Origin of the sequence: Desulforhopalus singaporensis, from assembly GCF_900104445.1 — a bacterium.
In the GTDB taxonomy this organism is placed as follows: Bacteria; Desulfobacterota; Desulfobulbia; order Desulfobulbales; family Desulfocapsaceae; genus Desulforhopalus_A; species Desulforhopalus_A singaporensis.
In genome coordinates this window covers 1-57,671 of the sequence record NZ_FNJI01000010.1, presented here as the reverse complement: position 1 = coordinate 57,671, position 57,671 = coordinate 1, and the positions used below count along the sequence as shown (strand labels likewise).

At 49.8% G+C, this 57,671-nt stretch carries 51 protein-coding genes and 4 pseudogenes (1 of these 55 running past the window's edge); 40 read left to right on the top strand and 15 right to left on the bottom strand.

The window, feature by feature from the left end; all coding sequences use genetic code 11:
• The 3 genes from BLQ17_RS08705 to BLQ17_RS08695 form a co-directional block, all read left to right on the top strand.
• Positions 1 to 733 carry the 3' portion of a hypothetical protein gene (locus tag BLQ17_RS08705; protein ID WP_092221902.1) on the top strand. Its footprint begins 314 nt before the window's first position, so the window shows 733 of its 1,047 coding nt (coding positions 315–1,047); its start codon lies off the left edge, out of view; it ends in the stop codon at positions 731 to 733.
• A 7-nt stretch (positions 734 to 740) separates the two neighbouring features.
• Positions 741 to 1,424 (top strand): alpha/beta hydrolase, encoded by a 684-nt coding sequence (locus BLQ17_RS08700; protein ID WP_092221900.1) that lies wholly within the window; start codon positions 741 to 743, stop codon positions 1,422 to 1,424.
• Between the two features lie 146 nt (positions 1,425 to 1,570).
• Positions 1,571 to 2,665 (top strand): S1C family serine protease, encoded by a 1,095-nt coding sequence (locus BLQ17_RS08695; protein WP_092221898.1) that lies wholly within the window; start codon positions 1,571 to 1,573, stop codon positions 2,663 to 2,665.
• A 30-nt stretch (positions 2,666 to 2,695) separates the two neighbouring features.
• Here BLQ17_RS08695 and BLQ17_RS08690 read toward each other — a convergent pair whose 3' ends face one another.
• Positions 2,696 to 3,769: a hemolysin family protein gene (locus tag BLQ17_RS08690; protein ID WP_092221896.1), complete on the bottom strand. Its 1,074-nt coding sequence runs from the start codon at positions 3,767 to 3,769 to the stop codon at positions 2,696 to 2,698.
• A 157-nt stretch (positions 3,770 to 3,926) separates the two neighbouring features.
• Between BLQ17_RS08690 and BLQ17_RS08685 the strand changes: the two genes are divergently transcribed.
• Positions 3,927 to 5,453: a leucyl aminopeptidase gene (locus tag BLQ17_RS08685; protein WP_245695070.1), complete on the top strand. Its 1,527-nt coding sequence runs from the start codon at positions 3,927 to 3,929 to the stop codon at positions 5,451 to 5,453.
• Between the two features lie 214 nt (positions 5,454 to 5,667).
• On the opposite strand, the gene BLQ17_RS08680 is transcribed toward BLQ17_RS08685, so the two are convergent.
• Positions 5,668 to 5,883, bottom strand: a complete 216-nt coding sequence (locus BLQ17_RS08680; RefSeq protein ID WP_092221892.1) for an RNA-binding S4 domain-containing protein — start codon at positions 5,881 to 5,883, stop codon at positions 5,668 to 5,670.
• 235 nt (positions 5,884 to 6,118) lie between these two features.
• On the opposite strand from BLQ17_RS08680, the gene BLQ17_RS08675 reads away from it, so the two are divergent.
• Positions 6,119 to 6,625 (top strand): hypothetical protein, encoded by a 507-nt coding sequence (locus tag BLQ17_RS08675; protein ID WP_092221890.1) that lies wholly within the window; start codon positions 6,119 to 6,121, stop codon positions 6,623 to 6,625.
• An 82-nt stretch (positions 6,626 to 6,707) separates the two neighbouring features.
• Here the strand turns inward: BLQ17_RS08675 and BLQ17_RS22560 are convergent, their stop codons facing one another.
• The 3 genes from BLQ17_RS22560 to lpdA all read right to left on the bottom strand — a co-directional run bounded on the left by BLQ17_RS22560 (position 6,708) and on the right by lpdA (position 10,151).
• A complete protein-coding gene (locus BLQ17_RS22560; RefSeq protein ID WP_176761149.1) occupies positions 6,708 to 6,872 on the bottom strand; it encodes a hypothetical protein in 165 nt (54 codons plus the stop codon).
• A gap of 337 nt (positions 6,873 to 7,209) precedes the next feature.
• Entirely contained in the window at positions 7,210 to 8,544 is a 1,335-nt protein-coding gene (locus BLQ17_RS08670; protein WP_092221888.1) for an alanine/glycine:cation symporter family protein, read from the bottom strand.
• Positions 8,545 to 8,720: 176 nt separating this feature from the next.
• A complete protein-coding gene (gene lpdA / locus BLQ17_RS08665) occupies positions 8,721 to 10,151 on the bottom strand; it encodes a dihydrolipoyl dehydrogenase (protein WP_245695068.1) in 1,431 nt (476 codons plus the stop codon).
• 165 nt (positions 10,152 to 10,316) lie between these two features.
• Here lpdA and BLQ17_RS08660 point away from each other — a divergent pair, with 165 nt between their 5' ends.
• The 13 genes from BLQ17_RS08660 to BLQ17_RS08600 all read left to right on the top strand — a co-directional run bounded on the left by BLQ17_RS08660 (position 10,317) and on the right by BLQ17_RS08600 (position 23,686).
• Positions 10,317 to 10,760, top strand: coding sequence for an Lrp/AsnC family transcriptional regulator (locus tag BLQ17_RS08660; protein ID WP_092221884.1), 444 nt, complete (start codon positions 10,317 to 10,319; stop codon positions 10,758 to 10,760).
• Positions 10,761 to 10,812: 52 nt separating this feature from the next.
• Positions 10,813 to 12,078, top strand: coding sequence for an aminomethyl transferase family protein (locus BLQ17_RS08655; protein WP_176761148.1), 1,266 nt, complete (start codon positions 10,813 to 10,815; stop codon positions 12,076 to 12,078).
• A 19-nt stretch (positions 12,079 to 12,097) separates the two neighbouring features.
• Positions 12,098 to 12,496 (top strand): glycine cleavage system protein GcvH, encoded by a 399-nt coding sequence (gene gcvH, locus BLQ17_RS08650; protein ID WP_092221882.1) that lies wholly within the window; start codon positions 12,098 to 12,100, stop codon positions 12,494 to 12,496.
• Positions 12,497 to 12,542: 46 nt separating this feature from the next.
• Positions 12,543 to 13,877 carry an aminomethyl-transferring glycine dehydrogenase subunit GcvPA gene (gene gcvPA / locus BLQ17_RS08645; RefSeq protein ID WP_092221880.1) on the top strand — a complete coding sequence of 445 codons (1,335 nt, stop codon included), beginning with the start codon at positions 12,543 to 12,545 and terminating at the stop codon, positions 13,875 to 13,877.
• Positions 13,874 to 15,331 carry an aminomethyl-transferring glycine dehydrogenase subunit GcvPB gene (gene gcvPB, locus BLQ17_RS08640; RefSeq protein ID WP_092221878.1) on the top strand — a complete coding sequence of 486 codons (1,458 nt, stop codon included), beginning with the start codon at positions 13,874 to 13,876 and terminating at the stop codon, positions 15,329 to 15,331. The genes gcvPA and gcvPB overlap by 4 nt, the downstream gene beginning before the upstream one ends.
• A gap of 8 nt (positions 15,332 to 15,339) precedes the next feature.
• Positions 15,340 to 16,029: a lipoyl(octanoyl) transferase LipB gene (gene lipB / locus BLQ17_RS08635; RefSeq protein WP_092221876.1), complete on the top strand. Its 690-nt coding sequence runs from the start codon at positions 15,340 to 15,342 to the stop codon at positions 16,027 to 16,029.
• Positions 16,026 to 16,928, top strand: a complete 903-nt coding sequence (gene lipA / locus BLQ17_RS08630) for a lipoyl synthase (protein ID WP_092221874.1) — start codon at positions 16,026 to 16,028, stop codon at positions 16,926 to 16,928. Before lipB ends, lipA begins: the two co-directional genes overlap by 4 nt.
• 14 nt (positions 16,929 to 16,942) lie before the next feature.
• Complete coding sequence (locus BLQ17_RS08625; RefSeq protein WP_092221872.1) at positions 16,943 to 17,482, top strand: glycine cleavage system transcriptional repressor; 540 nt, start codon at positions 16,943 to 16,945, stop codon at positions 17,480 to 17,482.
• Between the two features lie 446 nt (positions 17,483 to 17,928).
• Positions 17,929 to 19,296 carry a PAS domain-containing protein gene (locus BLQ17_RS08620; protein ID WP_092221870.1) on the top strand — a complete coding sequence of 456 codons (1,368 nt, stop codon included), beginning with the start codon at positions 17,929 to 17,931 and terminating at the stop codon, positions 19,294 to 19,296.
• Positions 19,297 to 19,396: 100 nt separating this feature from the next.
• On the top strand, positions 19,397 to 21,268 hold the full coding sequence (locus tag BLQ17_RS08615; protein ID WP_092221868.1) for an aldehyde ferredoxin oxidoreductase family protein: 1,872 nt from the start codon (positions 19,397 to 19,399) through the stop codon (positions 21,266 to 21,268).
• Positions 21,269 to 21,382: 114 nt separating this feature from the next.
• The gene (locus BLQ17_RS08610) at positions 21,383 to 21,883 is read left to right on the top strand and encodes an ester cyclase (RefSeq protein WP_092221866.1); all 501 of its coding nucleotides are present in this window, start codon (positions 21,383 to 21,385) and stop codon (positions 21,881 to 21,883) included.
• A 99-nt stretch (positions 21,884 to 21,982) separates the two neighbouring features.
• Positions 21,983 to 22,198: a hypothetical protein gene (locus tag BLQ17_RS08605; RefSeq protein ID WP_143005470.1), complete on the top strand. Its 216-nt coding sequence runs from the start codon at positions 21,983 to 21,985 to the stop codon at positions 22,196 to 22,198.
• Between the two features lie 60 nt (positions 22,199 to 22,258).
• Entirely contained in the window at positions 22,259 to 23,686 is a 1,428-nt protein-coding gene (locus BLQ17_RS08600; RefSeq protein WP_092221862.1) for a cytosine permease, read from the top strand.
• A gap of 126 nt (positions 23,687 to 23,812) precedes the next feature.
• Here the strand turns inward: BLQ17_RS08600 and BLQ17_RS08595 are convergent, their stop codons facing one another.
• Positions 23,813 to 26,032, bottom strand: coding sequence for a molybdopterin-containing oxidoreductase family protein (locus BLQ17_RS08595; RefSeq protein WP_092221860.1), 2,220 nt, complete (start codon positions 26,030 to 26,032; stop codon positions 23,813 to 23,815).
• 316 nt (positions 26,033 to 26,348) lie between these two features.
• Between BLQ17_RS08595 and BLQ17_RS08590 the strand changes: the two genes are divergently transcribed.
• The 3 genes from BLQ17_RS08590 (at position 26,349) to BLQ17_RS08580 (ending at position 29,562) form a co-directional block, all read left to right on the top strand.
• Positions 26,349 to 26,990 (top strand): TetR/AcrR family transcriptional regulator, encoded by a 642-nt coding sequence (locus BLQ17_RS08590; RefSeq protein ID WP_092221858.1) that lies wholly within the window; start codon positions 26,349 to 26,351, stop codon positions 26,988 to 26,990.
• Positions 26,991 to 27,222: 232 nt separating this feature from the next.
• Positions 27,223 to 28,413, top strand: a complete 1,191-nt coding sequence (locus BLQ17_RS08585; RefSeq protein ID WP_092221856.1) for an iron-containing alcohol dehydrogenase — start codon at positions 27,223 to 27,225, stop codon at positions 28,411 to 28,413.
• A gap of 120 nt (positions 28,414 to 28,533) precedes the next feature.
• Positions 28,534 to 29,562, top strand: coding sequence for a CocE/NonD family hydrolase (locus BLQ17_RS08580; RefSeq protein WP_092222035.1), 1,029 nt, complete (start codon positions 28,534 to 28,536; stop codon positions 29,560 to 29,562).
• Positions 29,563 to 29,724: 162 nt separating this feature from the next.
• Here the strand turns inward: BLQ17_RS08580 and BLQ17_RS08575 are convergent, their stop codons facing one another.
• Positions 29,725 to 30,663 (bottom strand): AraC family transcriptional regulator, encoded by a 939-nt coding sequence (locus BLQ17_RS08575; protein ID WP_092221854.1) that lies wholly within the window; start codon positions 30,661 to 30,663, stop codon positions 29,725 to 29,727.
• A 254-nt stretch (positions 30,664 to 30,917) separates the two neighbouring features.
• Here BLQ17_RS08575 and BLQ17_RS08570 point away from each other — a divergent pair, with 254 nt between their 5' ends.
• The 4 genes from BLQ17_RS08570 (at position 30,918) to BLQ17_RS08555 (ending at position 33,724) form a co-directional block, all read left to right on the top strand.
• A complete protein-coding gene (locus BLQ17_RS08570; RefSeq protein WP_092221852.1) occupies positions 30,918 to 31,322 on the top strand; it encodes a (R)-mandelonitrile lyase in 405 nt (134 codons plus the stop codon).
• On the top strand, positions 31,297 to 31,494 hold the full coding sequence (locus BLQ17_RS08565) for a hypothetical protein (RefSeq protein ID WP_143005469.1): 198 nt from the start codon (positions 31,297 to 31,299) through the stop codon (positions 31,492 to 31,494). Before BLQ17_RS08570 ends, BLQ17_RS08565 begins: the two co-directional genes overlap by 26 nt.
• A 188-nt stretch (positions 31,495 to 31,682) precedes the next feature.
• Entirely contained in the window at positions 31,683 to 32,810 is a 1,128-nt protein-coding gene (locus tag BLQ17_RS08560) for an MBL fold metallo-hydrolase (RefSeq protein ID WP_092221847.1), read from the top strand.
• A 47-nt stretch (positions 32,811 to 32,857) separates the two neighbouring features.
• Positions 32,858 to 33,724: a cyclophilin-like fold protein gene (locus BLQ17_RS08555; protein WP_218121743.1), complete on the top strand. Its 867-nt coding sequence runs from the start codon at positions 32,858 to 32,860 to the stop codon at positions 33,722 to 33,724.
• A 302-nt stretch (positions 33,725 to 34,026) separates the two neighbouring features.
• On the opposite strand, the gene BLQ17_RS08550 is transcribed toward BLQ17_RS08555, so the two are convergent.
• Entirely contained in the window at positions 34,027 to 34,650 is a 624-nt protein-coding gene (locus BLQ17_RS08550) for a BCCT family transporter (protein WP_281180516.1), read from the bottom strand.
• 187 nt (positions 34,651 to 34,837) lie between these two features.
• Between BLQ17_RS08550 and BLQ17_RS08545 the strand changes: the two genes are divergently transcribed.
• Both BLQ17_RS08545 and BLQ17_RS23505 read left to right on the top strand, forming a co-directional pair.
• Entirely contained in the window at positions 34,838 to 35,398 is a 561-nt protein-coding gene (locus BLQ17_RS08545) for a DUF2889 domain-containing protein (protein WP_092221845.1), read from the top strand.
• 252 nt (positions 35,399 to 35,650) lie between these two features.
• The gene (locus BLQ17_RS23505) at positions 35,651 to 35,908 is read left to right on the top strand and encodes a hotdog fold thioesterase (protein ID WP_218121744.1); all 258 of its coding nucleotides are present in this window, start codon (positions 35,651 to 35,653) and stop codon (positions 35,906 to 35,908) included.
• A 263-nt stretch (positions 35,909 to 36,171) separates the two neighbouring features.
• Here the strand turns inward: BLQ17_RS23505 and BLQ17_RS08535 are convergent.
• Positions 36,172 to 36,339 (bottom strand): annotated as a pseudogene (locus BLQ17_RS08535) (helix-turn-helix domain-containing protein); the annotation flags it as partial.
• A 127-nt stretch (positions 36,340 to 36,466) separates the two neighbouring features.
• Between BLQ17_RS08535 and BLQ17_RS23665 the strand changes: the two are divergent.
• Positions 36,467 to 36,631 (top strand): integrase core domain-containing protein, encoded by a 165-nt coding sequence (locus BLQ17_RS23665; protein ID WP_092221841.1) that lies wholly within the window; start codon positions 36,467 to 36,469, stop codon positions 36,629 to 36,631.
• Between the two features lie 188 nt (positions 36,632 to 36,819).
• Here BLQ17_RS23665 and BLQ17_RS08525 read toward each other — a convergent pair whose 3' ends face one another.
• Together BLQ17_RS08525 and BLQ17_RS23175 are read right to left on the bottom strand one after the other, a co-directional pair.
• A complete protein-coding gene (locus BLQ17_RS08525; RefSeq protein WP_092221840.1) occupies positions 36,820 to 38,187 on the bottom strand; it encodes an 8-oxoguanine deaminase in 1,368 nt (455 codons plus the stop codon).
• Between the two features lie 166 nt (positions 38,188 to 38,353).
• Positions 38,354 to 38,660, bottom strand: a pseudogene (locus BLQ17_RS23175) (IS3 family transposase); the annotation flags it as partial.
• Positions 38,661 to 38,919: 259 nt separating this feature from the next.
• Here BLQ17_RS23175 and BLQ17_RS08520 point away from each other — a divergent pair.
• A complete protein-coding gene (locus BLQ17_RS08520; RefSeq protein ID WP_092221839.1) occupies positions 38,920 to 39,267 on the top strand; it encodes a DUF3024 domain-containing protein in 348 nt (115 codons plus the stop codon).
• Positions 39,268 to 39,316: 49 nt separating this feature from the next.
• On the opposite strand, the pseudogene BLQ17_RS23170 reads toward BLQ17_RS08520, so the two are convergent.
• A pseudogene (locus tag BLQ17_RS23170) lies at positions 39,317 to 39,520 on the bottom strand (hypothetical protein); the annotation flags it as partial.
• A 269-nt stretch (positions 39,521 to 39,789) separates the two neighbouring features.
• Between BLQ17_RS23170 and BLQ17_RS08510 the strand changes: the two are divergent.
• The 10 genes and pseudogenes from BLQ17_RS08510 to BLQ17_RS23660 form a co-directional block, all read left to right on the top strand.
• Complete coding sequence (locus tag BLQ17_RS08510) at positions 39,790 to 42,477, top strand: hybrid sensor histidine kinase/response regulator (RefSeq protein ID WP_092221837.1); 2,688 nt, start codon at positions 39,790 to 39,792, stop codon at positions 42,475 to 42,477.
• Positions 42,470 to 43,912 (top strand): sigma-54-dependent transcriptional regulator, encoded by a 1,443-nt coding sequence (locus tag BLQ17_RS08505; protein WP_092221836.1) that lies wholly within the window; start codon positions 42,470 to 42,472, stop codon positions 43,910 to 43,912. The genes BLQ17_RS08510 and BLQ17_RS08505 overlap by 8 nt, the downstream gene beginning before the upstream one ends.
• Before the next feature lie 394 nt (positions 43,913 to 44,306).
• Positions 44,307 to 45,458 carry a TRAP transporter substrate-binding protein gene (locus tag BLQ17_RS08500; protein ID WP_092221834.1) on the top strand — a complete coding sequence of 384 codons (1,152 nt, stop codon included), beginning with the start codon at positions 44,307 to 44,309 and terminating at the stop codon, positions 45,456 to 45,458.
• A gap of 71 nt (positions 45,459 to 45,529) precedes the next feature.
• Positions 45,530 to 46,030: a TRAP transporter small permease subunit gene (locus BLQ17_RS08495; protein ID WP_092221831.1), complete on the top strand. Its 501-nt coding sequence runs from the start codon at positions 45,530 to 45,532 to the stop codon at positions 46,028 to 46,030.
• A 44-nt stretch (positions 46,031 to 46,074) separates the two neighbouring features.
• Positions 46,075 to 47,427 carry a TRAP transporter large permease gene (locus BLQ17_RS08490; protein WP_245695062.1) on the top strand — a complete coding sequence of 451 codons (1,353 nt, stop codon included), beginning with the start codon at positions 46,075 to 46,077 and terminating at the stop codon, positions 47,425 to 47,427.
• A gap of 173 nt (positions 47,428 to 47,600) precedes the next feature.
• A complete protein-coding gene (locus tag BLQ17_RS08485) occupies positions 47,601 to 48,935 on the top strand; it encodes an FAD-binding oxidoreductase (protein WP_407919118.1) in 1,335 nt (444 codons plus the stop codon).
• The gene (locus BLQ17_RS08480; RefSeq protein ID WP_092221828.1) at positions 48,928 to 50,211 is read left to right on the top strand and encodes a (Fe-S)-binding protein; all 1,284 of its coding nucleotides are present in this window, start codon (positions 48,928 to 48,930) and stop codon (positions 50,209 to 50,211) included. The genes BLQ17_RS08485 and BLQ17_RS08480 overlap by 8 nt, the downstream gene beginning before the upstream one ends.
• Positions 50,212 to 50,243: 32 nt before the next feature.
• Positions 50,244 to 50,822, top strand: coding sequence for a LutC/YkgG family protein (locus tag BLQ17_RS08475; protein WP_092221826.1), 579 nt, complete (start codon positions 50,244 to 50,246; stop codon positions 50,820 to 50,822).
• The gene (ldhH, locus tag BLQ17_RS08470; RefSeq protein ID WP_092221824.1) at positions 50,822 to 53,014 is read left to right on the top strand and encodes an L-lactate dehydrogenase (quinone) large subunit LdhH; all 2,193 of its coding nucleotides are present in this window, start codon (positions 50,822 to 50,824) and stop codon (positions 53,012 to 53,014) included. The genes BLQ17_RS08475 and ldhH overlap by 1 nt, the downstream gene beginning before the upstream one ends.
• 125 nt (positions 53,015 to 53,139) lie before the next feature.
• Positions 53,140 to 53,301 (top strand): annotated as a pseudogene (locus BLQ17_RS23660) (hypothetical protein); the annotation flags it as partial.
• A gap of 346 nt (positions 53,302 to 53,647) precedes the next feature.
• On the opposite strand, the gene BLQ17_RS08465 reads toward BLQ17_RS23660, so the two are convergent.
• Positions 53,648 to 55,837 carry a metallophosphoesterase gene (locus BLQ17_RS08465; RefSeq protein ID WP_092221823.1) on the bottom strand — a complete coding sequence of 730 codons (2,190 nt, stop codon included), beginning with the start codon at positions 55,835 to 55,837 and terminating at the stop codon, positions 53,648 to 53,650.
• 16 nt (positions 55,838 to 55,853) lie between these two features.
• Positions 55,854 to 56,378, bottom strand: a complete 525-nt coding sequence (locus BLQ17_RS08460) for a tetratricopeptide repeat protein (RefSeq protein WP_092221821.1) — start codon at positions 56,376 to 56,378, stop codon at positions 55,854 to 55,856.
• Between the two features lie 771 nt (positions 56,379 to 57,149).
• On the opposite strand from BLQ17_RS08460, the gene BLQ17_RS22170 reads away from it, so the two are divergent.
• Entirely contained in the window at positions 57,150 to 57,323 is a 174-nt protein-coding gene (locus tag BLQ17_RS22170; RefSeq protein ID WP_143005467.1) for a helix-turn-helix domain-containing protein, read from the top strand.
• A gap of 28 nt (positions 57,324 to 57,351) precedes the next feature.
• Here the strand turns inward: BLQ17_RS22170 and BLQ17_RS08455 are convergent.
• Positions 57,352 to 57,671 (bottom strand): IS3 family transposase (locus BLQ17_RS08455; protein WP_143005466.1); only part of this gene is annotated, 320 nt, incomplete at its 5' end.

The window sequence follows — 57,671 nt, the reverse complement described above, 5'->3', positions numbered from 1 at the left end:
GGAAGCAGTGGAGAAGTGCGATTTTCCCCACCGGGGCACATGGCTTTTTGTAGGACCGGGAGGACCACATATCATAGATCGTTCGGCAAGGGCAATGGCAAGGTCCGTCGGAAGTCTCGAACCGTTTTTCGTTGACTGCGACGTGCGGTGGATCAAAAAGCAGAAGAAGAATTCACTCGGTTTTACCCTTTATATCGATCACGTGATCCATCAAGCCGAAAACGTCATCGGTTGTCAAAATGTCGATACTCTTTTTACCACCCCTCCGCTTCTGCTGTTTTTGGGGCAGCGAATGTCTCGGCAGCAGCGGCTGAGAATCAAGGGGATTCATACCGGTGGAATGGCTCTTACCTCGGAGACAAGACCCGCACTGACAGAGATGTTTCCCAACGCGGTCATCCTGCCCGGATACGGCAATAGCCTCTTCGGGGTAACGTTTCCCGTAAGTTGTGATGATCCGGATACTTTTCGCAGCGGAGACCAAAACAGGTTGATGCTCAGGGTCGCCCCCTTCCCGGAAGGTCCTGGAGAGGAGCAGGATATCAGAAACAGTGTCGAGTCCGGGCAGCGAGGACGGATAGTATGTAACTGTTTTGACGAGACTTTCCTTATCGTTAACCTCGTTGAGAGGGATACGGCGGTTGCGGTTGATATCGGCAACGGTTGCAGGGGGATTTCCGCAATCGAAACACTTGATTCTGTTGTCGCCGTCAGTCAGCAGGGGGTGTATTGATCACTGTATGAAGATTTGCGACACAGAAATCGATATTCCGTGCGGCTCCGGTTCCCTGGAAGGACGTCTTTTATACGGAAAAGAGCAGAGTTCAAGGCAAGGCGTTATCATTTGTCCGCCCCATCCGCTTCTTGCCGGTAACCTTGAAAACAATGTCGTCCAGGCGATTGCCGCAACAATGGCACCCCATATGCCGGTATTGCTCTTCAACTACCGGGGGGTCGGTAAGAGCTGGTCGCCCCGGCCGGAACTACCTCTTTATGAATATTGGCAGGGGCTTGACAATGACAATGGGTACACGGAAATCATAAATGATCTCAACTTGGTAATACAATGGTCCACAAGGTGTTTTACGTCTTGTCATTTAATAGGGTATTCCTTCGGCTCATATATAGCTCTTAACGCTTTTGCCAAAACTATCCTCTCCCTTACTGCCGTAACCCCACCCGTGACCAATCATGATTTTTCAAAACTTGAAACAGTTGCGTATCCTGCTTTGGTGATTCTTGCGGAAAACGACAATCTGCTCAACTCGGTAGAAGGGGAGCTGCAGAGTCTGGGCAGTAACCAACGGACAGTCAGGGATTCGGACCATTTTTTTCGCCGCAAAGAGTTGGATGTGTCTGCTCTGGTCCGTGAATTTATTCTTGGTGAAAAAACGATGGACAGTTGTGATCAATGTGAAAAATAGCTGCAATCACAAAAAAAATCATGAGCAAAGCTCTGCTGCTGCGCTGAAAAATGTTAATTTTGCCAGGACCACTGGTTCTGGTTATATTCAATAGAACAGGAAATTGATCGTTACTGCTGACGAATTAAATTTGACCGGATCTTGTCATGAAAAAAACCTCACCTCTTGCAGTACTGGTAATTGTGGCCCTGACAGCAATACTCCTTTACAATCCCGTGAGCGATTATTTTGCACGGCGAGGTGCTGAGCCAAGAGCAGTTACCGCCCGGGGGAATCTGGCCGAAGACGAGAACAACACTATAGAGATATTTCGTGAGAACTCGTCCTCGGTTGTGTACGTTACAAGCATTGCCCTCAAAAGGGATCTCTTCTCGCTCAACGCTGTTGAAATCCCGAGGGGAACCGGCTCTGGTTTTGTCTGGGATACCAAGGGGCGGATCGTAACCAACTACCATGTGATAAGCGACGCCAACAGGCTTCAGGTTACGATGGCCGACGGTTCCAGCTGGAAGGCCTTTGTCATCGGGGTGGCTCCGGACAAAGATCTGGCGGTGCTGCAGATTGACGCTTCCACCCACAGGCTCAAGCCGATCGCCATCGGCAGTTCGGCGGATCTGCTGGTCGGGCAGAAGGTGTTCGCTATAGGCAACCCCTTCGGCCTGGACCAGACTATTACTTCTGGGATCATCTCGGCGCTTAATAGAGAAATTACTGCGGTCACCGGTCGCATCATAAAAAACGTTATCCAGACCGATGCGGCTATTAATCCCGGCAATTCCGGCGGTCCGCTGCTGGACAGCGCCGGCAGGCTCATCGGCGTGAACACCGCCATATACAGCCCCTCGGGAGCCTATGCCGGAATAGGCTTTGCTGTACCGGTTGATACAGTCAACTCGATTGTGCCGCAACTGATTAAAAAAGGGAGGGTTCTTCAGCCGGGAATAGGGGTAACCCTGGCGGATGAGCGGCTCACCAGGCGACTGGGGATAGAGGGTGTTCTGGTAATAAACGTCAGCAGTAAAAGCCCGGCGGAAGAAGCTGGGCTTCGGTCGACCAAGCAATATGGTCAGGATATAGTACTTGGCGACATCATAGTCGCCGTCAACGGAGTGGCTGTCAGTTCCCACGAGGATCTCAGGGAGGAGTTTGAAAAGCTGGGGATAGGCAGTGAAGTCCTGCTTACGATTATGCGCGATGACAGGCAGCAGGAGGTGAAGATCAGGCTGACTGCGGTAAATTGACATCCAGGATGACCAGGTCGCGGCCAGTGTTTACCGCTTTGCTTCACCGGAACTTTTGCCATATTTTTGTTGCATGCTCAGCCGGGTGTTCCTGGTTTTCGATCGGGCCAGTTCGCGCATGTCCTTCTGCTCGTCCGATTCATCGATTATTTCCCGGCCGACAATTTCTTCAATCACATCTTCCATGGAAATTATTCCGGTCATCGTTCCATATTCATCGACGACGATGAAAAGATGTTGCCGCCGTTCAAAAAAATCGATCAATATCTGGTTGAGTGGTGCGGTTTCCGGCACGAAATGAGCGGGACGTTTAAACCGTGAGAGAGTGTGTTTGTGCTTGTCCTCGGCCGCTGCCTGGAGAATGTCCTTGCGCAGGATTATACCTGTTACGCTGTTTGGTTCCCGGTTGTAGATGGGAATCCGGCTGTGACTGCTGAGCTGGGTAAGCATCTCCATTGCTTTTTCGACGGTATAATGTTCATTCATTGAAAATGTGACGGTTCTCGGAGTCATTACCTGCCGGACGATTTTCGATTTGAGCTCAATGATATTGCTTATCACCTGTTCTTCTTCTACCGCCAGATCGCCGGATTGCCGGGACATGGTAGCCAGTGTCCGGACTTCTTCTGCGGAGATCGTCTCCTCCTGCCGCTGGGGTAGAATCCGGGTAATTACGCGGCACAGCCAGACGATGGGTTTGAGGACGATGATCATGGTCCTGAGGGGGTAACTGATTGCCGGGGCCAGTTTGAAAGCAAACGTTACGCCCACGGTTTTAGGCAGGATTTCAGAGAAAATGAGTATTGCAAGGGTGAAGCAGAGGGAGAAAAAGAGCAGGTTCTCGTCCCCGAAGATAGTTGCTGCGGCAGCTCCGGCAACAGCTGCTCCGATGGTATTGGCGATGGTGTTCAGGGTGAGTATGGCGGTGATCGGTTCTTCAATGTCGGCCCGCATTGCCTGGAGCAGTTCCCCACTTCGGCCTCCCTCTTTCTTTAACATTTCCACCTGAGAGGCGGTGATCGAGTAGAGTACGGCTTCACAAACTGAACAAAGCGCTGAGACAGTTATTGCCAGGGTTACGGAAATGAATAAAGTTTGCAGCACGATTGGGCAACTCCATGCAGATGTTATCTGAAAAATAAAGGCAAAAACATGTTTTTTGCCTGTTGTTCAATGCGGCCATTTTAACTACATAGCTAAATTCGGCATAAGATGATAATAAACCGGTTAATGAATCACATCAATATCTATGAGGACTCAAATGACATCTTTAAGTATTGTTGTTTCCAAAAAAAAGTCTGAACAGTTCGATGGCGATCTGCTGGTCCTGTTCGGTGGACAGGATGCGGAAGGAAATCTGGTGTGCGATGATGACAGCAGAATTCTTATTCCCGGGGCGGTGATGAAAAATGAATTTGTCGGAAAGGAAGAACAAAAGCTTTTACTCTATTCACCTTTTCCTGGTTCAGGCAGAATAAAGGCCGCCAGAATCGCGGTCATAGGCCTGGGAAAGTTGCACAAAGAGACCAGCGAAGCGGAAAAAAATGAAATTCTGAGGGTCGCCGGCGGAGTTGTTGCCGAAATGTGCAATTCCCTCAAGGTTAAGGAACTCGGGATAGCACTGCCGAAATATTGTGAAATTGATGAAGCCGCCTTTGCGTGCTCTCTGGTTGAAGGCGTCCACCTCGGACTTTACCGGTTTCTTGTTTACAAGAAGGTTGACGAAGACAGATACCAGGGGCTGAAAAAAATAACGGTTTTCAATGCGGAAAACGACAGCGCCACGAGAAAGGCGATCGCCAGGGCCGGGGTTGCCGGTGAAGCATGCTGCACCGCCAGGGATATGGCTAACGAACCGGGAAATGGCTGGACTCCGGCGAAATTTGCGAAATTTGGCGAGGAACTTGCGCAAAAATGCAACATAAAGTGCACTGTTCTGGAGAAGGAGGATATGCAGGAGCTTGGAATGGGCGGTATCCTGGCGGTGAACCAGGGGTCCCACGAGCCGCCTAAACTTGTATGTCTGGATTATCATCCCACAAAAGCCGAAAAGACCATAATGCTGGTGGGCAAAGGGCTCACCTTCGATTCCGGCGGAATAAGCCTGAAACCGGCTCAGGGTATGATGGACATGAAATACGATATGTGCGGAGGAGCGGCGGTAATCGCGACGATGCAGGCTGTTGCCGAGGAACTCCCCGATGTACGGGTGGTCTGTCTTGTGCCGTCAACCGATAATATGAACGGCGGCGGCGCGGTCAAGCCCGGTGATATCATAACCCACTACGGTGGTACCACATCGGAAATTGAGAACACCGATGCCGAGGGGCGTCTCATCCTGGCAGATGCGCTGGCTTACGGCATAGAGCAATATAAACCTACGTGTGTTATTGATCTGGCTACTCTGACCGGCGCGGTGATCATAGCTCTCGGACACCATTATACCGGGTTGATGAGCAACAATAAAAAGCTGGCAGAACTCCTGAAAGAGGCGGGTGATGTCGCCGGCGAACCGTTATGGCAGCTGCCCCTGGGCGAACAGTATGTCAAGCAGCTTAAATCAACGGTCGCGGACATCAAAAATACTGGAGGGCGTCCGGGGGGATCCATTACCGCAGCAGAATATCTTCACAATTTCGTCGGAAAAACACCATGGGCTCATCTCGATATTGCCGGTACCGCGTGGGATTTTACCGAAAAAAGCTATATCCCGAAAGGGCCTTCCGGTACCGGATGTCGGACCCTGATCGAGTTTATCCGGAGGTGGAACAACGAACAGTTGCTGTGAATCTGCTTCGTTGCAGTCGGCAACGCTGTTGTGACAGCGTTTTTTGCCGAAGGTGGAGGTCATGGGAAGAGCATGGCAAAAGTTTTCTTGCATGGCCTCCATAACCGGGTGTGACCTGAGACCCGGCATTGACTGTTACCACGATATCTGGACGTGCTGGTGAGAATATCGGCCAGCAGATCGTAGGGAAAGAAAAAAGAGCAACGAAAATGTGTTATGGCTCTTCGCAGATCAAGAACTCCTGGCCACCGTAAGCGACGATATCGCCGGCCTCAAGCTGCCTGCCTCTTCTGGTTTCTGTTTCACCGTTTACAGTTACCTCCCCTTCCTGGATCCTGATTTTTGCCTCGAATCCATCCTGAACCAGATCAGCCATTTTTAAAAACTGTCCGAGCTTGATGGGGGTTTTTTTTATTGTTATCTGGTGCATTGCGGTCATCTTTGCGCGTAAAATGTGCAGCTGTTGATGTTTATGAATTATTTAGCTGGTCCTGGCAAATTCCTGGTACGACAACAGGTGTTGGCCATACTATAACAAATTGTAATTCTTTATACTTGCTTTGTTGGCTTTTTTCTTCAATAATAGGCACAAGTGATAAAGCCTTGAGAATCAACGGATCTGGATATCCCGTTGAAAATAAAAAAACAGAAAAGGAAAAGCAATCATGAGTATGTTATCCGGTATGAAAAAAATTTGTTGTTACAGTGCTGTTCTTTTGCTGGTTGGTGTGACCGGCGGTTGTATGGGGTTGCAGCAGTCCAATACAATGAGCACGGTTCCCGTCAGTAATGACCTTGGCCCTGTAAGCAATATAGTCATGAGTTATGGAGATATTGAGCTACCGATCGAAATGCAGCTTGTGGCGAAAGAGAGCATGGCTTTGCGTACCGACTCTTTCGAAGAGGGGATTCATGTCTACAGGGGAAGAGTGGAGATAACTTCACTCAAAGACTACGTGATCTCTTCGATGAGACAGAACAAGTGGAAGCTTGTGGGAGAAGCTTCATACAACAATGTGATGCTCGCTTTCACCAAACCGAACAAGACCTGTATGGTTATTCTCTCCGAAAGCGTTGCCGCCCTCGGCAAGACGCAGGCAAATTTTTATGTCACCGTGGATGTCGCAGCGGCAAACCGGCTGAATCCCTTCGGCGAGCCTGTTGTTCAGTAACCTGTATCCGGCGAGTTGATTTTTTCGCCAGTCACGGTAAATGGTGCCTGGCGAAAAAAGACACACGGGTTCAGTTCGTTTGTTATCTGTTGAACAGTTTTTTTATTTTCTCCTGCTGTTTTCTCCTGTTTAATTCCTGCCGTTTCTGTTCAAGCATCATCTTTTTATTGTCATCAAAACGCAGCTTGATCGACCAGAATAGTGCCGCTGAAAGCAGCAGGAGCAGTAAAAGCGTATCTTTATCCATTTCTTACATCCATGATTCAATCCACCGAAATCTCAGGTGGCATTTCAATTCGATTTCTCTACACAAACAACACTTCCTCTTCTTTTAAATACAGCAAGGAGATACCACAATTGTCGTGGGATGTTAACCTAAATCTCTTGTAAATAAAGTACTGCAAGAAAAATTGACGACAGAAAGTCATTCAAGTTTTCAGGTTTTTGCCAGGAACCAGAAGACTAAAGAGACAAGCGGGTGAGTGACACCATGCTGTTTTTTTAATAACTGAAACAGTGGCCTGGGTGAAGGGTAACGGCTGGCGCGCAGAAAAAAGGGAATCTGCGCGCCGTCGATATTGTGGTTAGTTCTCGTCGAAGTATTTTTTTGTTTCAGAAACGATGACCGGGGTCAGCAGGATCAGACCTATAAGGTTTGGAATTGCCATAAGGCCGTTGAGCGTATCGGAAATGTTCCAGACCAGACTGAGTTTTGCCACCGCCCCGACTCCGATCAAAAGGACAAAGACAAGACGATAGGGGACGATGGCTTTTATGCCGAACAGGTATTCGATGGATTTTTCCCCGTAGTAACACCAGCCGAGCATCGTCGAATAGGCAAAGAGGATTATTCCTATGGTGACGATGAGTGCTCCCCCGGGTATTCCGGCCTGGAAAGCTATAGTTGTCAGTTCGGCTCCGGTCTTGCCGCTTGACCAGACGCCGGTGAGGATGAGAACCAGACCGGTCATGGTACATACCACCAGGGTATCGATGAAGGTCTGAGTCATGGAGACCAGTGCCTGGCTTACCGGGGTTTTGGTTTGGGCGGCAGCGGCAGCGATAGGCGCGCTACCAAGGCCTGATTCATTTGAGAAGACCCCTCGGGCAACCCCCATGCGGATGGCCAGCATTATTGTCGATCCTGCAAACCCGCCCACCGCTGCGGTGGGACTGAAAGCCTGCTTGACAATAAGCGCGATGGCGGAGGGAACCTCAGCAATGTCTATAATAATAATGATCATGGCCGCAGCCATATAGAACACGATCATTATCGGTACCAGTATACTGGTAACCCGGCCGATGCTCTTGATTCCGCCCAGAACAACGGCTGCGGTACAAGCCATCAGTACGACTCCGGTAACCCAGTGCGGAATCTTGAAAGTGGCTTCCACTGCGTCTGCCACGGAGTTGGACTGAACCATGTTGCCTATACCGAACGCGGCAATCGCGGCAAAGATGGCGAAAATGGCTCCAAGCCACGGCAAGTTCAGACCTTTGGAGATGTAATACATCGGACCACCGCTCATCTCCCCGTTTTCATCTACTTCACGATACTTAACAGCGAGAACAGCCTCGGCGTATTTGGTGGCCATGCCCACCAGACCGGTAATCCACATCCAGAAAAGTGCGCCGGGGCCTCCAATGGCAATTGCGGTTGCGACCCCGGCGATATTACCGGTACCGACCGTTGCTGACAGTGCGGTCATCAGCGCTTGGAAATGCGTAATGTCACCGGGTTGGTCGGTTTCCTCCTTACGTTTGATAAGAGCCAGATAGAGAGCGTGGCCAAGTTTGGTGAACTGCAGGCCCCGCAGATTAAACGTAAGCCAGAAGCCGGTTCCGACAAGCAAAATGAGCATGGGCGGCCCCCAGGCAAAAGCACCGATTTTACCAATTAACGCATCAAGAGCTTCCATATAACCTCCTGTTGTTATGGTGATTATCGCAACTGATCATAACCGATTCATGACCAATGAAATAACCGTAGAAAAATAAAATACAATCATCTTTCTGTTTTCTCATTGTCGAGTCAATTATCTGTTGGGGTATCGATTTTTGTTAAATGTAACACCTTAGTTTTAAATTGAAATTATTAACTATGCAAGGGAAGATTGATCGCTTTCAGGGATGTCTCCATGAGAATCTCGGCAAGGGTGGGGTGCGCGTGGATGGTGTGCGCCAGGTCTTCAACTTTTGCGCCCAGCTGCATCGCAAGAGACGCTTCTCCTAAGAGATCGGTTGCGTGCGGTCCGGCGATATGGACACCTAAAATCTTCCCGCTATCGCCGTCTGATACTATTTTTGCCATACCCGCAAGCTCTCCGAGAACCTGTGCTTTGCCGGAGGTTCGGAAAAGCACGCTGTCGGCGCGCACGTTCCGGTGTTTTTTCTGCGCTTCCTCTTCCGACAGCCCGACGGTGCCTATTTCCGGCGAAGTGAAGATAGCCCCCGGAACAAGGTCATATACCATTTCCCGATGGTCGTTGAAACAGTTGGATACGGCAACCTCGGCCTCGGTTGAGGCAACGTGGGCGAGCATAACTTTTGCCGGGCCGAGCAGGTCACCTATCGCGTAGACGTTCTCTGCACTGGTCTGCATCTTTTCGTCGACCACAACCCAGCCTCGTGCGTCTGTTGTCACACCGATGTTGTCAAGGCCAAGAGTATCGCTGTTGGGTTTTCTGCCGATGCATATTGCAAGTTTTTGCGACTCGATAATCACTTCCTCGGCGTCTTTTTTGCTTGGCTTGGTGCAAAATGGCGAGAGTTTGGTGTTGATCTGCAGCAAACCGCTGTCGCTTCTGGTGCAGGAGTCCACCGTCTTGTTTACCAGCAGGTTGATTTTTCTCTTCTTCATCTCCCTGGCAATAATCTTTGAACACTCCCTGTCTACCGCCGGAAGGGGAAGCGCCCTGTCGAGGGCTTCTATTACCGTCACGTCCGCCCCGAGGCTGTTCCAGATAAAGGCGAACTCGCACCCGATTACGCCTGCGCCGACAATGGTAATCGATTGGGGAATCGTTGTCAGGTCGAGAAGGTTGTCACTGGAGAGAACAGCTGTCTTGTCAAATGGAAAAGATGGAATGGATGAGGGACTGCTCCCGGTTGCGAGAATGAGCTTATCCCAGTCGTAAAGGCTCAGGGAACCGTCATCGGAGCGCACTTCGAGCCTGTTCTTTTTAGGAAAATACGCCGTGCCGCAGACGTACGTCACTTTCGCTTTCTGCAGCAGGGCATGAATTCCTTTGGCCTGGGTATCGATAACCTGTTCCTTTCGCTTCATGAGCTGGGCCATGTTGCATTTGGCGCCTGCGCCATGGTCGATGCCGAATTCGCTGCAGTGGCTGAAAGAATCGAGCATTTCTGCGGTTTTCTTAAGTATTTTTGAGGGAATGCAACCGTAATTAAGACATGTGCCTCCCACCTTGTATTTATCGACAAGAACTACCTCGGCTCCTTTCTGCGCCGCCCTTATTGCCGCCACATATCCTCCTGGACCTGCGCCGATAATTGCAATTTTCATTTCAATACCTCATGCTAAATTTGATATGGTAATAATAAGTGACCGAAATGTTGCCGGTAAAAAAAAGCTGATAAATACGATATCATTAAAATTTACCATTCTATGTTGACAGTGTGAGTAATATATCGTAAAATAATTACGAAATCAACATCAAAGGAGAGGGTTGTGCGCATAGACGAGACCAACATTTCGATAATACATCACTTAAAAGATGGAAGGACCTCTTTTAAAAAGATCGCCGATGACCTGCAGCTGTCCGAAGGGACAATTCGCGGCAGAGTTAAAAAGCTCAGGGAGGAGGGGGTGCTTGAGATATCCGGACTGGTCGATCCCGATGCCATACCGGATAAATCGATAGTTATTGCCGGCATCAAACTCAAGAGTACGGATCTTGTGAGCAAGGGTGAGGAATTTACCAAGCTGCGAGGTGTCACCTCGGTATGCGTGGTGACCGGCAGGTTCGATCTGGTTGTAACCGTCCTGCTGGACAAGGAGTTCGGCATGCTCGAATTCTATACCGAGGAGGTCTCGAAGATAGATGACGTGCGCTCGGTGGAAACCTTTGTGGTTTACAAGAGTTTTAACCTGAAAGTGCCTTTGGTCGTTTGAATACTGAAGGGAAACGGTATACGGCTTAAATGAGTCGGGGGAGGAGACTGTTATGAGTATGGAGACAAAAAAGACCCTGCTGCACAAGTGGCATAAAGAGCATGGTGCGAATATGGCAGCCTTCGGCGCCTACGATATGCCTCTGTGGTACCCAAAGGGAGCCAAGGGGGAACATCTGGCGGTGATCAATTCCGCGGGTATTTTCGATACAAGTCACATGGCTGTGGTGATAGTTGACGGTGCTGGTGCCCGGGAACTGTTGCAGCGATGTGTCACCAAGGATCTGGAGTGTTGCCTGGGAGCGAAAAAGACGCCGCTTGTCGAGGGCCGCTGTGTTTACGGCATAATTTTGACCCCTGATGCGCACGTGCTTGATGATTGTATCGTATACCAGGTCACCGACGCCATATATATGGTCGTGGTCAACGCCGGCATGGGCGCCAAGGTGGCGGATCATCTGCTGGCCAATGCATCCGGGCTGGAGGTGAGAGTCGACGATCTCACCGACCAGGTGGGCAAAATCGACGTTCAGGGAAAAGACTCGGCCAGGATAGTGTCAAAGCTGCTTGCGGCTCCCGGTGCGGTATTGGAAAAAATGCCCTATTTCTCGTTCAAAGGATGGTTTGGGACAGGGGTCGGTGAGGGAGGTGTCAAGTTGCAGGATGGAACCCCGATATTGCTGTCAAGGACAGGGTATACCGGGGAATTCGGGTTCGAAATCTTCGTCGATCCGGCAAAACTTGTCTCCTTGTGGAAAATGTTGCTTGAAGCCGGAGAAGAGTTCTCCCTGGAACCCTGCGGTCTTGCAGCCCGCGACTCCTTGCGGGCCGGGGCGGTGCTGCCGTTGTCCCATCAGGATATCGGTGACTGGCCGTTTGCGGAAAATCCGTGGTCTTTTGCCGTTGCCGAAAAACAGGAGGATGGCGGTTTCACGAAAAAATTTATCGGCTCCGAGTTCTTGAAGAATTTCCAGCCATCGGAGTTTACCCTTCCTTTCGCCGGATTCGATCCCCGCAAGATGGTCGTTTCGGAAAAATCTTATGTTGCCAGCAGTGAAGGTGATAAAATAGGGACAATCCTGACCTGCGCAACGGACATGGCGATCGGTCGGGTGGAGGGCGATATCGTCAGTATCGGCTCCAGCCAGGAAGGTTTCGTCCCCAAGGGTCTTTCCTGCGGCTTCGTCAAAGTCAATCAAAAGCTTGCTGAGGGAACCATCATCTTTCTCACCGACGGCAAGAGGAAAATCAAAGTGGAAATCAGAAGTGATGTCAGGCCGGACAGGACCGCCAGGCGTCCAATCAAAGAAATGTTGTAAAACCGGGAGGAAAAATACCATGAAAGAAATAAGCGAACTGAATTTGCCGGAAGACCTTCGTTATACCAAGGATCACGAGTGGGCAAAGGTTGAAGGGGATACGGTCAAGGTGGGCATAAGCGATTATGCCCAGGATCAGCTGGGAGATATCGTTTTTGTTGAAATGCCCGAGGTAGGCGACACTTTCGAGGCTGAAGACGAATTCGGCACTCTTGAGTCGGTTAAGGCGGTCTCCGAGCTTTATATTCCCATAAGCGGCGAAATAGTGGCGGTAAACGGCGACCTCGAAGACTCGCCAGAACTGCTCAACCAGGACCCTTACAGCGGCTGGATTGTCGAGGTAAAACCTGACAACATCGACGAAATCAACGAGCTGCTCGATAAAGATGCGTATCTGGAACTGTTAAAAGCCGAATAGCAGCAGACAGTAACTTGAAGAAGTAATCTTATCCAAGAGGTGCACAATGCGCTACCTGCCACATACCGATGAAGATATTCGGACGATGTTTGATACCATCGGGGTGAGTGATTTTGAAGGATTGTTCAGAACCGTCCCCGAATCGTGCCGATATGATAAGGAGATGAAATTACCCCCTCCAAAGACAGAATGGGACTTGAATTCGTACATGGCTGAAATCAAGTCGATGATGAAAATCACTCCGGAACATGCGGTGCTGGTAGGTGCAGGGCGCTATCAGCATCATATTCCAAGCACTATTCCCGCAATAATGAGCCGGTCGGAACTGATAACGGCGTATACGCCCTACCAGCCGGAAATGGCCCAGGGGACGCTGCAGGGGCTGTATGAATACCAGACCCTTACCGCGAGACTGCTCGGAGTAGATGTCGCCAATGCATCCATGTATGACGGTGCATCGGCTCTGGCGGAAGCGCTGTTGATGGGTATCAGGATTGGCCGCAAGAAAAAGCGGGTGGCAGTCTCAAAGGCTATTCATCCGCACTATCGGGCGGTGGTCGATACCTACTTCGCTCCCACGGAATATGAAATAGTCGAACTTGCAGTAGCAGAAGACGGCAGAACCGACTTGAGTTCGCTTTCAGCCGAGGATGGGTTCGCCGCGGTGGCGCTGCAGTCACCAAATTTTTTCGGTGTAATAGAGGACATGGAAAAGAGCGCGGAAGCGATACACGCGGCCGACAGCCTGTTTATTGCAGCATTTTCCGAACCGCTGGCGTTTGGTCTGGTGAAGAGTCCGGGAAGCTGCGGCGCCGATATTGTCTGCGGCGAGGGACAGAGTCTTGGCATCCCTGTATCTTTCGGTGGTCCCGGGCTCGGCATGTTCGGCTGCCGGGATAAATTCGTCCGCAATCTGCCGGGCCGGCTGGTGGGCGAAACCAGGGACCTTGAGGGCAAAAGGGGGTATGTCCTGACTCTGTCTACCAGGGAACAGCACATAAGACGCGAAAAGGCGACATCCAACATCTGCTCCAACCAGGGTATCTGCACTCTTACCGCTGCGATGTATATGGCATCGCTTGGCGGCACGGGTATCAGAAAGCTTGCCAAACTTAATTTTGACAAGGCCGAGTATCTCAAAGCGGGCCTGCAGCAGGCGGGAGCAACACTCTGCCACGATGCGCCAACTTTCAATGAGTTCGCCGTAAGGTTTGACAGTGACTTCAAACCGGTGCAGAAAAGCCTCATGGAACAGGGAATCGCTGCCGGACTCAATCTCTCCGGCTTTTATGATGACATGGATAATTGTTACCTGTTCTGTGTTACCGAGACTGCGTCAAAAGACGTGCTTGATACAGTTATCAAAGAGGTGAAAAAATGAAATACGGTCCAGGAAGAAGTGGATTGATTATGGAAGAGCCTCTGCTCTGGGAGAAGGGACGGCCCGGCAGAAACGGTATGTCCATACCGGACTCGGATGTTCCCGATGCCCAGCTGGCAGCGGATCTGTGCGGTGAAGGGCCGGATTTTCCTGATCTCAGCGAAGTGGACGTGGTACGCCATTATACCAGGCTCAGCCAGTGGAATTTCGGGGTTGACACCGGCATGTATCCCCTTGGTTCATGCACCATGAAATATAACCCCAAAATCAACGAAAAGCATGCCGCCTCCGAAGGGATCACGTCGGCGCACCCGATGCTGGACGATGAATATTGTCAGGGAACCCTGCGGATCATTTATGAATTGCAGAACTACCTGGCGGCGATAACTGGTCTGGACGCGGTGTCGGTACAGCCTGCGGCGGGAGCCCATGGCGAGCTTGCCGGAATGTTGATTTTTGCCGCCTATCACAAGAGCCGCGGCAAAAAAAGAAACAAGATACTTATCCCCGACACCGCCCACGGTACCAACCCGGCAAGCGCCGCTCTCTGCGGCTACAAGCCGGTGTCGATCAAGTCGGGGCCGAGGGGGATCCTCGATGTCGATCAGGTGCGGGAACTGATGGACGAAGAGTGTGCAGGGATCATGATCACCAACCCGAACACCCTCGGTCTTTTTGAGGAAAATATTCGGGAGATAGCTCAGATTGTACACGAAAAAGGGGGGCTGGTTTACGGTGATGGCGCCAACATGAACGCGGTCATGGGAATTGTCGATATGAAAAAGTGCGGGGTCGATGTGCTGCACCTGAACCTGCACAAGACTTTTTCAACGCCCCACGGCGGCGGTGGCCCCGGATCCGGGCCGGTATGTGTGGTCGAAGAGCTTGCCGGCTTTTTGCCTTCGCCAAGGGTTGTGTTTGACGGCGAGCAATACAGACTGGAGGATGAACGGCCTGAGTCGATCGGCAGAATGCACTGTTTCCATGGCAACTACGGAGTTCTCGTTCGGGCGCTGTGCTACATCTTGACGATGGGTGCTGAGAACCTGAAAAAAGCCACGCAATATGCGGTGCTGAACGCCTGCTACATCAAGGTGAAACTCAAGAATCACCTGCACCTCGCCTATGATCGGCCCTGCATGCACGAAGCCGTGTTTTCCGATAAGAAGCAGCAGGAATACAAGGTGACGACCCTAGATATTGCCAAGAGGCTTATGGACAGCGGATACCATCCGCCCACCATATATTTCCCGCTGGTGGTGCATGGCGCGATAATGATAGAGCCCACCGAGACCGAGAGCCTTGAAGAGCTCGACACTTTTATAGAGGTGGTCAAGGAAATAGTGGCCGAGGCGAAAAGCGATGCCGAGCTGTTGAAAAACGCCCCCCAACGGTTCAAGGTCAAGCGGCTCGACGAAACCCAGGCGGCAAGACAACCGTGTCTGTGCGGGTGAGTTGACAGATGTCGTCGATAACAAGTTATCTGGTGGATCTGGGCCGGACCGATTACGCTGCGGCCCATCAATTCCAGCTCGACTGTGTCAGGTGGCGGCTGGAGGATAAGCACCGTCATGACGTTTTTCTCGTAACCGAGCACTCCCCCGTCTTTACTCTTGGCAGCAGGGGCGGGCGGCAGAGTCTCATGGTGAGCGAGGACCATGTCAGGGCCGAAGGTGTTGCCATCGTCCAGACCGAAAGAGGCGGAGATATAACTTATCACGGTCCGGGACAGGTCGTTGTTTACCCGATAATCCATCTGCGCAGCAGCCGTCTATCTGTTCGTGAGTATGTGCACATGCTGGAACAGGTAATGATCGATGTCGCCGCCTCGTACAGTATCGCCGCCGGAAGGGATGAGCGTAACCGGGGAATCTGGGTTGGGAACAGCAAGATAGGTTCTATCGGGATCAGGGTGAGGCACGGTGTCACCTTTCACGGTCTTGCACTCAATGCAAACCTCGATTTTACGCATTTCAACTGGATACAGCCGTGTGGTCTGGCGGGGGTAGGGGTTACCTCGCTTGAGCGGGAAACCGGAGCGGCCATAGATTTTGCAGACGCCAAACAGAGGATGGCAAGATGTCTTGGCGATGTCTTCCACCGGGAGTTCAGTGCAGCTGTGCCGTCAAATTTTTCAGGTGTTTTTCCATGAAGCAAACAGAGAATCACGAAATTCGTATAAGAAAACCAAAGTGGTTGAAAAAAAGACTGCCGAGGGGACCGGAGTACGGGAAAATGACAAACCTCCTGGCCGATTCCTGTCTGGCAACGGTCTGCCAGGAGGCTCAATGCCCCAATCAGTTTGAGTGTTTTTCCAAAGGTACCGCAACTTTTATGATCATGGGCGAGAGGTGTACCAGAAACTGCAGGTTCTGTGCCGTGAGCTATAAACCGATCGGTCCGCCGGACCCGGAAGAACCCGGCAGGATCGCCGACGCCGTAGCCACCCTCGGACTCAAATATGCGGTAGTTACCTCAGTCACCAGGGACGACCTTCCGGACGGCGGTGCGTCCCATTTTAAGAAAGTGTTAACGGCGATCGCCAAGAAAACACCCGGGGTTCGGGTGGAAATCCTGATTCCCGACCTGCAGGGTAACTGGGAAGCGTTGGCGGTAATTCTTGAGGGCAATCCCACGGTCCTCAACCATAACGTGGAGACGGTTCCCCGCCTCTATGAACGGGTTCGGCCGGAAGCTGTGTATAGCCGGTCGCTGAGACTGTTGCAGGAGGCAAAGCGGATAAGGCCCGACATACCGTCTAAAAGCGGAATCATGGTCGGACTCGGTGAGACCCGGGATGAGATCTTGAGTGTTATGAAAGACCTGCGCACCCACGACTGTGACATCCTGACCCTGGGTCAGTATCTGCAGCCGTCGCGTGCACATCTGCCGGTCGATCGATTTGTTACCCCAGAGGAGTTTATATTCCTGAAAGAGCAAGCCTTGAAGCTTGGATTCAAGGCGGTAGCCAGCAGTCCGACCGTGCGAAGTTCTTTTGAAGCGGGTATACTTTATGAACAGGTGATTGGAGCAGTTGACAGAAAAAACTAACTGGAAGGAAAGCCATGTCAAATAAATATTTACTCACCGCATTCAGCAGAGACCGGGTTGGCATAGTCGCTGATATTTCTCAGGTTATCTACGAAAACGGTTACAATCTCGAAGATTCCTCGATGATGTACCTGGCGGGAGAATTTGCCATCCTGCTTCTTCTATCGGAGCCGAGCTCGGACGTGGCCGGCACCTTGAATGAGGTCATGTCGAAAGAGTGCAGGAGACTGGAAATAGAAAAAGGAATTACTGCTTTTCTGCGTCCTGTGGGCGATGAAAAGCAAGAAAAGAAAAAGGACATCGTAACCAAAACCATCAATATCGAGGGGCACGACCAGGCCGGTATCGTATATCGGGTCAGCAAGTTTCTTGCCGACAGCAACATAAACATACTCACCCTGAGGACCGAGGTGCGACCGTCACCGCAGAGCGGAACAGATCTCTACGTGATGAAAATCGATGTGGAGATTCCCGGCAAATTGAACCTTGGCGAGGTGGAAGACGGGCTGGAAACAATCGGTGACCGACTTCATGTAGATGTAAGCATCGCTTAAAAAAAGCCCCTCTCCTGGCTGAAAGGAGAGGGGTACAGAAGAGAACATTTAGAAGTCAGAAAACGAGCCGGTGTCACCTCTAACGGCCAAGAACCGTTGAGGCGGACGCCCGGATGAAGCCGACTGTGACCGTTGAAAAAAATCGGCTGTCTGAGGGGTGAAACAAGACCTGTGTCTTCAAACTCCATGAAGTTTTTTACCTTTTACCGCAAATCTATCAATAAAAAAACATTTTCATACCTTAACAAACCTTAAATGACTGTCTGCGGGGCTCTGCAATGACAAGTCGCCGAACAGGACGATCTTTAAGATTTCTTCCGGGTCTTTTCCTTTTTTTTAAAAAATAAATATTGTTGTCAAAGACCTTTTGTTAAAAGTGAAAAAGGTCTATGTTTCGTTCACCGATTTGGTAGAATCCTCTGGAGCATGCTATTTTCCAGTGAAGTATGGCAGGTGATACCGTTGTTTTAAACGAAAATGGAGTCAGCTATCGCGCGGGACAAGGAGCTATGGAGACGGCAAGGAAAACTGAAATAAATTACCAGGCGCTGTTTCACTCTTCGCCGGTTCCCGCCTTTATTTTGGAAAATACGGGAACTGATATCATCCTGATTGATTTCAATCCCTCCGTGTCAAAGATAATCAGGAACATTGGGGCGCATAATCTTGACCAGTCGGTCGATGTTATTTTCCCAGGTTTTTACGAGTTGAACCTTAACCTCAGGTCATGTTCTCCTGAACATCCTTCATTTGTGCTGGAAGCACTGTACCGTTCCCACCAGGGTCTGCCTGCGACTTATCTGCAGTTCAACTGTTGCTACGTTGATCCCAATCTTCTTGTTGTCAGTGTACAGAACATTCATAGAAAACGTCAGGCGGAGTCGGACCTTGAGAAAAGCCGGGAACGGCTGGAACTGGCAATTGCCGCAACGGGGGCCGGCGTCTGGGATTGGTATCTGGTTACAGGCGAGGTTGTCTTTGAAGATGAGTGGGCCGCCATTCTTGACTATAAACCCCATGAAATCAAGCCGCATATCTCTTCCTGGGAGCAGCTGATCCACCCTGAAGACAAGCAGCGGGTTTATGATATGCTTGATCGCCATATTTCAGGAGAGTTGCCCCGCTACAAGAGTGAACACCGGCTACGGGCCAAGGGCGGCAACTGGGTCTGGGTACTCGATGTCGGGAAAATAGTTGAACGTTCCACAGACGGTTCCCCGATACGCATGACCGGTACCAAGGTCGATATCTCAAAACATAAAAAATTGGAGGCAGAGCTTGAACTGCTTAACCGGGAACTGGAAAAAAGGATTGAAGACCGGACGCAAAAACTTGAACAGAGTAAGCGGTCTCTGCTGCGTAATCGACAGGATCTGCAGAAAAAATCGCAGCATCTCACGGAAGTGAACAATGCCCTCAAGGTTCTTCTCAAGAAAAGTGATGAGAACAAGGCCGACATGGAGGAGAATATGCTGGCCAACGCCAAAGAGCTCATTCTTCCCTACCTCGAGAAGATCGAGGAAGAGTCCTTGAACGAAACCCAGTTGATGTACATGGGCATAGTGAAGACCAATCTCAAGGAGATAGTATTACCCTTTTCCCGCAAGCTGACCTCAAAATATCTTAATCTCACCCCGTCAGAACTGACCGTTGCTGACCTGATAAAGCACGGAAAATCAACCAAAGAGATCGCCTCGCTGCTGTACCTGTCCGAGAAAACAATCGCAACCCAACGAAAGAATATCAGAAAAAAAATCGGCATAAACAGAAAAAAAGTCAACCTCAGAACCTACCTGCACACCTTTCAGGAATAGGTATAATTCATACCCGATTCATACCCTTTTATAGAGTATTGAATACGCTCGTGTTTCCTTTATCCTAAAGTACAACAATAATTGATACAAGGAGGGGAACATGACCAACGGCTATATGCAACAGGTACTTTTTGTCGATTTGACCTCGGCGACCACCACCGAAAAAAGAGTGTCGGAAGAGATCTATCGTGATTTTATCGGCGGTCAGGGGCTGGGGGTACGGATGCTCTATGAGCACATGACGCCAAAAGCGGATCCTCTCGGTCCGGAAAATGTTATCGGGTTTGTTACCAGTCCCCTGACCGGTGCCGGTTTTCATGGAGCGCGCCTTCAGGTCGTCGGCAAATCGCCCATAACGGGGGGATGGGGCGACTCCAACGTGGGAGGGCTTTTCGCCCTGGCACTCAAGGCGTGCGGCTATGACGCAATTTTCATTACCGGCTGTTCGGCCAAACCGGTCTATCTCCTGCTCAAAGACGGAGAGGTCCAATTCAAAAACGCCGAGCGGCTGTGGGGCCAAGACACCTGCCAAACCGAAGCAGGTATTAAGCGGGAGTTGTCAGACGACAAGGTTCGAGTGGTTTGCATAGGTCCTGCCGGAGAGAAAAAATCGCTTTCTGCGGCAATTATGCAGGATGGCAGCGCAGCAGCCCGCTCCGGTCTCGGCGCGGTCATGGGGGCCAAGGGCCTGAAAGCGGTGGCTGTCTTCGGGACCAAGAGCGCTGAACCTGCCGATGCCAAGCGTCTGGCCAGACTCCGCAAAGAATACCGAAAGGATGTCAGAGTGTCCAAACATCCGTGGATGCCGCTCTTTAAGGGAGGGGGGACCTGTTCTTTTTTTGAGGGGTATCTCAAGATGGGCGATTGTCCAATCAAGAACTGGACTCGATTCGGCGAAGAGGCATTTCCCAACTGGGCGCGCCTGCACGGCGATTCCATCACCCATTACCAGAAAAAGAAAAAGGGGTGCGCAAGTTGCCCGCTGGTGTGCAAGGGAAGGCTCACCATCGAAAAGGGACCTTATACTGTCAAGAACAGCAGTAAGATCGAGTACGAAACTCTCGGACTTTTCGGTTCCAATCTGCTTATAGAAGATCCGGAACCGTTGATCAAGGCCAACGACCTCTGCAACCGCTACGGTATCGACACTTGTACGGCGGGAAGTGTTATCGGTTTTGCCATGGAGTGTTACGAGCGGGGCGTCATCACGAAAGAAGATACAGATGGTATAGAGATGGTGTGGGGAAGTGCCGAGGCTCTGCTGGCCATGATAGAGAAAATCGGTCGTCGGGAAGGTTTTGGTGAAGTGCTCGCCGACGGCAGTAAATTTGCGGCGCAACGGATTGGCCAAGGGTCCGAGGAGTGGGCGGTCCATGTAGGAGGGCAGGATCTGCCGGCCCACGACCCGAGGACCAGTGTCGGACACGGTTGGGGATATATCTGCGATCCAACCCCCGGAAGGCATACGGCCACCCAGTATATTGACAGCGTCGATGAAGATGTGGCCAGCGTAATGTTGCCGGAGTGCAAGGTGGTAAAAGCGAACATCTATGACTATGAGGCCTATGCCAAGGTGTTTGCGACCTGCAGCGACCTTGACCGGTTGTCAACCTCGGCAGGACTGTGCTGGTTTGGGACCTACCCGGAAACCCTTCCGCTGGTAGAGGCCATGTGCGCCATAACCGGATGGGATTTTACCTTAGCCGAAGGTCTGAAAACCGGACGTCGCATCCAGGCGCTGCGCCAGGCTTTCAATATTCGCGAAGAAGTCGATACCGCAGAATGGGTCATTCCGCCAAGGATAGACCAACCACCTCCAAGCGGCCCGATAAAAGGCAGGAATCTCGACTTCAAATCTATAAAGCGCCTCGGATATGAGTCCCTGGGCTGGGACGGCCAGACGGGGATACCGTCGCCGGAAACACTAGACTCCCTTGGACTCACGGATCTCGTGGGTTCACTTCCTTCATAATATCTGCAACTACAAGCGTTCTGGCAAAGCAAACAGCTGCGCCAGAACTTTCGGTGAGAAGAACTCTTTTCGCACCGAAAAACCGTTCACTCATCACATCAGGAGGAGAGGAAAATGTTCAACAGAAAAAGGGCAAAAACATCTTTCTTGGTTGTAGCCGTCTCGTTTTACCTGTTGCTGGCATCGGTCATGGCCCAGGCAGCAACTTCACTGGAAGTGCTGGATTCGTACATTGCCGGATGGAACAGTCATGATGCCGCAACGTGTGCTTCTCATTTTGATAAAGAAATTGTGTTCTACGATGCTACGGTCGGCAAGCCGGTGTCCGGGCCCGCCAATGTAAGAAAGGAGATAGTGGAATCATTTATGACCGCTGTGCCTGACCTCAAACTGGAGAGGGAAAATGAGGTGCTGGTCCAGGACGACAGCGTGATATGGAAATGGTCGTTTTCCGGAACCAATACCGGTGATTGGAGCGACGGCACCAAGGCTACCAATAAAAGGTTTAAAATCAACGGATTGACATGGATGAAAATAAAAGACGGCAAGATCGTCTATTCCGGTGATTTTTACGACGCATACGGGTTCTACCAGCAGCTGGGACTTCTTGAGTAAATAAATCCGGCAACCAGAGTTTGGTGAATGTCCGGGGACCGGTGGGCGCAAACCTCGGCCGGTTCCTGTTTTCATCACATACCACAAGGAGATACCGCTTTGCAAAAAAACACAGATCAACTCATGGATATGATTACCAACGAGACAAAAAAAAGAATAAGTATCTACCACGATCTTGGTCCGGGAACCGAAAATTGTGAAGTAAAGCCTATCACATTGAAGACTCTTGTTCCCTCGTTTTATTTCACCCTGGGCCTTGTTGCGCTGTTTATCTGGGGGGCTCTCTCGGTCTACCCAAGCTATTTTCCGAACTGATTTGCGGGTGAGACTTTCAGGTACTGTATCAGATAAACATAATGATAAAGGGAAAACAATATGAGTGCAAAACAGACAACAGACGAGATGGTTCGAAACGAAGTTGTAAAAAGCAGGCTGCCGACGCTGCCCAGCGAGCGTCAGCTGGGGATGACCGACATGATCCTTATCCAGGTGTCGTTCAGCGTGGCCACTTGGATGCTGGTGCTGGGAGCCTGGACAGGGATGGCAACTCCGCTGCCGCTGGCTATTATTGCCTGCGTGGTGGGATGTTCCCTGCCGCTTTTCTTTCACTGTCTCATCGGCCCTTTTATCGCCAGGTGGGGCCTGGACAACGGAATAATCACCAACTCAGTTGCCGGGCCCCTGGGAACCTTGATCATTGTCGTTGCCGTGACCACGCCGATGTATCTCGGGTGGACGTCGATACCCATTGTCATGTTTGGCCGGACGGTGCACGAATCGCTTGGTTTTCTAAGTGTAACCGGGCCGATGGCCAACGCCGAACTTTGGTCCTTCGTGGCTTTGGGCGTGGCGTTTCTGATTCTGTGGAAGGCGGCGATGATATTAAAGTTTTTCTTCCGTATCGTCACTCCCTGTATTGTCATCCTGCTGGCGATTCTGACCTATAAAATTTTCAGCCATTACGGCTGGAGCCACATTGCGCAGATCGTACCCGAAGGATTCCATAAAGACCCGTGGATCAGTTTCATGATAGCGATCGAGATGAACGTGGGCCTCGGGTTCAGCTGGCCTTTTAGTTTTGCTGTGTACTGCAGACTGGCGAAAAGCGAATCGGCGGCGTTTTACGGTACATGGTGGGGTTGGGGGCCGATCTGGGCGATTGCCTGCATTCCGGCCATCGCCGGCGGTCTGGTGGCGGGCGTGACCGATCCGGTCTACCTGCTCAAGGATATAGGGGGAATCTGGGTTGTGCTCTACATGTTTTTCCTCGGGATCGCCAATATCTTTTCCGGCATCTGCACCATGTATATCGTCGCCTTGACCGCAAGGGTGGTATGGCCGAAGCTTTCCTGGCTTCAGGCACTTTCCATAAATTTGCTGGTGATAATTCTGATTCTTGTCCCGGCGGCCTACGATCAATACGGCACTTTTGTCGCATTTTACGGGGCGTTGCTGGGTCCGCTTGGGGTTGTCTGGGTGGTTGACATCATCCTGAGGAGAATGAATGTAAACATGAAGGAGATTTACGATGTCAGCGCCAACAGCGCATATTATTACTGGAAGGGCATCAACGTCTTGTTTGTTGCCAGCTGTGTCATAGGAACCGCTATTTCCCTCTATATTTACAATCCGGTCACGTGTGTACCCCATGTTGAGAGTGTATTTCGCGTCTGCGGGGCGGCTTTTCCCGCATCGCTGATCGCTGGTGCCAGCTATTATGTGCTGGCCAGGGTTTTTCTTGTACCACGGAAGATCGGTTTTCCACCTATTCCCAACGAAGAGAGGGTGGCTGTAAACGAATAGTCAGAACATCCTCGGTAAAAACCGGGGAGCAGCTCCGCAAAAAGCTCCGGCGCAAGCAATTTTCTTACGCCGGAGCTTTTTGCGGTGGTCTTTTTGTTAAAAAAGAGTGGCCAGGTCAATTCCATGTCACAACTGTCTACAAGAGCTGACCGGTTGAGTTCGCTGCTCTTTTTCAATGCGACACAACAAAGCGGAATGGGGCCAGCTGCCTATTTCCGGGCTGCAAAATTCAGGATCGTCCGGACAGAGAACGTTGGCGTTTGATTCGAATACGCCAAAGAGCTCCGGGAGATGCGGATCACGCTCAGGAAACCACCACGAATGTTGTACATCGACCATTTGGGGGTGCATGGCATCTGAGAGCTTGACGCGCTGACGTATCGACCCCAACGGGGTGGAAATAACTGCCCAGTCACCCTCACAAAGCCCATGTTCTTCAGCAGTTTTTGGATGAATCGAGACCAGCGGGTCGGGCACCTTTTCCCTGGCTTTTTTTATTTGCCGCTGCTCGGAATGATACATGGGCATAAAACGGCTTCCGGTTATAAGAATCAGAGGATACTCTTCAGCCACGACCAGATCCCCCCTGGGGCTCCAAACCGGCTCACGATAGTGAGGCAGTGGGGCTGCTCCCAGATCTTCGAAAATCGATGATTTCAGCTCGACTTTTCCTGATGGTGTGCCAAAGCCAAACCGTTCATACCGGCGATATTCCATCTCGCCAAAGATCCCGTATCGGTCACTCAGTTCATTAAACGTCAACCCCACCGGTTCCAGGCAATGATCATACACGTCTTCAACAGTCTCCCATTGCCAGTATTTTTCCTGGCCTAACCGTAGCCCCAGTCCACGATAAAAATCATAGCTGTTGCGTCGTTCATACAAGGCGTCTACTCCCTGGGGGCACGCCATGCAGAATCTGCTGGTCAACCAGAGTTCTGGGGTCTCCACAGTGGATGCAGCCGGGAAAACGAAATCGGCCAGGGCCGCTGACGGGGTCATGTAGTAATCAACAACCACATACAATTGCAGCGCCTGCAGGGCGGCGAATACACGTTTGGTGTTCGGTAGTGCCAGAAGGGGGTTGTTGGCCAAAGATATAGCTGCCGTCACGGGATACGGATTGCCCGTAATGATGGCGTTCATAACTTCCCTGGCATGTGCCAGGTTGGAATGCCATGCCTCAGGTGGGGCCATGTATCCTTCCGGTAGCTTTTGGTTGGCGGCAGAAGTTTTTTCCCATCCTGGAAAACCGAAAAAGGGGTATCGGTCCGCTCCAAGCTGTTTAATTCTTTGACTTTCAGGCAGCAGATGGTTCAATTCGAGATGTTCGGAATCCCTGATTTTGCCTATATCACCCGCTAAAGAAAAAACCTCCCCGCCCTGGATCTCAAGGTTACCGGTAATAGCGCGGATAATTGCCCTGCCACGCGCGCATTGAGTTGAATTGACCCCCTGTTTATCCAGGCCAAGGCCAAAGGGAATCACAGCCGGGCGTGATGTTGCATACATTCGTGCTGAGGCGATAATCAGCTCTTCGGGCAGCGATGTGATTTCAGCGACAATCTTCGGGATATAGGGTTCAACAACACCTTTTAGTTCGTCAAAGCCGACTGTCCAGCGAGATACAAATTCATGGTCGTACAGATTTTCGGCGATAATCAGGCGAATCCACCCCAGCATCAAGGCAAGGTCGGTACCTGGGCGGATCTGCAACCATAAATCGGATTTCTCCACCTCTTTTATTTCCCGGGGATCAATGACAATCAGCTTTGCGCCATTTTTGCGAGCTTGGACGATTTTGGGATAGAGCCCCGTTGGGCTTGATTGCGAAGCGTTGCAACCCCATAAGACGACACACTTGGCCGCGGGTACCTCGCTGCCAAGGATCATGCCTCCGTAGGTGGCAAATTCGGTAGCGTAGCTCGGACACATGCAGATAGTGTTGACACCACAGGTGTTGGGGGACCCAAAGAGGTTAAAAAAACGGCGACAATCCCAATGATAAGTGCGTTTTGTACCATGGGTGAAAGCAAGAGTTTCGGCTCCGTATTTTTCTCTTAACGTTGATAGTTTTTCCGCCACTTCGTCAAGGGCCTGATCCCAGGATATCTGCTGCCAACAGCCTTCTCCTTTCTTACCAATCCTTTTCAGAGGATAATTCAACCGTTGAGGATGATAAAGATGATCGATCATCAACCGTCCTCGTTCGCAGATAACGCCACGGGTTACAGGATGGTCCGGGTCGCCGCTGACTTTGACAACTTTTCCGTTTTCATCATAATGGAGCAGGGTTCCACATCGCGGATGACAAAGACCGCAATAACTTCTGCGAAATTTTTTCATATATGCCTCCAGGACCTGATTGGCAATAATAAGCCCGGCTGTTTCAGGGTAATGGATTTTCCAATGTCAGTTAGTATAGTTGCATGCAGTCATTTCCCCGAAGATTGCGGTAAATTGTGCAGATACAAGACAGGATTTTCCGGAAAATCAACTGGTATCACTGCTCAATTAAGCTGCGCTGCTGCCTCTGTTTACGGTTTTCTCTGCGTCTATTTTATGTTTAGATAGACCTCCGGTCAAACTAATTTCGACTGTTGGTCGAAAATGCGTTCTGCACAGTAAAAGCATCGTACGGTATGGACGATGAGGGGATATCATGAAAAAAACATCATCGGCTGAAAAGCGGTCAAAAATTAAAGCTGTTCGACGAATCGGTGCCCCGTCGGGACCAAGGAATGCGGACCGGAGACGTGGAGTCTTGATAGAAGCAGCACGTACCTTATTTGTCGAGAAAGGCTATGAAGCAACGACAATGGATGAAATTGCCGCGGCTGCCGATTGCGCCAAGGGTACACTTTATCACTATTTTTCAAACAAGGCTGAACTGCTTCAGGTACTGCGCGAAGGGTTCGAGTCGGAAGTAATGAACCGTATCAGGCTGCGTGTAGACAGCTGTCCTGTCGATGATTGGCAAGGTCGCATCGGAGCGTGGATAGAGGGGGCTGTCGATGCTTACTTTGAAATGCATGCGCTCCATGACGTGGTGATCTATGGGCCGGGTATGCCATTTCGAAATGCCATGGCCGATGCGCAAATAACACGATATCTCACAAGATTGATTTCCGATGGCACCAAGGCGGATGCCTGGAAGGTTGATGATGCGCACTGGACTGCTGTCGTTATGTTTTACAGCTTTCGCGGAGGATGTGATGAAGCCATCATGGGCACACAACGTACTGAAGATATTGCCAGCAAACTTAACGATTTGTTTTCACGAATTTTAGGTGTTGGCGTCTGAGAAAACGACAGTAAAGACCGATCAGGCTCCCGCTTACGCTTGAATCCCCTGCCTGCAGGCAATGAGTTCCTGTTCGTATTTCTCATTATTCTCATTATAGTGTTTCGATGTGGTTTTGGAGAATCAGGCAATAACTCTGGAGTATCTTTCTAACGGTTTCTTCTTTTGGGGCTTATAGTTGGATCATCCACTCAGGATGAGCCCACATATCAACGCAAACAAGGAGAAAACGATGAATTTTGAATTTTATAATCCCACTCGTCTTATATTTGGCGCAGGCAACCTGAAGCGTCTTGGTAAAGAGGTCAAAAGAATAGGCAGACGGGCGCTGCTGGTAACTGGTGGCGGTAGCGTCAAACGAAACGGAATTTTTGACCGTGCTGTCGCATCCCTAGAACGGGAAGGTATTACCTGGGTTGAGTGTGCAGGGATTGAGCCTAACCCAAGAATCACATCGGTTGCCCGCGGAGCACAGCTGGTGCGTGATGAAAAATGTGAAGTTGTTATTGCGCTGGGTGGCGGCTCCACCATGGATGCCTCAAAAGTTATTGGTGCGGCAGCCCTGTATGATGGCGAGCCCTGGGATCTTATTGGTCACGGACAGCAAGACTGGGTAATTCCGACTGAAACCCTGCCGGTTGTCACGGTCCCGACCCTTGCCGCCACCGGCTCGGAAATGAATTGTGGTGCAGTTATCAGCAACGATGAGACCAAGATAAAATCCTTTGTGCAAACAGAGGCTCTCTATCCCGCTGTCGCCCTGGTTGATCCGGAACTTACCCTTACCGTGCCCAAAGATCAGACCGCCTACGGTATCTGCGATATAATTGTCCATGTAACCGAAGCATATTTCAACGGTATTGATGATACTCCTGTTCAGGATCGTTTTGCCGAAGGCGTTATCCTCAACACCATCGACTATGGAAAAAGAGCTTTGGCAGATGGCAACGATCTGGAGGCGCGTACGCATCTGCAGTGGGCTTCTATACTTGCCCTGAACGGCTTCATGGCCGCCGGGATGAATCCTGCCGGTTTCCCGGTACATATGATTGAGCACGCAATCTCCGCCCATCACGACATCACCCATGGCGCCGGCCTTGCGATAGTGAATCCGGCCTGGATGCGGTTTGCGGCGAAAGTTCGTCCTGCCAAGTTTGTGCAGTTTGGGGAGCGTATCTTCAACCTCAAACCAAAAGGAAGTGATGACATGGACTGCGCCCTTGCTGGTATCGATGCCTATGAAGCTTTCCTCAAGTCCATCGGTTGCCCGACACGGCTGTCGGCTCTCGGTATCGGTGATGAATTGTTTACCCGGTATGCGGAAGATTCTGCGCTGGTTCTCCGTGACGAGGATGGCAACCTCCTTGGGCGTCCGACAATGAGCAAGCAGGATATTGTCGAGGTATTACGGTCGGCTTTGTAAGTTTTTTGAAAAAAAGGATTCTTCCCTGGCGATTAATCGTTTTGTGGAAAATGTTGTGCAAAATGAAACCAATAAGTCAAGGAGAGTTGAGTGAAAACTTTATGTATGTGGCTTAACAATATGAATATACGCGTAATTTCTCTTGCTGCATTGCTGCTCTTGACATCTGTTGCTGCTGTATCTGCGGCTTCGGATATCTGGGACAAGACCTTTACCAGAAGCGACAAGGTAGACCATCAGAAAGTGCATTACCACAACAGGTACGGAATCACCATCGCTGCTGATATGTATCTTCCAACACACCTGGAAAGTTCAAAAAAATACCCAGCCATCCTTGTCGGTACTCCCTATGGCGGCGTCAAGGAGCAGGGAGCCGGTATTTATGCACAAACCCTTGCCCAAAGAGGCTTTGTTGCCATGGCGTTTGATGAATCATACAACGGTGAAAGCAGCGGCCAGCCAAGACACGTCTCATCTCCCGATATCTTCGTTGAGGATTTCAGTGCAGGTGTCGATTTCCTGGGTACCCGGCCATTTGTGGACAGAAAAAAAATTGGTGTTATCGGCATTTGCGGAAGCGGGGGATTTGCCCTTACTGCTGCACAGGTTGACCAGCGTATCAAAGCCGTTGCCACGCTAAGCATGTACGATATGAGCCGTGTAATCCGTAACGGCTGGAAGGATTCAACCACACCTGAGCAGCGCCGCAAGGCGCTTGAACAATTGGGCGAGCAGCGCTGGAAGGATTTTGCGAGCACCAGCCCACTTCTGCCGGAAGGATTCCCGGTAGAAGCGGTTGATTCAATTCCGCAAGAAATGGACCCCATTTCAAGTGAATTCTGGGAGTATTATGCAATGGAGCGGGGTCACCATCCCAGGTCGCATGGTCCGTTTACCCTGACCAGCAATATGGCATTCATGAACTTTCCACTGATGAATTACATCAAGTCCATTTCTCCACGACCGATCCTGTTCATCATGGGTGAAAACGCGCACTCCAGATATTTCACCGAAGATGCGTTTGCAATGGCTGCCGAGCCGAAAGAACTTGTTATAGTGCCCGGAGCAAGGCACATAGACTTGTATGACAGGGTGGATATGATTCCGTTTGATAAACTGACCTCGTTTTTCAGCCAACACCTGAAGTAGCCTAGAGCATCGCAAACGTTTACCTCAGATTTTCTGCGGCCATTACAAACAAAAGATCCCCAGCTTATCAACAGGGGATCTTTTGTTTGTAGAAACGGATTGTGACAGTGAGAACGGATGAACAGGTGAGTCTTTTAAAAGCTGGGCAGCAGGCAGTGATGATCAGTGCATCGTCGTCTCATGCAGCTTTTTTATGTCCCTTGACGGAGGATTTCCAAACAGGCGACTGTATTCGCGGCTGAACTGTGAAGGGCTTTCATAGCCAACCTCAAAGGCTGCCGTTGTCGCATCTTTTTGTTCCATGAGCATGAGCTGCCTTGCCTCGTTTAATCGCAGTCTTTTCTGAAACTGCAAGGGGCTCATCGCCGTCAGGGCACGAAAATGATAGTGCAGACTTGATGTGCTCATACCACTATACGTCGCCAAATCCTCCACTTTGAAAGACTTGGCGTAGTTTTCCTTGAGCCATTCAATCGCGCGGGCAATCTGGTGGCTGTGGCTGCCGACCATTGCAATTTGCTGCAACCGTTTGCCCTGTTCGCTGATCAGAAGGCGATACAATATTTCTCTCTGAATAAGAGGAGCCAGTACGGGAATATCAGCCGGATGCTCGAGAAGATCGATCAACCGTAATATGGCTTGAACTATTTCCAGTTCAATCTTGCTGACGACCAGTCCTCGATCTGAAGCCTGATTGCGGGAGATTGATATGTGATCATCCAGCAACATCTGCGCAATCTGCTTTTTTTCGAGCTTGAGCGTAAGCCCCAGGTAGGGATCGTTGCTGCTCGCCTCAAAGATCTGGGCAATGATCGGCAGATCAACTGCCGTTATCAAATAATGGTCCTTGTCGTAATAGTACGTTTCCTCGCCAAGAAATACCCGTTTTTTACCCTGGACAATCAGGCAAAGGGACGGCTCCTGCAGATAACTTATCAGCTCAGTAGGCGCTTCCTGCCGATAGATAGAAAGGGGCGGATAAGCAGTTGCCGGTTCATTGCCCCTGGCCAATGTCCAGCGGTCGATTTTTTCAGCAAGAGCGACCATGGCCTCATCAAGAGCGGTGTCATTCTGGTAGGAGATATCCGGTTGTTGTTTCATAATCTGCCTCCGTTTGTGCATACATGGTAAATGTAATCAGATAAGCCTCAGCATACAAAGAAAAACGCAATATCTGCAGGATTAGGCAAAGATTGTGGAGAATCAGCCAAACACGGCAGCAAGATTGTGATTACATATAAGGGAAACGGTGGCTGGATAAATGGTGTAACACCATGAGCTGCAATATATAGGTGAAGCGGGCAGAATCTCAAAAGGGATTATGATAGGGGATAATCTTTCAAGCGGAGGATGAATTGGAAATTAAAAAAAATGGATCACAAGCATCAATCAAAGGACCGGAGGCATGGTTTACGGGGACTGTACGAATCGATCCTCTGTTTCTGAAGGCACAATCACCGGCTCGCACCACCGTCGGTTCTGTTACATTTGAACCGGGCGCACGCACCGCATGGCATATCCATCCGCTGGGCCAGACCCTTATTGTAACTGGGGGAAGAGGCCTTGTTCAGCGCGAGGGCGAGCCAATTGAGGAGATTGGTCCTGGGGATGTGGTCTGGTTCGAGCCCGGAGAAAAACACTGGCATGGAGCCTGGCCGACTACAGCCATGACCCACATTGCCATTCAGGAAGAACTTGACGGTTCTGCGGTCGAGTGGCTTGAAAAAGTAAGTGATGAGCAATACCAAGATGGGCTCTGAGGGGGCTGTCAGCCTCAGCAATAACGCTTCTGGCGCTATATTTACCAATGACGGATCAATCCCGGAACCGGGTCTTGGAACATGGTTTGTCGGCGATAATGGTGAGCTTTGCAGCAATTTCCCCACCTTGCCCGGGGGCGAAGACTGGCTCTTCATCCTGGAGTTTCAGTGAATATCGGCTTTGGTGAAGTGCAGATGCAGTGTTTTATTTCTCAGCTTGAGTGTTGCAGGCGGGAAATCGGGAGGTGAGGGCTCCCAGAAGATCCTTGAAGAGATGCTTGAAGCGAGGAGATAATGTTTTTATATGACTACCATCCGGTGCTCAGCTCCAGTCACCGGACTGGTAAAACGGGATAAACCATGGAGAAAAGTCTCTTGATGCTATTTAGCTGGATGCTGGTCGTCGCCGCATGCCTTGGTTTTGGTGCTTCTACAATTTTCAACCAATCCAGGTTCGGAAAACTCCCAAGGGGTGAGGAGCTGGAAAGGCTGAAACAATCACCGAACTACGGGGAAGGTACGTTTCAGTATCCCATATCAACACCCATTTTCTCGCAAAATGTCACCACCTTTTCAATTATCTGCAACAGCTTTTTGTCAAAGCATGAACGGCTGGTTCCCGATGAACCACTACCTACCGTGAAAACAGATTTAAAAGAGCTGGATCCGCAACAGGACATTGTGGTCTGGCTTGGCCACTCTGCCTGGTTTGTACAACTTGACGGCAAACGCATCCTTATCGATCCGATATTGTCCGGTTACGCCGCCCCTTTTTCGTTTATTAACAGAGCGTTTGATGGCACCACCATCTATCAACCAGAAGACATGCCGGAGATAGATTGCCTCCTCATTTCACACGATCATTGGGACCATCTGGACTATCCAACGGTTAAGGCTCTCCAGGCCAAGGTGAAACAAGTGATATGCCCGTTGGGAATTGGTATATCCTTCGAGTATTGGGGTTACCCCAAAGAAAAGGTTCATGAAAAAGACTGGTACGATAAGGTAGCGATAGACCATGGCGTCATTATTCACCTGCTGCCGGCAAGGCATTATTCCAGGCGGCTGTTTGCAAAAAACAGGACCCTCTGGGCTGGTTTTGCTCTACAGGGCTTAAAGAGCAGCATATTTTTCAGTGGAGACAGTGGACATGGTTCGCATTTTTCCGATATTGGCCAAACATTTAACGGATTCGACCTGGCACTGCTGGATTGCGGTCAGTATGATCAACGCTGGTCCTATATCCACATGACTCCTGAAGAAGCAGCCCAGGCGGCCCAGGATCTTGGAGCCAGAACCCTTATCCCCTCCCATGTCGGTCGGTTTACCATCGCCAACCATCCATGGGATGAGCCTTTTAAAAGGATAGCAGACGCAAGCAGGAACAGGTCGTACCGGCTTGTTACGCCAAGAATCGGAGAACCGGTAACGGTGGGCGTTTCTTTGTCACGGGTATCATACTGGTGGCTGGAGATGAATCAATTGTAAGCTGCAACTTTGAGTGTCAACTGAAAATAGGTCAAGGAAATGTGGTTATGATTGTTGAAAAACGTCGTTGTGCACAGGGTGTCTTCCCGGTATTGGCCATTGGAATTATGTTTATTGTGCTCGCATCTGGTGTAATCAATGAAGGAAAAGCTTCGGCTGATGAGATTTATGACCTCGCCTTGTCCACTATGCACATCAGGATAACTTCGCAGGAACATACGGCCACTTTCGGGCTCTATGATACGGTTGCCGCACGGGAATTTTACGACCAGCTGCCCCTGGAACTGGAGCTGAGTAATTTTGGTGATGCACAGTGGATGTTTTTTCCGCCAGAAAAGCTCAACGTAACGCCACATGAGGCATATCATGACGGGGAAAAAGGTGAACTCAGCTATTACAAGCCATGGGGCGATGTCTTCATGCTCTATAAAGAGTTTCATGCTGGAGATGAAATGCATCGTCTTGGGGTGGGACTTGCCGGTACAGATGGGATTGCCCATATGTCAGGTACTGTACTTATTGAAAAGAACCAGCCTGAAAAAAATATTTCAGGGATACAAAAACATATGCACATACAGGTAATTGCCAACAATAAGACAACCATATTCAAGCTCAACGACAGCCAGGCCTCAAGAGAGTTTTATGCCCAGTTACCCCTGAATATTGAAGTAGAAAACTATGGAGATAAGGAGAAAATCTTCTATCCTCCTCAGAAACTGGGTACTGCAGACACCCCAAAAGCTGATGCCAGAGCTGGAACTCTTGCCTACTACGCCCCCTGGGGAAATGTTGTCATGTTTTATGGAAAATTCGGTTCAGCCGGCGGGCTTTTTGAACTCGGGAAAGCGGTATCTGGCGATGAGTACCTCAGAGACATGTCGGGTATTATAAAGGTTGAAAAAATCGATCAATAATTAACGGGGATTGCCGTCCTGCAAAGAACACAATCCTTGTATCACAGCTGCTCATCGCAGTGATACTGCATCAAGATTAATATCGATCAGCCTTTGGTTCAAGCTGGAGCATGCATGTAATGCGGTCGATGCTGGCAACACAAACGAAAGGTTGACACGCTCAATATCCTGCCGCAAGCATGAAGCACAACAATTGGTGTTAAATACACCATGAATCGAGGTAATTGAAAAATAAAAAAGTGTGTGAGGCCGGAACAATTTCTCGGCCTCAAACACTTTTTCGCTGTGTTGGTATATGGAGTCTATTGCTTTTTCAAATCTTTGCCAAATCCTTTGATAATTGAAATCATCATGTCAATCATAACCACTGTAAATGGCAGGGCACAGACAATGGATGCAGTCTGCAGCGCTTTCAGGCCGTCGGTCTGGAGCAGGATGATTGCCATGGTGCCCAAGACAAATCCCCAAACGAATTTCATACCGACTTTGGGCTCCAACTCGCCCTTGGACATAAGCATGGCAGCCAGGAAGGAGGCGGAGTCGGCGGAGGTGATCAAGAAGATGGTCAGGCTGATGAAAATCATTATGGAGGCGAAAAAGCCCATGGGGTAAGTGGAGAGCAGGGTGAAGATACCGGAGCCCATGTCGTTCTGGATGGCTTTCCACAGTTCAACAGTACCGGCCCTTTCGGCAAGGATGGCTGCACCGCCGAAGATGTCAAAGCAGACGAACATGACCAGGGATGGAATGAGAACCACCCAGATGATGAATTCTCGAACGGTTCTGCCCTTGGAGATGCGAGCGATAAAACCGCCGACGAACGGGACCCAGGCAATCCAGAAGGCCCAGTAAAAAATCTTCCACCAGCCGAGCCATTTACCATCAAATGCCTGATTCATCGAATCAGTCCAGAAGGTAATGTTCATCTATATCAATAATTCTGAGCGATCAAAACCTTCATGGGAAAGAAGCGATCAGCCAGTGGAGATAGTCTGTAAGTAACCGCTTTGGTTGAAACTTAGATGTTGACTTCCAGGGGGTTGTCCGATAGCTTGATGTATCATCAACGACGAAACCGGATATACCCCAACTGCAATATACGGATTGAAAAACATGAGCTTTCTTGAACGGTGCCAAGGGGAGAATATTCATAATCGCAATATGGATATCTCAACCTATACGTGGGATGCTGAACACATACTTCTGGTAGGGGAATTCAAAGAAGGGCAACATGTCGATTACACTAATCACCTAGGTGAGAAGATTACAGCCGGTGTCTATCACCATATGAAAATCGAGCTGATCGTCAACATCAGCACCATGGTTATTGCGGACGTGTTCGTTTCCATGCCTCAGGTGCCACATGAGGCATGCCGTGCCATGGTAACGAGTTTGAATCCTATCAAGGGCATGGCGATTGTTAAAGGTTTTTCCTCCAGGGTCAGCAAGCTGGTTGGTGGCAGCAAGGGGTGTACTCATCTGGTTTCCCTGCTCATGGCCATGGCGCCGGCGTCTTTGCAGGGCACTTGGATCGACAAGTCATATAAGGGTATATCTCTAACAGAATCAGCTGCCGGTATGGAAACTTACCTGATTGGTTCCTGCTATGTGTGGCGGAAGGATGGCTCGCTGGCAGCAAGCCTCACGGAAAGATTACGCAAAGAATCATCTTGATTATACTTTTTCAGAGAAGACCAAATTTTGCAGTCTGCAGAGGTGCACGGCAATGAAAAAGCCTAGCTAGTTTGAAGGTTCTCCTATGGAGTTTGCCCACATTCGTTGGCAAAATTGCGCTGTCAGCCACCTTGGAATAGAGATAGTGGAGGCTGGGGACGACTATCTCACGGCTCGCATATCGGTCGATGAGAGAATCCGTCAACCGGTGGGGATTTTGCACGGTGGTGTTTCTGCCGTTCTTGCCGAAATCTGGCATCGCGCGGCACTTTCTTCACTCTGGACAGTACCAGGCAGCATTGTGTTGGGCTCTCCATTGATGCCAGCCATATGAGGTCGGTTCGAGACGGGTATGTGTTCGGGGCTGCTTCCCCCTTACATATGGGGCGGTTGACTCAGGTCTGGCAGGTCCGTAGTACCGACCAGCAGGATCGGCTCGTTTGTGTCTCGCGGGTGAAGATGGCCATTTGGGATAATTTCTTTAGTCCTGAAGAAAAACCGGACAAATAAAAGTGCCATTTAACGGCGATGCTGTGTGCTTTGTTGCCATTCGACATGTCAATCAGCATCGAAATTCACCCGCTTCACATAACAAGAGTGATGATACGGTTTTCTTTAAACCATTTGATATTAGTAGGTTAAAATGATCTTGAAGAAAAAAGACGATTGAACCAAAGGGGGCAACTGTCCATGGTGCGGAGAATATTGTTTTCGAGTGGCTTACCTGAGAAGGTTTTCTAGCAATCTAAACCAAACTTTACAAAATCTTTTTTTCAGTTTGGACGAGCCTCTCTTATTGCCTCCGCCGGACTATGCCCAAAATACCTCTTGAATTCACGGCTGAATGGGGAAGGACTTTCATAACCCACTTTATAAGCGGCAATATAGGCTTTAGTACTTGTCTGGATTATGAGGTGTCTAGCTTTGTTCAACCTGAGCTTTGACCAGGAAAGCCAGTTCTTGGCATTGGAATTCGTTCAAACATGGAAAACCCAGGAATGTTTTCTCAGTATGGATGGACGGGGAGCATGGAGGGGCAATATCTTTATCGAACGCTTGTGACGGTCTTTGAAATACAATCGAGGGTATCTGCATGCATATGATTCAGTTTCTGAAGCTCGCAGATCAACTGTGGAATATTTTGACTGGTACAATCGCCGTCGACCCCATTCAATTCTGGGACGGCAGACGTCTGAGGAGGCTTACAACACTATGCTGCCGGTTATGGATTGAGTAGCGTAAATTACGACAGGTTTTCCATTAACAAAACCGATAGACCTGTTCAAAGGACCTGTGCCACGCTTTTGATGAAGCGTATGAAATGATGTTGCCCGTGGTAAACATGGCATATAAAACAGGCAGGAGTTCCACCTAAGAAACAGCGGGTAAGTTGTTTAAACGAGTGGGAACACTTCCATGTGTCACAGATCAGCCCTCGCGTACAGCGCATTAACCGCTTCGCTGCTTTTCGCCGTGATTTCTTTTTCGTCCAATCCTACCAAGTTGCCGTTGGCAACGACTACACTACCGTTTACGATGGTGTAGGAGGCCTGGTGGTTGTAACCGGAAAAAAGTAGGGCCGCCGCCGGATCACTAAGAGCGCCCACGTAACCTAGGGTATTGACATCAAAGAGAGCCAGATCAGCAGCCCAGCCCGGTTCGATGCGGCCGATTTTTTCAAAACCGAGCAGTTTCGTTCCGTTTTCTGTGGCCATGCGCCAGGCTTCCCTGGCGCTGAGAGCCCCGGCGCCTAGACTAACCCTCTGAAGCAATAATGCTTGACGGATTTCTCCCAGCATATCGCTGGTATCGTTCGAAGCCGAGCCATCTACCGCCAACGCAACGTTCACCCCCTTATCCAGCATGTCCCTGACCCGGCATATGCCCGATCCCAGCCGCATATTGGAACTGGGACAATGGGCGATGCTGGTTCCCGTAGACGCTAGAACATCCAGCTCCTCATCGTCAAAAAAAATTCCGTGAGCAAACCACACGTCCCTGCCGATGAACCCGCAGTCTTCCATCAGCTTTAGAGGACGCCGTCCGTAGGTTTGTACGCAGTATTCTTCTTCATCTTTGGTCTCTGCCAGGTGGGTGTGGAGCCTGACGCCGTAACGGCGAGCCAAGGAGGCAGTTTCTTTCATCAGCTGTTCCGAGACGGAAAAAGGGCTGCAGGGTGCCAGGGCCACTTTGCGCATGGCCCATGGCCCTGGATCGTGAAATTCCTTGATAGTCCGTTCGGAATCGTCAAGTATTGTTTTTTCACTCTGTACCGTTGAATCCGGCGGCAAACCACCGTTTTTCTTGGACCGGCTCATGGACCCGCGGGTGGGGCTGAACCTGATGCCGGTTCGACTCGCGGCGTCGAACTGCAAAGCCATGATATCCGTGTTTATGCCTGCGGGGTAGAGATAGTGGTGGTCTGTGGTCGTGGTACAGCCGGTTTTCAGCAGCTCGGCAGTGGCCAGCACGGTGGACCACCACACCGTATCGGCATCCATGTGTTTCCACACATCGTAGAGATAAACCAGCCAATCGAAGAGTTTGGCATCCTGAGCGAAGGGGATATTTCGGGTGAACGTCTGGTAAAAATGATGATGGGTGTTCACCAGGCCCGGAGTAACCACAAGCCCCTCTCCTGGAATCACCTCGACATCCGAACCGGGGGGCGGTGTCAGGGAGCGACCCACCTCGTGAATGGCCGATCCTTTGATCACCACGTCGACATTATTCAGGACTTCGCTATCGGCCCTGGTCATGACCGCCAATGCATTTTTGATATGTATCATCCTTCCGACCCTCCGATTATCTGCCTGCTGGCAGCTCTAAGCAAGAAATGGAAGTGGTTCCGTCCTTCTGGTTGGCACATTCATCTGAAGAAGCGGTGCCTCAGCGTGGTTTTGATCGACCAGCTTGTTTTATTGCAGGTGTAATAAAAAGATCTCAAATATAAAGTTAGCTTAACTCTTCCAGTTCATAATACATCCTCTCTTTTTCCAAAGGAGGATTCTTTCCTATTGGTTCAAGCAATCGACGATTATTGAAACAATCTACCTGTTCCAGCATTGCATATTCAACGCGTATCGCGTCCTTTCCTGGGGTCACGATAATGAATTACTTCAGTTTTATACAAACCGATCACTGTCTCGGTCAATGCATTATTGTGTGGATCGCCAGTTGTGCCAACAGAAGCGCTGATTCCTGTTTCAGCTAAGTGTTCTGTGTAGCGGATCGATTAGGACTGGTTGTCTCTGTCACTATGGTGTATGAATTTATGGCGATTTGTAAGTGTCCAAAGAGCTTGTTGTTCTTCAGCTTAGAAAATTGACTTTTTTCCTCTTTGAATATTAACCTTTTTGCGGTGTGGAGGTCTGAACTTCTTTTGTTTTTAAAAATTATTTCATATTAGATGGTTAAGATCTTTGAAAGATAAAAGAGACTTAAGACAATGGGGTCAAATTACGACGCTGAATGACATATCATGAGATGATAATATTTCACTCAGCAAAGGGTGATCAGGTATGGCGATAAGTGAGTTTGAGATTAGGCGGATTGAAAAGTTGATTGGCGGCCTCGTGGAGAAGAGAAGGCCTGCACCCCACATACGGAGTAAACTGGACATCGGGTTCCGGGTGACTGGGCAGAGTTTTGAAATTTTCACTGTACGTCCACGTTGGGACAAACCAGAGAAGACAATGGAGGAGTTGGTTGCTAAAGCGACCTACGTTAAAAGTAGGAAGACTTGGAAGCTCTTCTGGATGCGGGCAGATCTAAAGTGGCACTCCTATCCACCGCTCGCTGAAACGAAGCATCTCGAAGATGTTCTACGGGAAATAGACGATGACCCCAACGGTTGCTTTTGGGGGTGAGTTGTTGAGAGTGTCTAGGATACCGGTGCCGATTCATGTTTTAATCATTTTAATCCGGACTCTGTAAATAATTCTGTGTAACTGCTATTTTTCGGATTTCAGAGAATCTATCTTCATATTCAGTGAGAAAGCGATTCATAGCCGGTTTCCAGTTCCGAATAGGCATGGTCGTCAATCTCTCAGAAGCTTTCTGGATAGCCAGGAACACAACTTTAAACGCCGACGTATCGTTTGGAAAGATGCGTCGGTTTTTTTGTATTAACTACCAATTAATGAGCGCTTAAAGATCAGAAGAAGGGGGTAACACTTAACTGTTGAGGTAGATTTATGCTCGAAGAAATAAATGCAGTAAAAACAAGCAGGAAGAATTAAAATTGACGGCCTGAATGCCGTATATCTTTTAACTGTCAAGATAATATGTTATCCAGCAAGTATAAAAAATAAATGATTTCGATCCTCGTTGCACGACGATAGTTGTGCCATAACTGGTTTGTTGGCCTGATATTTGCTTGCAATCATGGCATGAAAAAGGTAACGTCACAACAATCAAGGCCTTTCTTTTCGTTGTTGTTGCTGCTGTGGGCCATCCTGATTCTTTCAACGTGGCTGGTGTCTGCTCCTAGAGCCATGGCAAGCGACAACAAACGAAATGTTCTGTATATCAACTCTTACCACCATGGTTATCAATGGTCCGACTCCATCCTCCAGGGTGTTCGCAACGAACTTGACCAGAGCAAGTACAAAGTTGACCTGCAGATCGAATACATGGACGCGAAAAGATTTAATGTCAAACATGTCATTGAGGCCCTGCTGCATCTTTACCGCGAGAAATTCAAGACGGAGAAATTTGATGTTGTCATCGCCTCAGACGATGATGCCTTTAATTTTGCCTTACAGTACCGGCCTCAATTGTTTCCGGATACTCCGATAGTGTTCTGCGGAGTAAACGAATTGAATCGAGAGGCACTGAAAATTGGTAACGTTACAGGAGTAATTGAAAATTTCGATTTAGACGGCACAATTGCAATCGCCCTGCGTCTACATCCCGACAAAAACAAGATGGTCGTTGTCGGCGATGCCTCGACCGCCGGTTATGCAATCAAGCACCAAATTGAAGATGTGGTACCGGCCTTTCGTGACCGCCTTCATGTCGACTACTGGATCCAGGTCGATCTACCGGAAGTGCAGAGAAGGGTGAAAAATCTGCCGCAGGATACCTTCTTGTTTTTCATTCCCTATTATCAGGTGATAGGGAACAGTTTCTACACCGCTGAAGAGGTCATGCACGAGATATATATCCATTCTTCGGTGCCGATCTATACCGCCTGGGAATTTCTCCTCGGCTCTGGCGCGGTAGGAGGCAGCCTGCTGTCTGGATTTGAACACGGCAAAAAGGCGGCGGCGATGGCCCTGGAAATTCTCGGTGGCAAGAAGGCCGACACCATAGCCATCAAGTATGGCCCGGACAGCGTCTACGGTTTTGACTACAATGTCATGCAACGACTCAACATAAAAGAAAAATTACTCCCCGAAGGGGCCAATATCATCAACACCCCCAACTCCTCCTATGCCTTGCCGAGGGAACTGTTCTGGACCATCATTATCAGCTGCTTCCTGCTGCTCAGCACGGTCATTTTTCTCGCCCTTAACATCGTTGCCAAACGCAAGGTGGAACAAAAAATCAAAAACCAGCTCACCTTCCAGGAAACCCTGATTGATACCATCCCCCTGCTGGTTTCCTGGAAAGATACTCAGCGACACTATGTCGGCGCCAACCTAACCTTTGCCAACTTCTTCGGACTCAAAACAATCAACGAGGTGGTCGGCCAGAATACCAGCCGGGTTGTCACCGACAGCGAATATGCACAATGGTCCACCAGCGCCGATTCGGCGGTCGTCTCCGGCCAGGGAGAATTTCGAAGGGTGCGCAAAGAGATTAAATCAGCCGATGGACAGGTATTCTGGTTGGAGGTGAACAAAGTGCCGCTTCTCGACGAAAACGGCCTGATCAACGGCATCCTGACCACTGCGGAAAACATCACCAGAGAACACAATCTGGAAAAACAACTGCTGCAATCGCAAAAGATGAAGGCGATCGGTACGCTAGCCGGGGGGATTGCCCATGATTTCAACAACATTCTTACTTCCATCATCAACTCTACCGAACTGGCCCTCAGCGATGTCGACACAGGCTCCCAAACCGAAAAGGATCTTGATCGGGTGTTGAAAGCGGCGAGACGCGGTGGAAGGGTGGTCAAGCAGATTCTCGCCTTTTCCCGTCCGACCAAGGAAGGTTTTCGTGCCACCGATCTGAGCGGTGTGGTAATCGAAGTCATCCAGCTTATAGAGGTCGGTCTGCCGGCAAACATCACCATCCATTCCCATATTTCTCCAACCATGCCAAAGATTTATGCTGATCCAACGCAACTCCACCAGGCAGTGATGAACCTGTGCACCAACGGGTTTCATGCCTTAAGAGAAAAAGGGGGCGGTCTCTATATACGTCTTGAGGAAGCCAGCCTAAACGATGAAGAAGCAGCATATCTCAATCTGGAAAGCGGGGAATACATTCTACTTTCCGTTGCCGACAATGGTCCTGGAATCGATCCGGAAATAATAGACAAAATATTTGACCCGTTCTTTTCTTCGAAAGATAAAGCAGAGGGAACCGGCCTGGGGCTATCGGTAGTGCTCGGCATTGTCAAAGGTCACAGTGGCGCGGTGCGAGTTAAAAGTGAACTCGGCCACGGGGCGACCTTTGAAATCTTCCTGCCCAGGATCGAGATAAGTGAAACGGAACACCGAGATGAACGGGGAATTGCCGGCAAGAGCGAAGCGAGGATCCTGTTCGTTGAAGATGATCTCGATCAGTTGGAGAGCGTACCTCGCATTCTCGGAGCTGAAGGATACCACGTTGAAGGCATCGCCGGTTCCAGTGAAACGTACAGGCTGATCGACGCTGACCCGAATCGATTCGATTTGCTGATCACCGATTACGATATGCCGAAATTGAACGGCATCGACCTCGTGAAGCTGATCAGCCACAAGGTACCGACCCTGCCGGTTATCATGATTTCCGGGCGCGAGGAGGCCTTGATCGAAGCCAGTAACCTGGAAGCGGTCAAGAAAATCCTGACCAAACCGTACGATAAGGAAGAGTTGATAGATGCAATAGAGACCATTTTGCAGGAGATGAGGAATCATGGGTGAAATCCTGATCATTGACGACGATCCCGAAATCTGTGAAACCCTGGAAAGTCTAGTCCAGCGCCAGGGCCATTCGGCCCTGTCCATACGAAGCCTTACCAAAGGTCGGGCAGCTTTGGAAAAACACTGCTTTGATATCTTGTTTCTCGATGTCAGGTTGCCGGACGGTAACGGTCTGGATATCCTACCGCAATTGACCCTTTTACCAAAACCGCCAGAAGTGATCATCCTGACCGGTAAGGGGGATCCGGATGGGGCTGAACTGGCCATCAAAGGCGGGGTGTGGGACTACATTCTCAAACCCTCCAGTGTCAAGGAAATCACCCTCACCCTAAATAGAGCCATCCGTTATCGCCAAGAAAAACAAGGCAACAACGGTGATGTGATATTGGCAACCAAGACCATTATCGGCGAGAGCAGCAGTATCAAGGCGGTCAAGCGTCAGCTCCTGCAAGTGGCCAAGTCATCGTCCAACCTGCTTATCACCGGTGAAACCGGTACCGGCAAGGAAGTTTTCGCCCGGGCCATTCATGACAATTCGGTCCGCAAAGATCACCCCTTCGTGGTGGTTGACTGCGCCTCACTCACCGAATCCCTGGTGGAATCGATTCTCTTCGGCCACCGCAAAGGGGCCTTCACCGGCGCCCATCAACACCAGCAGGGGCTGGTCAAACAGGCGGACGGCGGCACCCTGTTTCTTGATGAAATCGGGGAAATGCCGCTATCCATGCAGAAGTCTTTTCTCAGGGTATTGCAGGAGCGGGTCTTTCGGGCGGTAGGCGATTCCAGGGAGCAGACCTCTGATTTTCGGCTCATTGCTGCAACCAACAGGGATCTGGATGGGATGGCCAGGGATGGCTCATTCCGCAACGATCTGCTCTACCGGATCAAGACCATGCAACTCAATCTGCCGCCGCTGCGGATTCGTACAGGCGATATCAGGTTACTGGCGGATTATAGGGTAGAGCAGCTGTGCAAGCGTTACGACATGGCACCAAAAGAGATAAACAGTGATTTTTTTGAACTGCTGGAAAAATACAACTGGCCAGGCAATATACGGGAATTATTCAATAATATCGAGAGAGCACTGGTCGCTGCCGGGGTTGAAAAGCAACTGTACGCGATGCATTTACCAAGAACCCTGCGCATTGCCGTAGCTAAACAGCAAATTGAGCAGCTATCCGACCAGGGCCGGGAGATAACCACCGACAACGACCCGGCTGTCCGAAATATCAGACAGCAACTGTTCGACGCCCTTTTTCATCAGTCGCCGCCGTCGATGAAAACATTTCGCGATCTTACTGAACGATTCTATCTTATTACCCTGATAGAGCGATATAACGGCAATCTTACCGAAATTCTCAATACCTCCGGCCTATCCCGTTCCCATCTCTACTCGTTGTTGAAAAAGCACCAGCTTACGGTTGCTCAGCAGTAACATACAATATATGTCTGATTTTTCAGACTCCTTGTGATTCAACAATATATTTTATAAAATTCAAATAATTAACTGTTTTCCCCAAATCTTTTCCGGCCAAAGTGTTGGGCAGCATTATGATTTTTCAGATTTTCGCCCACGTGTATGGTCCATACCAATCCCATCTCCGCACCCAACATACTGTAATTGCAACATATAAACAAAATGGCACAAAGGTTGCTGTATAGTTCCCGTTAACAGCTGCTGCATGAAACAGCGCAATTGTGAACGATGGGAATCGCTCAACCGGAAGTGATGATCCTCAGGTCGTTCACCAACAAACCCGAAACATTTTTGTATTCCGAAAGAGCCGGACCAACCGGCATCAACCTTTTACTTCTGCAAGGAGAAGGCAATGAAAAGAAATTGGCTAGTGGCACTTGCGATGCTCGTAACCTTCGCTCTGCTCACCGTCACCGGTGCCCAGGCGGCGAAAAGAGAAAAATTCGGTGTAGATTCCCGCCATGAATCTTCAACCCGAGTGAAGTTCAAGCCGTCCGATGAAAAATTCCGCTGGAAGATGACCATGCCGTGGTCGAAAGGGCTGCTGTTTTACGATATCGCCGTGCATTTCTGTGACAGTGTTCGTCTGGCCACCGCCGGCCGCCTGGATATCAAACCGTTTTCCGCAGGTGAGATCGTTCCGGCCATGCAGACCTTCGATGCTGTTTCCAAAGGTTCGGTACAGGTTGGCCACGACTGGGCGGGTTACTGGAAAGGCAAGGATGAGGGGTTTGTACCCTTAGGCGATATGCCGTTCGGTCTGGACAGCGAAGGCTACAATATTTGGCTCTATGAGCGTGGCGGCCTGGAACTGGCCCAGGAGCTGTACGGCAATTTCAACCTGCAAGTCCTGCCCTGTGGTCAGACCGGCCAGGATATGGGGATTTTCTCCAACAAGCGCGCTACCAAAATGGACGATTTCAAAGGGATGAAAGTCCGTACCGTGGGTTGGTACATGGATATCCTCAATCGCCTCGGTGCCGCCGCTACCCCGATGCCGGGCGGTGAAATCTATCTGGCCCTGGAACGCGGCGTACTTGACGGTGCCGAGTTCTCAGCGCCGGCAATCACCTACCCGATGGGCTTTGACGATATCACCAAGTATGTACTCTCCCCCGGCGTGCATCAGCCCGGCTCCCAGTGCTACGTATTCTTCAACAAGGATGCCTGGAACGAACTGCCGGAGGATCTGCAGGAGATCGTAAAAATCTGCGCCAAGGAGACCCAACTCTGGTCCTACAACTGGATCCAGAACCTCAACTCCCAGGCCATGGCTAAGCTGACCGAAAAGGTTGAAATTGTCCAGATGGATCCGGAGACCCTCATTGAGTTCAACAATGTTTCGCAAAAATACATTAATGAGATCAAAGAGAAGAATCCGAACGCCAAAAAAATTATCGAGTCCCAGGAAGCGTTTAAAAAGGATTTCGAAAATTGGCGTAATGCCAGAGCCAACGTCACCCCGTGGTCGCATGAAACCTATGCCACCGGTCGCACCAATTAACCACGAGCGTTATTAACTTGTTCCCCTGTCATAACACAGGGGAACCTTTACAGAAGTCCGAGGAGTAGACGATGAGATCAATCATTGCAGCTATTGATTCATTCAACGAGAAAATTGGACAGCTCAATTCCCTGCTAGTTCTGCCGCTCGTTGGTGTGGTGGTCTACGAGATCATCATGCGTTACCTTTTCAACGCCCCGACCGTCTGGGGTTTTGAAATGACGATGTTCATCTACGGTGTTCATTATATGCTGGGCCTTGCCCTGACGGAAAATCGGGAAGGACATGTCAAAGTGGAAATTCTAACCTCCAGATTCAGTAAGAAGGGTCAGGCCTGGTTCAACATCATCGGCTACGCCCTGCTCTTTTTCCCCGTATTCGGTATGATGGCCTATGCCGCTGTCGCTTACGCCTGGACCTCGATCGGCCTGCTGGAAGTGAATAATACCAGTTGGGCACCACCAATCTGGCCGGTGAAAAGCCTGATGGCGTTGGGCTTTGTCATGTTGTTTCTCCAGGGCCTCAATACATTTTTGAAAAATATTCAGATGTTGCGGGAAATTCGCCAATAACAGGGTTGCACTGCCCGCATACGATGAGGTGAAGGAGAATTATTATGGATTTCATGAACCCTGAATTTTTAACGGTCGGCATGTTTGGTCTGCTGATCGCTTGTATTCTGCTCGGTTTGCCCCTGGCTTTTACCCTGGCAGCCGTCGCCACTCTTTTTGGCCTTATCGATAATGGCTGGAATGCTTCTGGCTTATTCGACATCTTTGCCAATAACTGCTGGGGCCTGATGAACAACTACACCCTGGTGGCCATTCCTCTGTTCATCCTTATGGCCCAATTGCTGGACCGCTCCAAAGTTGCCGAAAAGCTCTTTGAAGCTCTCTATGTGGTCATGGGCCGGGTGAAAGGCGGTCTCGGCCTGGCCGTCGTCGTGGTCTGCACCGTCTTTGCCGCCACCACCGGTATTATCGGCGCCTCGGTGGTGGCCATGGGGCTGCTGGCCGCCCCGGCATTGCTCAACAAAGGCTACCAGAAGGAGCTTACCACTGGTATTATCTGCTCGGCCGGAACCCTTGGCATACTTATTCCGCCATCGATCATGTTGGTCGTTTACGGCGGCCTCACCGGCATGAAGGAGACCTCGGTCGGTCAACTCTTCGCCGCCGCCATTCTCCCGGGTCTGTTGCTGGCCTCACTCTATTTCATTTACATCTGGATTCGCTGCGTTATCAACCCGTCGCTGGGACCAGCCATCAGCGAGGAGGAAGCGAGTAAATTTTCGGCGGCGCAGAAGTGGTCGATGACCTTAAAAAGCCTCGTGCCGCCGCTGGCCCTCATTCTCACCGTTATGGGTACGATTCTCGCCGGGATAGCCACCCCCACCGAGGCTGCCGCCTTAGGTGCGGTCGGTTCGGGTGTTCTGGCGCTATTCAACGGGGCACTTACCGGTAAGGTGGTCTATGAATCCTGCGTCAATACCCTGAAGATCTCCTGTATGGTAATGATGCTCTTTATCGGTGGCAAATTCTTCAGCACTGTCTTTCTCTCCATGGGAGGTGGAGATGTCGTTGTCGATCTCCTGGTCGGGGGCGGTCTCAGCCCCAGTATGGCGCTGTTGGTGATGATGGCCATCATTTTCTTCATGGGGATGTTTATCGACTGGGCGGCTATCCTGCTGGTTACCGTTCCGATCTTCATGCCTATCGCTATGGAACTCGATTTCAACCCGCTCTGGTTCTCCATGCTGGTCTGTGTTAACCTGCAGACCTCCTTTTTGACACCGCCGTTTGGTTACGCCCTGTTCTATCTGCTCGGCGTCGCGCCGCAGGAGGTGAAGATGACCCATATCTACAAAGGGATCATGCCCTTTGTCGGTTTGCAACTCGTTGGGCTGTTGTTGCTGTTTTTCTTCCCGGATATCATTACCTATCTACCTTCGGTATTTTTCGGCTCTTAGACCAGCTGGCACAATCGGATACCGTGCCCGGCGTTAGTAACACGAACGGTGCAATGGTGTCCGATTCATCGGCAGTCTGGACCACTTTTTCAATCCCCCGTTGCCAGGAGCACATCGTGAGCAAGAACAACATAGAAAAACTCTTCAAACCAGTGGTCGGCGAGGATAATGTAATGACCTCGGAAACCGACCGCTACGCCTATTCCTATGACGCCGCCGTCCTTGACGGAGAGATGCCGGCCATCGTCGTCAGGCCGGAGAACAGTGAAACCCTTGGTGAGGTGGTGAAACTGTGCAACGATAATGGCTTGCCGCTCACCGTTCGCGGTGGCGGCACCAATCTTTCCGGCGGCACCATTCCAAAACCTGGCGGGGTTGTAGTGCTGACCAACTCAATGACCAAGATTCTCGAGATCAACGAGGAGGATCTCTATGCGGTGGTCGAACCCGGCGTCGTTACTGCCCAGCTGGCAGCCCAGGTTGCGTCCAGCGGTCTCTTCTACCCACCTGATCCCGGCTCCCAGACTGTCTCCACCATCGGCGGCAACGTGGCCGAGAATGCCGGGGGACTGCGAGGGCTGAAATACGGGGTCACCAAAGATTACGTCATGGGGCTCGAATTTTTCGATACCGGTGGCAATCTCGTCAAAGCCGGCGGGAAAACGGTAAAATGCGTCACCGGTCTCAACCTCTCCGGACTGATGGTCGGCTCGGAAGGTACCTTAGGGGTATTTAACAAAATAATCTTAAAACTTATCCCGCCGCCTCAAGCCGCGAAATCGATGCTGGCGATCTTTGACTCGGTCAAAGCGGCCTCGGAGGCAGTGGCGGCGATCATCGCCGGTAAAATCCTGCCGGCAACTCTGGAGATGATGGACAATTTTACCATCCGCACGGTGGAAAACTTCCGCAGGGCCGGGTTGCCTACCGATGCCGCGGCGCTTCTGCTTATCGAGGTCGACGGCCATCCAGCCCAGGTTGCCGACGATGCGGCCAGGGTGGAAACAATCTGCCGGGAAAACGACGCCAGAGAGCTTAGAGTCGCCAGCGACCAGCATGAACGCAACGCCATCTGGCAGGCCCGCCGGGACGCCCTGCCGGCGCTAGCCAAACTTAAACCGACCTGTGTGCTCGAGGACGCCACGGTTCCCCGCTCGAAAATTCCGGCCATGATTGAGGCGCTGGAGCTGATCAGCAAGAAATACCAGCTTACCATCGGTACCTTCGGTCACGCCGGCGACGGTAATCTGCATCCAACGATACTGACTGATAAACGGGATAAGAAGGAGTGGGAAAAGGTCGAAAACGCCATCGATGAAATCTTCGACTGCGCCCTCGGTCTGGATGGCACCCTTTCCGGCGAACACGGGATTGGTATGGCCAAGGCCAAATTCATGGTCCGGGAAGTAGGCAAGGCGAGCCTTGACTATGCAACCAGGATAAAAGCGGCGGTCGATCCGAAAAACATCCTCAATCCTGAAAAAATGGTTCGGAGGAACAATGGCTGATATTCACAAACTGGCCACCCTGTTCAAGGAACTCGACGATGAGTTGGTCAACTGCATGCGCTGCGGCATGTGCCAGGCCGTTTGTCCGGTATTTGGCCAGACGGGCAAGGAAACCGATGTTACCCGTGGCAAGATCGCCCTTCTCGATGGACTGGCAAACCATCTGCTCCAGGATCCGGACGGCGTCAATGCAACTCTGAGTCGGTGTTTGATGTGCGGCACCTGCGAGGCAAATTGTCCGAGCGGGGTAAACATCATGAATATCTTCCTGAAAGCGCGAGCAATCATGACCGGCTATTACGGTCTGCCTCCGATCAAAAAGGCTATATTTCGGGGGCTCCTCGCCAATCCCAGGCTGTTTAACAGCCTTACCGCCATCAGTTCGCATTTTCAGTCGCTCTTCACCAAAAAGGTCGATGAGCTGCTTGGCTCGTCCTGCGCCCGGTTCAACAATCCGGTTATCGGCGATCGACATTTTAACACCCTGGCGACGAAACCGTTCCGGCGCATTTACCCAAAAATCGACACACCGGCGGGACATTCCGGTCTTCGGGTGGCATTGTATCCCGGTTGTGTGGTCGACAAGATGTTCCCCTCCATCGGCACGGCCACGGTGAAGGCCCTGCAGCATCACGGGGTCGGCATCTTCATGCCGTCAGGCCAGGCCTGCTGCGGCATCCCTGTACTATCGAGCGGCGATAGACAAACCTTCAATGAGTTGGTTGAACAAAACGTGGCGCGGTTCAGAAACGATAGGTTCGACTATCTTGTTACCCCCTGCGCCTCCTGTACCGCGACAATTAAAGAGTTATGGCCAAAGATGTACGATGGTGGCCAGGATATTCAGACGCTAGCAGAGGAATTGGCAAACAAGACAATGGATATCAGCCAGTTTCTCATCGACGTTATTGGGGTGCAAGTCGATGACCGGGAAGCAGCAGGGGAGAGTGTCACCTATCACGATCCCTGCCACCTGAAAAACTCGCTCAAGATTTCCGAGCAACCAAGAAAACTGCTGCAAAGTTCCGGCAAACAGTTCGTGGAGATGGCCGATGCCGCCACCTGCTGTGGCTGTGGCGGCACCTTTAACGTTCATCACTACGAGATGTCAAAAAAAATTGGCACAAAGAAGGCGGAAAATATTGTCGCTTCCAAAGCGACAACGGTCGCTACCAGCTGCCCAGCATGCATGATGCAGATCACTGATATGCTGTCGCGACGAAACGCTGGTATTTCGGTAAAACATGTCATTGAACTGTACAGTGACAACCTCTAGTCGTCTATAATTTCAAACAAACAGGGAAAGCTATGCAGCCGACACCAGAACCATCAGCCGACTTCCTGGCAGAATTCGTCACCAAAGCCAGGAATATGGCGGCTATTGTAACCAGTATCGCGAAAGAGGAAGAGGTGATAGCCTATCTCCTTGGACTCGGCGCCCAAAAAAAAGTTTCGGGCGAGTCGTGTCTTGTTGCCGCAGCGGGACTCATGCCTCACAATTTTCAGGCAATGGCAGAAGCTTGCCAGCAAAAAGGTATCCGCTGCATTAATTCCGGACTTCGGGCCTATCAGGACAGCCTAGACATCGGTATCTCCATGGCCGATTTCGGTATTGCAGAAACCGGCACCCTGGTTCTCAGCTGCCCGCAGGAGGACCATCGTTTGATCAGTATGATCTGTGATTATCATATCTGTATCGTCCGGGCACAGAATATGTGTCGCGACAGTTTCGCCGCCGCCAGGCAACTTGCCAAATTCACTCACGCGACGCCTAACTATACTGCCTTTATCACCGGGCCGAGTCGCACCGCCGATATTGAACGGGTGCTGACCATCGGAGTCCATGGCCCGCTTGAGCTCCATATCCTGATCCTGGAGGAAAACTGATGCAGAACGCAAAGAATCTCAGCTCCTACCGCAAAGAGTGCCGGGAATCGCTCGACAATGACTTTCTTCGCAACGCGCTAGACACCTTCGCCGTTGCCTATCGTACCAGCAGAGCCAACGCGTTCCGCGATTTCAACACCGTTGAGCTGATCAGCGATGTAGCTGCAATGAAGGATGGTTGCGTAGCGGAACTGGATCAGCTGTTTACCACCTTTAAGAAAAATGCGGAAGCCGCCGGGGTGCAGGTTCATTATGCCGAAGACGGCGATGAAGCCAATCGGATCATCAGCGAGATTGCCAGGAAGACCGGGACCCGTAAGGTAGTTAAATCCAAGTCGATGACGGCTGAAGAAATCCTCATCAACCATGTGCTGGAGGATGATGGTTTAGAAGTTACAGAAACCGACCTCGGCGAATGGATCATCCAGTTGCGCCATGAAGGGCCTTCGCATATGGTAATGCCAGCCATACATCTCTCTCGGTATCAGGTGCGAGATCTGTTCAGCGAGGTAACCGGTGATCATCAGAGCCAGGATATCGAGAAATTGGTTAAAGTAGCCCGAAAGGAGTTACGTCAGAAATTCTTCGAGGCCGATATGGGGATTAGCGGCGCTAATTTTGCTATTGCCGATAGCGGTACGATCGGTCTGGTCACCAACGAAGGCAATGCTCGACTGGTGACCACCCTGCCAAAGGTCCATGTCGCCATTTTCGGTTTGGATAAACTTGTTCCCACCATCGCTGACGCCCTCAAGATTCTCAAAGTATTGCCCCGAAACGCAACCGGTCAGCCGATAACCTCCTACGTTACCTGGATTACCGGGGCCAATGAATACCTTGCCGAAGCGGGGAGAAACAAGGAGGTTCACTTTGTCGTACTCGACAATGGACGCCGCGAAATGGCCAAGGATCCTCTCTTTGCTCAGATTTTCCGCTGCGTGCGCTGTGGGGCCTGTGCCAACGTCTGCCCAGTTTACCGGTTGGTGGGGGGACACAAGATGGGTCATATCTACATCGGCGCCATCGGCCTCATTCTCACCTACTTTTTTCATGGCCAGGATAAGGCGAAAAACCTGGTGCAAAACTGTATCAACTGTGAGGCCTGCAAGGATATCTGCGCCGGTGGCATCGATCTGCCTCGATTGATAAAGGAGGTGCAGGTACGGATACAGGATAAGCAGGGGCATCCGTTGCCAGCCCTGCTACTCGGCAAGCTGCTGCGCAACCGCAAGCTGTTTCACACCCTGCTCCGCACAGCCAAATGGGCCCAGCGACCGGTCGCGGGCAACGATGGCTTTATACGCCATCTACCAATGATTTTTTTTAAACAGCATGATTTCAAGGCCTTGCCGACCATCGCCGAAAATCCGTTCCGGGACCTGTTCAAGGAACTGGATCTCAAGGTCGACAACCCTCGTTATCGAGTCGGCTTGTTTTCTGGCTGCGTGCAGGATTTTGTCTATCCCGAACAGATGCAGGCATGTGCAGAGTTGTGTGCATCCTGTGGAATAGCCATGGTGTTTCCGGAAAAGCAGTCCTGTTGTGGGCTGCCGGTACAGATGATGGGAGAAATGAAGGCCTCACGGGATGTGGCCAGACAAAACGTTGAAGCCTTTAGCGGGGAAAAGATCGATTTTATCATCACCCTCTGTGCCTCCTGCGCTTCACACTTAAAGCACAACTATTCGAAGCTGCTTGCAAACGACACACGCATGGGAGGAAAAGTAAAGGAATTCACCGAGAAGGTGATAGATTTCCCCACGTTTGCCCGCAACTATCTCGATCTCACGGAACAAGACTTTGCCGGTGACAAGAAAAAAGTGACCTACCATTCTCCTTGTCATCTCTGTCGCGGCATGGGAGTCCATGACGCGCCGAAAGAACTGATGCAGACCGCCGGCCTGGACTATGTGCGAGCCCAGGAAGAAGAAAGCTGCTGCGGTTTTGGCGGCACCTATTCAGCCAAATTCCCGGAACTGTCCGAACAGATCCTTAAGCGAAAACTCGACGACATTGAATCAACTGGGGCAGAACTCTTGCTTAGCGATTGTCCCGGGTGCATCATGCAGCTTCGAGGTGGCTTGAAAAAACGGGGCTCCATGATTCAGGTTGAACACAGCGCTGAATGTCTAAAGAGCCGGTATAAACAGACAGCGAGAGTAGCAGCAGATCCTTCCTCTGCGCGAAAATGAACGAGGAATAGCGACAATGTACGACACAAATACGGGAGCTTTTGTAGCCGCCAGATGGATCAAGACCAATTGAGTGCTGGTAGCCCACGCTTATCTTTTAAACGTTTATGCTGAGAGATGATTTCATGAGTAAAAGAATGCAGACAGCCGATGGAAATACTGCTGCCACCCATGTCGCTTACGAGATGAGTGAGGTTGCAACCATTTATCCAATTACCCCGTCAAGTCCTCGGGGTGAAATAGCGGATTCCTGGGCAGCCGCTGCTCGCAAAAATATCCATAGTCAATAAAATGATGGAAAATTTGGGAAGAAAATATGAGACCGCTAGTAACTTAAGTTTCAAGCCATATTCAAGGTGCAGATGGAGAAAGGGTAAGAGTTCTCGAAAAAGCTGTCCACAATTTAATCGAATTTGTTGAAAAAGGGTTCATCCGGCAAACGAGTACCTAAGGTCAATATTGGTTTGAAAAATAGACATGCCATGATGAAGGTTGATGTGACCGCCAAATTTTCAAACTACGATACTATCATTTGCATCGGACCAAATACTCGTTTGCCGGATGAACCAAAGGTATGCTGGACGGATGATTTGGAGTCCTGACGCTCTGAGCTCAGCTAAAATTGGAGCGAAATTATTGTTGGCAGTCTGGGCAGTCTAGTCCCTCCTTACTAAGATTACACTTCCCATCACACACTCCTTTGAAGCAGCTACTACAGGTATCCTGTGGGCATAAATCGTCATTCGTGCAATCAGGATCATCACAATCGATAAAGTCGTCACAGTCGTTATCAACGCTATCTGCACAAGATCCCGACTCAATTAGTGGTGCTGCACCGCAATCATCGGCGCAAGAACATTGATTTTCGCCTGAATCACAGGTCCCATCACCACAAATAGCCCCTTGACTACAGTCAATGGCGCAATTTGAGGACCTTTCATCTCCTTCACACGTGCCGTCTCCACAACACCAGCTTGAAATCGGCACACAATCGGCACAGTTTGGGCCGTCTTTAGGGTTGCAGACGCCATCACAGCGACCCTTGTGACAGTCATCACATGTTCCACCTCCCGAACCGCTTATGCAATCTTGTTCACATGTTTCACAGTTTTCTCCTTCATCGCATTCGCCATTGCCGCAGGTCGACTGCTCGCATTCGTCATGTTCTTCGTCACAAGTACCTTCAACACAGGGATTTCCTGTTGAAATGCATGAATCAATCCCTTCGTCACAGAGCTCATAACCGTTACAGAATAACTCATCATTCAGGCATGTAACGGGGGTACCGGATTGGCAGTCATTTACAGCATCGCAAATTTCTATACCGTTGCAGAATAATCCGTCATCACAATTTTGATTGTTTGGTATATTTGAGCAGGTGTCGTTTGACTCCTCGCATAGATCGTCAGTACAAACAATGTTGTCATTGCAGTCAATAGCGATACCTTCCTGGCATGAACCTTCTATACATGTTTCAGTTCCGTTACAAAATAATCCGTCATCACAATCTGCGTCAACAGAGCACCCCTGCACATCAACTGTTATGGAATCTGTTTTTGTACCCGAGGCAGATGTGGCCTGCACCTCAATAAAGTGGTATCCGCCAGGTAGTGCGGAAGCGTCCCAAACAGCCTCCCATAATTTTGGGTTGCTGGTGACAACGTTCATAGCTATCCATTCTCCGGTCCCATCGATTTGATACCGAACCTGTTGAACAGGTTCGGTATCAAATACGAGTGCCCGGATCGGATTTGTGCTGCCATTGGGTACAGAATATGCGAAAGGGTTGAATGTACTACCGATGAACCGATCAACCGGAGCTGTTATTAAAACCATTGGCCATGTACCCGCTGTCTGGGTTTTTGTGGAAACCCCATTACAGTCTACGGCAATGACACTGAAATTGTTTTTCTCTATTCCCGCTGTATCATCGGGTTTTCCAAGAGTGTTAACATTTAGATAAACGAATCCATCGTCATATGGGTCCACGATATAGTCGTCAACCTGAAAAAGCACTTTACTGTAGAGGTGTGTATGGCCATATCCGTATAGAGACGCCCCATAATAATCCAACTTTTCAATAAAATCCTCGGCTCCATAATAAAGGTAAGAATCCCAAAGAGAACCCCAACTTGTCACTGGATGATGACCGAATACAAAGGTTAAATCAGCATCACTGTGTTGATTCAGTTCATCTTCGATAAAGGCCAGTTCAGAATTGTCCAAACCTGCATCATCGCCAAAATGTCCTGAAAAATCAAAAATATTAAAATCAGATCCATCATTGGCGGCCGTATTAACCCCTAAAAAATGGTACTTGCCACCGAAATCGGGCTCGTAAGTCCAGGAAAATTGCGTTTTGCCTGTTGCTTGACCTTGTACTGAGTTAGCTAGGTAATAAATGAAAAATTGGTCATTATAGGCGTCATGATTACCTGGAATATCAAAAAAATTTGAAGCATCAATGTCGCCCTCTGCCAATATATCTTTATACTCATTCCACTCATCTAGATAAGGACCACCACCTGGCAACGCAGCACCATCTGATGAATCGGTAAGATCACCTGTGGCAACGATAAATCTTGGATTGACAATGTCTTTTCCCTCAGTGACCACCCATCTTAAATTATTTGAGTCATCCGTGCCGCTGGCGCCGATATGGATGTCACAAATTTGAATAAACCAAAATATTTTATTGTTATCAGGTGAGTAATAGGCAGTGTTGGGATTCCCTGCTGAGGCGGTACATATCGAAAAAATTAGCAGGACGCCTGAAATAGCTGCCACTTCCATAATACGTCGGATGCATTGAACCCTCGACATATCTTGCCCCTCCTTTCTATTGGGTAGGCTGTTCTACCTGCTTTATTTTTTCGATGTACTCATTCAACCTCTGTATCTTTTGGCTATTTTCGGTCTTCGTCTTTACCAATTCCAAGTATTCAATTGCCCTAGTAAAATTACCCAATTTCAGTTGAACACGAGCCAGGCATACATAAGTCTCTAGATCATATGGAGCAAGTTCGATCACTTTTGAATATTCTGCCGCTGAGTCATTAAATTTTTTTTGAACAAAGTACAGGCGGGCTAGGTTGCGATGAGCTTCGACATAGTTGCTGTCAATTTCGATGGCTTTTTTAAAAGCCTTTTCAGCTTGGACAAATTCATGTGTTGCCTCTGCTTTTCGACCGTGAGGTAAATGATCGTAAAAACCGCTATTATAGGAGTGGATTCCTTGCTTGTTCTCATGAACTGCATCAGGTTGTGCGAATCGTGAACCCTGTAGCTCTGCAGTAGCATTTAAGGCCCATCCCCACATTATGATTAAGAACATGCCAAAAATTTTTCTCTTTTTGAAAAACATGACATAACTCCTTATCTGAAGATTTTAGTCATTGAATTGAGGTGATGGTGAGGCAATAATTAGGCGCTTTCTAAGCGCAACTCTAAATAATCTCTTTCCGATCAAAATCCATTACATATACAATAACAGTCGTTTTCTCTTATTCTTTTCTTGCGGTTCTCCTTGTATCAAGACAACTAGCCTATCTTAAAGGGACACGTAGTTTTCTTCTCTGTTTCTCGGCAGTTTAGGCTTAGACGCGTCTAATGATTTTTATATTCTTTAATTTTATGGCGGGAAATCATATCACGTCAATACCACAAAGTGGCACGACAAGGAGGTTTAGAAAATCGTAAAATTGAGACTCTTCTTGAACACCTTTACATTAGTCGTGAGAGAGCATAGCTGAGCTTCATAGAATAGGGTTATCAATAGTTGCATACCATAGTACTTCAACCTACATCAGCGAATATTGCAATTATTGATAACCCTGAAGAACTGAACTGCGGAGCGGATTACAACCGGATGGGTGGTGCTATGGGGATTGGATGGGGTTTTGGGTTGTTGATAATTAATTGGGGATCATTCTTGATAAACGCGTATCCCAGCATTTCCAAAGATGACTCTGTAAATAATTCTGTGTAACTGCTATTTTTCAGATTTCAGAGAATCTATCTTCATATTCAATGGTGTCTTAACTACCAGTTAATGAGCGTTTAAAGATCCGAAAAAGGGGTAACACTTTCTAAGTGAGGATTAGTTGAGAATCCTTTAAGAGAAGGAGTGTTACCGATGACCAAAAAGAAACGCAAGACAGGCAGAGGTAAAAATCAGTCCGGCCCTTATCCGTTTGAATTTCGCCTTCGTGTAGTCAGGATGTATCTGGAGGAAGAATATCCTGTTCCCTTGATTATTAAGGAGACAGGAGTCGGCAGGTCAACCATATCCACCTGGGTGAGAAAGTGAGGTGGTCAAATAAAATCGGACACTTTCCTTAGGCTGCTATTTTCAGCTCCATCTCTTTTTCAAATTCATTTGGGCTGAGATATCCCAAATAGGAGTGGCGCCTTCTGCTGTTGTAAAACATTTCGATATAATCAATGACGTCTCGCTTGGCTTCTTCCCGGGTGAGGTAGGAAGAGCCAAATACTCGTTCAGTCTTCAGACTTCCAAAGAAGCTCTCTGCAACTGAATTATCCCAACAATCACCCTTGCGACTCATACTGCTTTTCATCTGGCTCTTTCTGAGCAATTTTTGAAAATCTATGCTGCAATACTGACTGCCTCGATCAGAGTGAAAGATCAGGCCCGATG

Bases quoted from the DNA above. Each gene is read 5' to 3' on its own strand.
- BLQ17_RS08485 (WP_407919118.1), top strand. From the start codon at position 47,601: ATGACCTCGGAAACCGACCGCTACGCCTATTCCTATGACGCCGCCGTC.
- BLQ17_RS08585 (WP_092221856.1), top strand. From the start codon at position 27,223: ATGAATTTTGAATTTTATAATCCCACTCGTCTTATATTTGGCGCAGGC.
- BLQ17_RS08685 (WP_245695070.1), top strand. From the start codon at position 3,927: ATGACATCTTTAAGTATTGTTGTTTCCAAAAAAAAGTCTGAACAGTTC.
- BLQ17_RS22170 (WP_143005467.1), top strand. From the start codon at position 57,150: ATGACCAAAAAGAAACGCAAGACAGGCAGAGGTAAAAATCAGTCCGGC.
- BLQ17_RS08600 (WP_092221862.1), top strand. From the start codon at position 22,259: ATGAGTGCAAAACAGACAACAGACGAGATGGTTCGAAACGAAGTTGTA.
- BLQ17_RS08695 (WP_092221898.1), top strand. From the start codon at position 1,571: ATGAAAAAAACCTCACCTCTTGCAGTACTGGTAATTGTGGCCCTGACA.
- BLQ17_RS08465 (WP_092221823.1), bottom strand. From the start codon at position 55,837: ATGTCGAGGGTTCAATGCATCCGACGTATTATGGAAGTGGCAGCTATT.
- lipA (WP_092221874.1), top strand. From the start codon at position 16,026: ATGAAGCAAACAGAGAATCACGAAATTCGTATAAGAAAACCAAAGTGG.
- BLQ17_RS08475 (WP_092221826.1), top strand. From the start codon at position 50,244: ATGCAGCCGACACCAGAACCATCAGCCGACTTCCTGGCAGAATTCGTC.
- BLQ17_RS08680 (WP_092221892.1), bottom strand. From the start codon at position 5,883: ATGCACCAGATAACAATAAAAAAAACCCCCATCAAGCTCGGACAGTTT.
- BLQ17_RS08580 (WP_092222035.1), top strand. From the start codon at position 28,534: ATGAATATACGCGTAATTTCTCTTGCTGCATTGCTGCTCTTGACATCT.
- BLQ17_RS08520 (WP_092221839.1), top strand. From the start codon at position 38,920: ATGGCGATAAGTGAGTTTGAGATTAGGCGGATTGAAAAGTTGATTGGC.
- BLQ17_RS08670 (WP_092221888.1), bottom strand. From the start codon at position 8,544: ATGGAAGCTCTTGATGCGTTAATTGGTAAAATCGGTGCTTTTGCCTGG.
- BLQ17_RS08510 (WP_092221837.1), top strand. From the start codon at position 39,790: ATGAAAAAGGTAACGTCACAACAATCAAGGCCTTTCTTTTCGTTGTTG.
- lpdA (WP_245695068.1), bottom strand. From the start codon at position 10,151: ATGAAAATTGCAATTATCGGCGCAGGTCCAGGAGGATATGTGGCGGCA.
- gcvPB (WP_092221878.1), top strand. From the start codon at position 13,874: ATGAAATACGGTCCAGGAAGAAGTGGATTGATTATGGAAGAGCCTCTG.
- BLQ17_RS08480 (WP_092221828.1), top strand. From the start codon at position 48,928: ATGGCTGATATTCACAAACTGGCCACCCTGTTCAAGGAACTCGACGAT.
- BLQ17_RS08575 (WP_092221854.1), bottom strand. From the start codon at position 30,663: ATGAAACAACAACCGGATATCTCCTACCAGAATGACACCGCTCTTGAT.
- BLQ17_RS08610 (WP_092221866.1), top strand. From the start codon at position 21,383: ATGTTCAACAGAAAAAGGGCAAAAACATCTTTCTTGGTTGTAGCCGTC.
- BLQ17_RS08500 (WP_092221834.1), top strand. From the start codon at position 44,307: ATGAAAAGAAATTGGCTAGTGGCACTTGCGATGCTCGTAACCTTCGCT.
- BLQ17_RS08505 (WP_092221836.1), top strand. From the start codon at position 42,470: ATGGGTGAAATCCTGATCATTGACGACGATCCCGAAATCTGTGAAACC.
- BLQ17_RS08595 (WP_092221860.1), bottom strand. From the start codon at position 26,032: ATGAAAAAATTTCGCAGAAGTTATTGCGGTCTTTGTCATCCGCGATGT.
- BLQ17_RS08620 (WP_092221870.1), top strand. From the start codon at position 17,929: ATGGCAGGTGATACCGTTGTTTTAAACGAAAATGGAGTCAGCTATCGC.
- BLQ17_RS08545 (WP_092221845.1), top strand. From the start codon at position 34,838: ATGAGCTTTCTTGAACGGTGCCAAGGGGAGAATATTCATAATCGCAAT.
- lipB (WP_092221876.1), top strand. From the start codon at position 15,340: ATGTCGTCGATAACAAGTTATCTGGTGGATCTGGGCCGGACCGATTAC.
- BLQ17_RS08490 (WP_245695062.1), top strand. From the start codon at position 46,075: ATGGATTTCATGAACCCTGAATTTTTAACGGTCGGCATGTTTGGTCTG.
- BLQ17_RS08655 (WP_176761148.1), top strand. From the start codon at position 10,813: ATGAGTATGGAGACAAAAAAGACCCTGCTGCACAAGTGGCATAAAGAG.
- BLQ17_RS08525 (WP_092221840.1), bottom strand. From the start codon at position 38,187: ATGATACATATCAAAAATGCATTGGCGGTCATGACCAGGGCCGATAGC.
- gcvPA (WP_092221880.1), top strand. From the start codon at position 12,543: ATGCGCTACCTGCCACATACCGATGAAGATATTCGGACGATGTTTGAT.
- BLQ17_RS08625 (WP_092221872.1), top strand. From the start codon at position 16,943: ATGTCAAATAAATATTTACTCACCGCATTCAGCAGAGACCGGGTTGGC.
- ldhH (WP_092221824.1), top strand. From the start codon at position 50,822: ATGCAGAACGCAAAGAATCTCAGCTCCTACCGCAAAGAGTGCCGGGAA.
- BLQ17_RS08565 (WP_143005469.1), top strand. From the start codon at position 31,297: ATGAGCAATACCAAGATGGGCTCTGAGGGGGCTGTCAGCCTCAGCAAT.
- BLQ17_RS08460 (WP_092221821.1), bottom strand. From the start codon at position 56,378: ATGTTTTTCAAAAAGAGAAAAATTTTTGGCATGTTCTTAATCATAATG.
- BLQ17_RS22560 (WP_176761149.1), bottom strand. From the start codon at position 6,872: ATGGATAAAGATACGCTTTTACTGCTCCTGCTGCTTTCAGCGGCACTA.
- BLQ17_RS08590 (WP_092221858.1), top strand. From the start codon at position 26,349: ATGAAAAAAACATCATCGGCTGAAAAGCGGTCAAAAATTAAAGCTGTT.
- BLQ17_RS08560 (WP_092221847.1), top strand. From the start codon at position 31,683: ATGGAGAAAAGTCTCTTGATGCTATTTAGCTGGATGCTGGTCGTCGCC.
- BLQ17_RS08555 (WP_218121743.1), top strand. From the start codon at position 32,858: ATGATTGTTGAAAAACGTCGTTGTGCACAGGGTGTCTTCCCGGTATTG.
- BLQ17_RS08550 (WP_281180516.1), bottom strand. From the start codon at position 34,650: ATGAACATTACCTTCTGGACTGATTCGATGAATCAGGCATTTGATGGT.
- gcvH (WP_092221882.1), top strand. From the start codon at position 12,098: ATGAAAGAAATAAGCGAACTGAATTTGCCGGAAGACCTTCGTTATACC.
- BLQ17_RS08615 (WP_092221868.1), top strand. From the start codon at position 19,397: ATGACCAACGGCTATATGCAACAGGTACTTTTTGTCGATTTGACCTCG.
- BLQ17_RS08495 (WP_092221831.1), top strand. From the start codon at position 45,530: ATGAGATCAATCATTGCAGCTATTGATTCATTCAACGAGAAAATTGGA.
- BLQ17_RS08675 (WP_092221890.1), top strand. From the start codon at position 6,119: ATGAGTATGTTATCCGGTATGAAAAAAATTTGTTGTTACAGTGCTGTT.
- BLQ17_RS08700 (WP_092221900.1), top strand. From the start codon at position 741: ATGAAGATTTGCGACACAGAAATCGATATTCCGTGCGGCTCCGGTTCC.